The organism is Pseudoalteromonas sp. ECSMB14103 (assembly GCF_000813065.1).
Taxonomy (GTDB): Bacteria; Pseudomonadota; Gammaproteobacteria; order Enterobacterales; family Alteromonadaceae; genus Pseudoalteromonas; species Pseudoalteromonas marina.
This window is the reverse complement of sequence record NZ_JWGY01000003.1, coordinates 1-57671: the sequence shown is the minus strand read 5'-3', so window position 1 is coordinate 57671 and position 57671 is coordinate 1. Positions and strand designations below refer to the sequence as shown.

The 57671-nt window shown below is 40.7% G+C and carries 51 protein-coding genes (1 of these 51 running past the window's edge); 25 read left to right on the top strand and 26 right to left on the bottom strand.

The window, feature by feature from the left end:
• From RF53_RS08080 to nagP, 6 genes are all read left to right on the top strand, one after another.
• Positions 1 to 876, top strand: the 3' portion of a protein-coding gene (locus RF53_RS08080) for a cupin-like domain-containing protein (protein WP_006793527.1). 162 nt of this gene lie to the left of the window's left edge; only the last 876 of its 1038 coding nucleotides appear in the window; its start codon lies off the left edge, out of view; the stop codon is at positions 874 to 876.
• Between the two features lie 20 nt (positions 877 to 896).
• The gene (locus RF53_RS08075; protein ID WP_039037256.1) at positions 897 to 3566 is read left to right on the top strand and encodes a family 20 glycosylhydrolase; all 2670 of its coding nucleotides are present in this window, start codon (positions 897 to 899) and stop codon (positions 3564 to 3566) included.
• Between the two features lie 161 nt (positions 3567 to 3727).
• Positions 3728 to 4636 (top strand): N-acetylglucosamine kinase, encoded by a 909-nt coding sequence (gene nagK, locus RF53_RS08070; protein ID WP_006793529.1) that lies wholly within the window; start codon positions 3728 to 3730, stop codon positions 4634 to 4636.
• Entirely contained in the window at positions 4636 to 5634 is a 999-nt protein-coding gene (gene nagB-II / locus RF53_RS08065) for a glucosamine-6-phosphate deaminase NagB-II (RefSeq protein ID WP_039037255.1), read from the top strand. Before nagK ends, nagB-II begins: the two co-directional genes overlap by 1 nt.
• On the top strand, positions 5635 to 6768 hold the full coding sequence (gene nagA, locus RF53_RS08060) for an N-acetylglucosamine-6-phosphate deacetylase (protein WP_039037254.1): 1134 nt from the start codon (positions 5635 to 5637) through the stop codon (positions 6766 to 6768).
• Positions 6769 to 6796: 28 nt separating this feature from the next.
• Entirely contained in the window at positions 6797 to 8089 is a 1293-nt protein-coding gene (nagP, locus tag RF53_RS08055; RefSeq protein ID WP_006793532.1) for an N-acetylglucosamine MFS transporter NagP, read from the top strand.
• Positions 8090 to 8212: 123 nt separating this feature from the next.
• On the opposite strand, the gene RF53_RS08050 is transcribed toward nagP, so the two are convergent.
• Together RF53_RS08050 and RF53_RS08045 are read right to left on the bottom strand one after the other, a co-directional pair.
• Positions 8213 to 9712: a phospholipase effector Tle1 domain-containing protein gene (locus tag RF53_RS08050; RefSeq protein WP_039037253.1), complete on the bottom strand. Its 1500-nt coding sequence runs from the start codon at positions 9710 to 9712 to the stop codon at positions 8213 to 8215.
• Positions 9713 to 9822: 110 nt separating this feature from the next.
• The gene (locus RF53_RS08045; protein ID WP_039037252.1) at positions 9823 to 11127 is read right to left on the bottom strand and encodes an NAD(P)/FAD-dependent oxidoreductase; all 1305 of its coding nucleotides are present in this window, start codon (positions 11125 to 11127) and stop codon (positions 9823 to 9825) included.
• 238 nt (positions 11128 to 11365) lie between these two features.
• On the opposite strand from RF53_RS08045, the gene RF53_RS08040 reads away from it, so the two are divergent.
• The 4 genes from RF53_RS08040 to RF53_RS08025 all read left to right on the top strand — a co-directional run bounded on the left by RF53_RS08040 (position 11366) and on the right by RF53_RS08025 (position 15354).
• Entirely contained in the window at positions 11366 to 13294 is a 1929-nt protein-coding gene (locus RF53_RS08040) for a RecQ family ATP-dependent DNA helicase (protein ID WP_039037251.1), read from the top strand.
• A 117-nt stretch (positions 13295 to 13411) separates the two neighbouring features.
• The gene (locus RF53_RS08035) at positions 13412 to 14485 is read left to right on the top strand and encodes a porin (protein ID WP_039037250.1); all 1074 of its coding nucleotides are present in this window, start codon (positions 13412 to 13414) and stop codon (positions 14483 to 14485) included.
• A 12-nt stretch (positions 14486 to 14497) separates the two neighbouring features.
• Entirely contained in the window at positions 14498 to 14905 is a 408-nt protein-coding gene (locus RF53_RS08030; RefSeq protein ID WP_006793538.1) for a substrate-binding domain-containing protein, read from the top strand.
• A gap of 140 nt (positions 14906 to 15045) precedes the next feature.
• A complete protein-coding gene (locus RF53_RS08025) occupies positions 15046 to 15354 on the top strand; it encodes a YkgJ family cysteine cluster protein (RefSeq protein WP_052242878.1) in 309 nt (102 codons plus the stop codon).
• Between the two features lie 36 nt (positions 15355 to 15390).
• Here the strand turns inward: RF53_RS08025 and RF53_RS08020 are convergent, their stop codons facing one another.
• Together RF53_RS08020 and RF53_RS08015 are read right to left on the bottom strand one after the other, a co-directional pair.
• Positions 15391 to 16755, bottom strand: a complete 1365-nt coding sequence (locus RF53_RS08020) for a TrkH family potassium uptake protein (RefSeq protein WP_039037249.1) — start codon at positions 16753 to 16755, stop codon at positions 15391 to 15393.
• A 2-nt stretch (positions 16756 to 16757) separates the two neighbouring features.
• Positions 16758 to 17411 carry a potassium channel family protein gene (locus tag RF53_RS08015; RefSeq protein WP_039037248.1) on the bottom strand — a complete coding sequence of 218 codons (654 nt, stop codon included), beginning with the start codon at positions 17409 to 17411 and terminating at the stop codon, positions 16758 to 16760.
• 281 nt (positions 17412 to 17692) lie between these two features.
• Between RF53_RS08015 and RF53_RS08010 the strand changes: the two genes are divergently transcribed.
• Both RF53_RS08010 and RF53_RS08005 read left to right on the top strand, forming a co-directional pair.
• Positions 17693 to 19018: a DUF4118 domain-containing protein gene (locus RF53_RS08010; protein ID WP_039037247.1), complete on the top strand. Its 1326-nt coding sequence runs from the start codon at positions 17693 to 17695 to the stop codon at positions 19016 to 19018.
• Positions 19011 to 19679, top strand: a complete 669-nt coding sequence (locus RF53_RS08005; protein WP_008130878.1) for a response regulator — start codon at positions 19011 to 19013, stop codon at positions 19677 to 19679. The genes RF53_RS08010 and RF53_RS08005 overlap by 8 nt, the downstream gene beginning before the upstream one ends.
• 154 nt (positions 19680 to 19833) lie before the next feature.
• Here RF53_RS08005 and RF53_RS08000 read toward each other — a convergent pair whose 3' ends face one another.
• From RF53_RS08000 to RF53_RS07990, 3 genes are all read right to left on the bottom strand, one after another.
• Positions 19834 to 20451 (bottom strand): glutathione S-transferase family protein, encoded by a 618-nt coding sequence (locus tag RF53_RS08000; RefSeq protein WP_006793540.1) that lies wholly within the window; start codon positions 20449 to 20451, stop codon positions 19834 to 19836.
• A 54-nt stretch (positions 20452 to 20505) separates the two neighbouring features.
• A complete protein-coding gene (locus tag RF53_RS07995) occupies positions 20506 to 21534 on the bottom strand; it encodes an NADP-dependent oxidoreductase (protein WP_039037246.1) in 1029 nt (342 codons plus the stop codon).
• A gap of 180 nt (positions 21535 to 21714) precedes the next feature.
• On the bottom strand, positions 21715 to 22203 hold the full coding sequence (locus RF53_RS07990) for a GNAT family N-acetyltransferase (protein WP_039037245.1): 489 nt from the start codon (positions 22201 to 22203) through the stop codon (positions 21715 to 21717).
• A gap of 147 nt (positions 22204 to 22350) precedes the next feature.
• On the opposite strand from RF53_RS07990, the gene RF53_RS07985 reads away from it, so the two are divergent.
• Complete coding sequence (locus RF53_RS07985; protein WP_039037244.1) at positions 22351 to 23556, top strand: anhydro-N-acetylmuramic acid kinase; 1206 nt, start codon at positions 22351 to 22353, stop codon at positions 23554 to 23556.
• Positions 23557 to 23574: 18 nt separating this feature from the next.
• Here the strand turns inward: RF53_RS07985 and RF53_RS07980 are convergent, their stop codons facing one another.
• Positions 23575 to 24060 (bottom strand): hypothetical protein, encoded by a 486-nt coding sequence (locus tag RF53_RS07980; protein ID WP_039037243.1) that lies wholly within the window; start codon positions 24058 to 24060, stop codon positions 23575 to 23577.
• A 537-nt stretch (positions 24061 to 24597) separates the two neighbouring features.
• On the opposite strand from RF53_RS07980, the gene RF53_RS07975 reads away from it, so the two are divergent.
• The 5 genes from RF53_RS07975 (at position 24598) to RF53_RS07955 (ending at position 27976) form a co-directional block, all read left to right on the top strand.
• A complete protein-coding gene (locus RF53_RS07975; protein ID WP_039037242.1) occupies positions 24598 to 25314 on the top strand; it encodes a hypothetical protein in 717 nt (238 codons plus the stop codon).
• A 122-nt stretch (positions 25315 to 25436) separates the two neighbouring features.
• The gene (locus RF53_RS07970; RefSeq protein WP_152607096.1) at positions 25437 to 25724 is read left to right on the top strand and encodes a hypothetical protein; all 288 of its coding nucleotides are present in this window, start codon (positions 25437 to 25439) and stop codon (positions 25722 to 25724) included.
• Positions 25725 to 25872: 148 nt separating this feature from the next.
• Positions 25873 to 26385, top strand: coding sequence for a hypothetical protein (locus RF53_RS07965; RefSeq protein ID WP_039037240.1), 513 nt, complete (start codon positions 25873 to 25875; stop codon positions 26383 to 26385).
• 79 nt (positions 26386 to 26464) lie between these two features.
• Positions 26465 to 27277: a hypothetical protein gene (locus tag RF53_RS07960; protein ID WP_039037239.1), complete on the top strand. Its 813-nt coding sequence runs from the start codon at positions 26465 to 26467 to the stop codon at positions 27275 to 27277.
• A gap of 99 nt (positions 27278 to 27376) precedes the next feature.
• A complete protein-coding gene (locus RF53_RS07955) occupies positions 27377 to 27976 on the top strand; it encodes a hypothetical protein (RefSeq protein WP_152607095.1) in 600 nt (199 codons plus the stop codon).
• A 300-nt stretch (positions 27977 to 28276) separates the two neighbouring features.
• Here RF53_RS07955 and RF53_RS07950 read toward each other — a convergent pair whose 3' ends face one another.
• The 6 genes from RF53_RS07950 to RF53_RS07925 form a co-directional block, all read right to left on the bottom strand.
• Positions 28277 to 29368: an OprO/OprP family phosphate-selective porin gene (locus RF53_RS07950; protein WP_039037237.1), complete on the bottom strand. Its 1092-nt coding sequence runs from the start codon at positions 29366 to 29368 to the stop codon at positions 28277 to 28279.
• 1 nt (position 29369) lies between these two features.
• Complete coding sequence (locus tag RF53_RS07945; RefSeq protein ID WP_039037236.1) at positions 29370 to 29957, bottom strand: DUF4956 domain-containing protein; 588 nt, start codon at positions 29955 to 29957, stop codon at positions 29370 to 29372.
• A gap of 1 nt (position 29958) precedes the next feature.
• Positions 29959 to 30873, bottom strand: coding sequence for a polyphosphate polymerase domain-containing protein (locus tag RF53_RS07940; RefSeq protein WP_039037235.1), 915 nt, complete (start codon positions 30871 to 30873; stop codon positions 29959 to 29961).
• Between the two features lie 77 nt (positions 30874 to 30950).
• Entirely contained in the window at positions 30951 to 33509 is a 2559-nt protein-coding gene (locus tag RF53_RS07935; protein ID WP_039037234.1) for a CotH kinase family protein, read from the bottom strand.
• A 222-nt stretch (positions 33510 to 33731) separates the two neighbouring features.
• A complete protein-coding gene (locus RF53_RS07930; protein ID WP_039037233.1) occupies positions 33732 to 34859 on the bottom strand; it encodes a zinc-binding dehydrogenase in 1128 nt (375 codons plus the stop codon).
• A 43-nt stretch (positions 34860 to 34902) separates the two neighbouring features.
• On the bottom strand, positions 34903 to 35580 hold the full coding sequence (locus RF53_RS07925; protein WP_006793555.1) for a glutathione S-transferase family protein: 678 nt from the start codon (positions 35578 to 35580) through the stop codon (positions 34903 to 34905).
• Between the two features lie 165 nt (positions 35581 to 35745).
• Between RF53_RS07925 and RF53_RS07920 the strand changes: the two genes are divergently transcribed.
• Positions 35746 to 36663 carry a LysR family transcriptional regulator gene (locus RF53_RS07920; protein WP_039037232.1) on the top strand — a complete coding sequence of 306 codons (918 nt, stop codon included), beginning with the start codon at positions 35746 to 35748 and terminating at the stop codon, positions 36661 to 36663.
• A 125-nt stretch (positions 36664 to 36788) separates the two neighbouring features.
• Positions 36789 to 37250, top strand: coding sequence for a TlpA family protein disulfide reductase (locus RF53_RS07915; RefSeq protein WP_039037231.1), 462 nt, complete (start codon positions 36789 to 36791; stop codon positions 37248 to 37250).
• A gap of 450 nt (positions 37251 to 37700) precedes the next feature.
• Here RF53_RS07915 and RF53_RS07905 read toward each other — a convergent pair whose 3' ends face one another.
• Positions 37701 to 38579 carry a LysR family transcriptional regulator gene (locus RF53_RS07905; RefSeq protein WP_039037229.1) on the bottom strand — a complete coding sequence of 293 codons (879 nt, stop codon included), beginning with the start codon at positions 38577 to 38579 and terminating at the stop codon, positions 37701 to 37703.
• Positions 38580 to 38716: 137 nt separating this feature from the next.
• On the opposite strand from RF53_RS07905, the gene RF53_RS07900 reads away from it, so the two are divergent.
• A complete protein-coding gene (locus RF53_RS07900) occupies positions 38717 to 39793 on the top strand; it encodes a YeiH family protein (RefSeq protein WP_039037228.1) in 1077 nt (358 codons plus the stop codon).
• Positions 39794 to 39819: 26 nt separating this feature from the next.
• On the opposite strand, the gene RF53_RS07895 is transcribed toward RF53_RS07900, so the two are convergent.
• A complete protein-coding gene (locus RF53_RS07895; protein ID WP_039037227.1) occupies positions 39820 to 41130 on the bottom strand; it encodes a DASH family cryptochrome in 1311 nt (436 codons plus the stop codon).
• A 159-nt stretch (positions 41131 to 41289) separates the two neighbouring features.
• A complete protein-coding gene (locus RF53_RS07890; RefSeq protein ID WP_039037226.1) occupies positions 41290 to 43017 on the bottom strand; it encodes a DUF885 domain-containing protein in 1728 nt (575 codons plus the stop codon).
• A 217-nt stretch (positions 43018 to 43234) separates the two neighbouring features.
• Between RF53_RS07890 and RF53_RS07885 the strand changes: the two genes are divergently transcribed.
• Together RF53_RS07885 and RF53_RS07880 are read left to right on the top strand one after the other, a co-directional pair.
• A complete protein-coding gene (locus tag RF53_RS07885) occupies positions 43235 to 43822 on the top strand; it encodes a DUF4202 domain-containing protein (protein ID WP_082014425.1) in 588 nt (195 codons plus the stop codon).
• A gap of 33 nt (positions 43823 to 43855) precedes the next feature.
• A complete protein-coding gene (locus RF53_RS07880; protein ID WP_039037224.1) occupies positions 43856 to 44362 on the top strand; it encodes a TFIIB-type zinc ribbon-containing protein in 507 nt (168 codons plus the stop codon).
• Between the two features lie 85 nt (positions 44363 to 44447).
• On the opposite strand, the gene der is transcribed toward RF53_RS07880, so the two are convergent.
• From der to ndk, 9 genes are all read right to left on the bottom strand, one after another.
• Positions 44448 to 45914, bottom strand: a complete 1467-nt coding sequence (gene der, locus RF53_RS07875) for a ribosome biogenesis GTPase Der (RefSeq protein WP_010556037.1) — start codon at positions 45912 to 45914, stop codon at positions 44448 to 44450.
• A 74-nt stretch (positions 45915 to 45988) separates the two neighbouring features.
• Positions 45989 to 47167, bottom strand: a complete 1179-nt coding sequence (gene bamB / locus RF53_RS07870) for an outer membrane protein assembly factor BamB (protein WP_006793568.1) — start codon at positions 47165 to 47167, stop codon at positions 45989 to 45991.
• A gap of 10 nt (positions 47168 to 47177) precedes the next feature.
• Positions 47178 to 47798, bottom strand: a complete 621-nt coding sequence (locus tag RF53_RS07865; RefSeq protein ID WP_039037223.1) for a YfgM family protein — start codon at positions 47796 to 47798, stop codon at positions 47178 to 47180.
• Between the two features lie 19 nt (positions 47799 to 47817).
• A complete protein-coding gene (gene hisS / locus RF53_RS07860; protein WP_008126587.1) occupies positions 47818 to 49098 on the bottom strand; it encodes a histidine--tRNA ligase in 1281 nt (426 codons plus the stop codon).
• A gap of 256 nt (positions 49099 to 49354) precedes the next feature.
• Positions 49355 to 50473, bottom strand: a complete 1119-nt coding sequence (gene ispG, locus RF53_RS07855) for a flavodoxin-dependent (E)-4-hydroxy-3-methylbut-2-enyl-diphosphate synthase (RefSeq protein ID WP_039037222.1) — start codon at positions 50471 to 50473, stop codon at positions 49355 to 49357.
• 5 nt (positions 50474 to 50478) lie between these two features.
• On the bottom strand, positions 50479 to 51339 hold the full coding sequence (locus RF53_RS07850) for a RodZ domain-containing protein (protein ID WP_039037221.1): 861 nt from the start codon (positions 51337 to 51339) through the stop codon (positions 50479 to 50481).
• Positions 51336 to 53207 (bottom strand): type IV pilus biogenesis/stability protein PilW, encoded by a 1872-nt coding sequence (gene pilW, locus RF53_RS07845; protein WP_039037220.1) that lies wholly within the window; start codon positions 53205 to 53207, stop codon positions 51336 to 51338. Before pilW ends, RF53_RS07850 begins: the two co-directional genes overlap by 4 nt.
• A gap of 116 nt (positions 53208 to 53323) precedes the next feature.
• A complete protein-coding gene (locus RF53_RS07840; RefSeq protein ID WP_006793574.1) occupies positions 53324 to 54457 on the bottom strand; it encodes a bifunctional tRNA (adenosine(37)-C2)-methyltransferase TrmG/ribosomal RNA large subunit methyltransferase RlmN in 1134 nt (377 codons plus the stop codon).
• Between the two features lie 183 nt (positions 54458 to 54640).
• On the bottom strand, positions 54641 to 55072 hold the full coding sequence (gene ndk, locus RF53_RS07835; protein WP_008111339.1) for a nucleoside-diphosphate kinase: 432 nt from the start codon (positions 55070 to 55072) through the stop codon (positions 54641 to 54643).
• 227 nt (positions 55073 to 55299) lie between these two features.
• On the opposite strand from ndk, the gene trhP reads away from it, so the two are divergent.
• Complete coding sequence (gene trhP, locus RF53_RS07830; protein ID WP_039037219.1) at positions 55300 to 56688, top strand: prephenate-dependent tRNA uridine(34) hydroxylase TrhP; 1389 nt, start codon at positions 55300 to 55302, stop codon at positions 56686 to 56688.
• Between the two features lie 415 nt (positions 56689 to 57103).
• Positions 57104 to 57349: a YfhL family 4Fe-4S dicluster ferredoxin gene (locus RF53_RS07825; RefSeq protein ID WP_039037218.1), complete on the top strand. Its 246-nt coding sequence runs from the start codon at positions 57104 to 57106 to the stop codon at positions 57347 to 57349.
• Positions 57350 to 57671: the final 322 nt, after the last annotated feature.

The window sequence follows — 57671 nt, the reverse complement described above, 5'->3', positions numbered from 1 at the left end:
TGGCTTAACATGTTAAGCGATCACTATGTGGGTGGCAGTGTTCGAATGGCTGAAATACCGCAAAGCGAATCACCTCAGTTTTTTTATAACAAAGCGCGTGATGGATTTAACTTTACCCGCAAAGTTGCACCTTTTATGCAATTTATGCAGGTGTTGTTACAAAATGCAGAGTTAATAAAGGCGGGTAATAACCCTGGTGCTGTTGCTATTCAAAGTGCCCCTGTTGTTGATTATTTTAATGACCTTGCAACAACTCACACTATGGCGTTATTTGCAGATAAACCAAAGCCGCGATTTTGGCTGGGTAATCAGTCAACGGTGGTGGCTCATTATGATGATGCAGAAAATATTGCCTGCGTAATTGCTGGTGAGCGCAAGATTACTTTGTTTGCGCCGCATCAAATCACAAATTTATATGTAGGCTCTATTGAGCATACGCCAGCGGGTGCGCCAGTTTCAATGGTGGATTTAAATAATCCCGATTTTGAAAAATTCCCCAAGTTTAAGCAAGCACTCAATGAGGCACTAGTCGCTCAGCTACAACCGGGAGATGCATTATATATTCCTACCTTGTGGTGGCATCATGTAGAGGCATTAAGCCCTATAAATATGATGATGAATTATTGGTCGGGCGGGTCTATTGCAAAGAATAGCGAACCCGTGCCAATGGATGCATTATTGTTATCAATTATGACCATTAGAGACTTACCCACAGCACAAAAAAAAGCGTGGCAGGCTTTTTTTAACTACCATATTTTTGACTTTGAAAAGCCGCAAAATCAACATATTCCTGAACAGCTTAAAGGAATTTTAAATCCGCTTACAAGTCAACAACGAGCGCAAGTTAAGCAGTGGCTTATCAAACAGCTCAGTTAATAGATTAAAGGATACAGGCAATGACACTCAATTCATTACTGATAGCAGGCTGTATAGCATTGAGCTTAACAGCGTGTCAGGACACAATAACACACAAACAAAATGTTGAGCTGGTTAAAGCGAGTAATACCGCAATAGAGTCACTCGCTAACATGCTACAAATACAGTATGAACAAGTCGATAATAGACCGTCAGAATACTGCGATAAAACCATTGAAAACGGTAATTGCTTTGAAGCAAAGCTACACATTAAGGCAAGTGGTGCCGTTAATGTGGATGGTTGGAAAATTTACTTTAGTCAAATCACGCCTATTCAACAGGCTCTCAGTGATGAATTTACTATTACTCATGTTAATGGGGACCTTCATGTAATTGAATTAAAAGAGGCGTTTAAGGGGTTTAAAGCAGGCGAAACCAAAACTATTACGTTTTATGCTAATTTTTGGTCGTTATCGCACAGTGATGCAATTCCAAATTATATTTTGGTTAACCACAATGAGTACGCCAAGGTAATTACGAGCACTAAGCCCACTGTTGACCCTGAGACAGGTTTAGAGTTATTACCTCATGTTGTACCTTATAGTGATTACGAGCGACAATTTAAGCGTACTAAAAACGATGAGACACAATGGCTGACAGCAGAACGGTTGTTTGAGCGAAACACAAAGTATGATTTTTCACCTTATTTAAAAGATGAAAATAAACAAGTAGCACAGCACATTATTCCTACCCCAACTCAGGCGACATTTAGTCAAACACAACAGCTAGATATTAGCCAAGGCTTACGCTTTAACCTTAATGGTGTAAGTGAAAAAGGGGTAACTGCGGCCATTGAGCGACTTAAATTATTGGGTATAACGACGAGTGCATCTGGTATTGCGGTAAATCTTAATTTATCACCCACAAAAGATGGCTCACAAGGTAGTTATAGATTAGCGATTAACGCCAATGAAATAAATATAAGCGCCACTGATGACTCAGGTGTGTTTTATGCCTTGCAGAGCTTGGCGAGTTTATACCAAGTAAACAATACAACATTGCCAATAGGTCAGGTAAATGATGCTCCTCATTATGAATTTAGAGGCGTGTTGGTGGACGTTGCCCGTAACTTTCGAGACAAAGCATTTATATTAAAGTTACTTGATCAAATGGCTGCCTATAAGCTTAACAAACTTCACTTACATTTAGCCGATGACGAAGGTTGGCGTTTAGAAATCCCTTCTCTTGAAGAGCTTACCGATGTTGCTTCAAAACGCTGTTTTGATCTCTCAGAGCAGCAGTGTTTAATGCCACAACTTGGCGCTGGCATAGATACTTCTAGCCAGGTTAATGGTTTTTATTCTGTGGATGATTACCAAGAAATCCTTAAATTTGCGAGTGCGCGACATATTCAAGTTATTCCCTCATTAGATATGCCAGGTCATTCGCGAGCGGCTATTAAGGCTATGCAGGTTCGTTATAATAAGTACATAAAACAGGGTGATAAACAAAAAGCTGAACAGTTTTTACTTTATGATCCGCTCGATACCACCGTATATTCTTCGGTACAGCATTACAACGATAACACCATCAATGTATGTTTAGATTCATCGTATGCGTTTATACGCGAGGTTATGGAGCAAGTTAAAATAATTCATAATGAAGCGCAGCACCCGCTAACGCGTTATCACATAGGTGCAGATGAAACGGCGGGTGCATGGGTGTCGTCTCCAGCGTGTACTGAGTTTATTAAAGAAAATAATTTGCCGTTTACCAAAGCTGAACAATTAGGTAGCTACTTTATAGAGCGTGTGTCAAACATGTTAGCTGACATGAATATTGAAACAGCTGCATGGAGTGATGGCCTATCGCATACTAACCCAAATAATATGCCTGACATTGTGCAAGGTAATAGTTGGGATTTGCTGATGTGGAATGGCCACCAGCGCGCGCACCAATTTGCTAATCGTAATTGGCAGGTAGTGGTGTCATCACCAGATGTTTTATATTTTGATTTTCCCTATGAAGCCGATCCTCAAGAGCACGGTTATTACTGGGCTTCAAGGCATATTAATACAGAAAAAGTGTTTCAATTCATGCCTGATAATTTACCCGCGCACGCCGAATTTTGGCTAGACAGAGAAGATAGACCTTACACCGCAGACGACACGATTATAAAAAATGATGCAGGTGAGGTTGAGTTTGCACCGCTTGCAAACGGTAAACAATTTATTGGTATTCAAGGTCAGCTATGGAGCGAAAATACCCGTACCAATAATATGGCTGAGTATAAGCTTTTTCCTCGTTTATTATCTTTAGCACAACGCGCATGGCACAAAGCGCAATGGGCGGTGCCTTACGATCATGATGGCTTTGTTTATAGTCGAAATACGCAGCGTTTTACGCCTTCACTGAAGCAGCAGCGAGACCAACAATGGTTAACATTTGCCGCCAGTTTAGGGCTTAAAGAGTTTAATAAGTTAGAGAGGGCAAATGTACACTTTCGGATTGCTAACGCAGGAGCCAAAATTGAAAACGGCATGTTGTACGCTAACGTTGCTTACCCCGGTTTGCTAATAGAATATATGCAAGCTGGAGGACAATGGCAGACGTATAATGCGCCGGTAAAAGTAACTCAAGATGTGTGGGTGCGTTCCAAATTACCTATATCAGGTCGTGTTAGTCGTACATTAAAAGTAACACAGCCGTAGCATGCACACCCCTTAAATTATAAGGGGTGTAGAAACATAATTTAAATAAAAATTAAAGAATGACAACGCTGTCATTTGTGTTAGTATAAGATTCATCCGCTCTGGCAGCGTGTTTTATTTTGAGTGTTATGCAACACGGTCGAACAAGTAAAGAGGCAAAAATGATCACCAATACAATTAACAATGAACTCTTTGTTGGGATCGATGGGGGCGGCACTAAATGTAAAGCAATTATCGTTAACAGCGCGAATGAAATTTTAGGAACGGGTATTGCTGGGCCCGGTAACCCTTTACATGGATTTACACAGGCCATTAATTCTATAGAGCAGTCTGCCCAATTAGCTCTTAATGATGCAGGTTTAAGTGAAACCCCTTTGTCTTACTTAGTGGCAGGTGTGGGGTTGGCGGGTGTTAACTTACCAAGCCTACATAAACAAATGATGCATTGGAAAAGCCCCTTCAAAACAATGTATTTAACTACCGATTTACTTATTGCTTGTATGGGTGCACACCAAGGTGATGATGGTGCAGTGATAATTGCTGGTACGGGTTCGTGTGGTTTTTCATATGTTAAAGGACAGTCTTTTATGATTGGCGGGCATGGCTTTCCGCATGGCGATAAAGGAAGTGGTGCATGGATTGGCTTTACAGCATGTCAAAACGTCTTGTTGAGCTTAGATAAGCTAATGCCTAATAACATGCTGACTGAATGTGTTTTAAAGTATTTATCGGTCAATGATGCCATGGAGTTAGTTGAAATTATTGCAAATAAACCCGCTGCATTTTTTGCTCAATTAGCCGGGTGTGTATTTCAGTCAGCTGCGGCAAACGACGATATTGCTATTAGTATTTTAAAAGAAAGCGGTGCCTATTTGAGTGACATTGCTCGTCGATTATTAGCTAAAAAATCACCAAGATTATCTTTTATAGGTGGATTGTCTTCGGTTATGACGCCTTGGCTAGATAAAGATATTCAAGGTGTTTTATCTGCACCTTTATCATCTCCCGAAATGGGATCAGTACTTTACGCGAAACAACAGCAAGTTAACTACAGCAGTCAGGAGCTATGATGTATCACACATTAATGGAAAAAGAAGCGGCGCAAACGCCTGAAGTCATTAAACAGCAAATTCTTGCTAATCAGCCTCTAGTAGAAAAAATTGGCCAAAAGCTACGTGATATTGCACCAAAAATGGTGATGATCATCGGTCGTGGTTCGTCAGATCATGCTGGAGTATTTGGTAAATATTTAATAGAAATTGAAGCCGGTATCCCTGTTAGTTCAGCGGCGCCATCGGTTGCCAGTGTGTACGGTAAAACACTTAAACTTGATGGTGCATTGGTGATTGTTATTTCTCAATCAGGACGAAGCCCAGATATTATTGCCCAAGCTAAAATGGCAAAAGAAGCTGGCGCATACTGTATTGCACTGGTAAATGATGAGGCGTCACCGTTAAGAGACATTGTTGATGATTTTATTGGGCTTAAAGCGGGAGATGAAATATCGGTTGCGGCGACTAAAAGTTATTTATCTACGCTGTCAGCTTTAGTGCATTTAGTTGCTAATTGGACTCAAAATAACGAATTATTACAAGGGTTAAAGCTGTTACCTGAAGCATTAGATGCAATCATTGACTCACCAGTACAACTTCAGCCTGACGCATTTTTGCCGATTAAAAACATGGTTGTATTAGCGCGCGGTTTAGGGTTTTCAGTCTCTAAAGAAATGGCATTAAAACTCAAAGAAGTGTGTGCTATTCATGCAGAGGCATTTAGTAGTGCAGAATTTTTACACGGCCCTGTTACATTAGTTGAACAAGGTTTAGTGATTTTAAACTGCACGGTAGAAGATGAAACCGCATACTCTCACCAGCAGCAAATAGCAGACGTAACCCAGCGCGGCGCTCAAATTATCAACCTTACTCAAAATGGGATTGCAGTGCACCCACGTTTAGCGCCGTTTTTAGTGCTGCAGCGTTTTTATTTAGATATTGCCAAAGTGGCTGTTAAGCGAGGCTTTAACCCCGACGAGCCCAAAGGGCTTAAAAAAGTAACAAGGACATTATAAATGTCAGTTCAACGTATTTTGGTTGCAACGCTGTTTGATGGTGATCAGTTTTTAAAAGAAAAAGTGCTCACAATTGACGCGGGTGTTATTACCGCTATTGATGATAAAACTAATAATGTAGATGAAACCTTATCAGGCTTAATTACCCCTGGGTTTATAGATTTACAGGTAAATGGTGGTGGAGGTGTATTGTTTAACCGAGCACGCAATGCATCAGAGGTTAAACGAATGCTTATGGCGCACGCTAAGTATGGCACAACAGCCATGCTGCCTACTTTAATTACCGATACAGTTGAAGTTATGCGTCAAGCGGCTGATGTAATAGCCGATGCGATTGTTAAACACACACCTGGCATTATGGGCATTCACTTTGAAGGACCGCATTTATCTATAGCTAAAAAAGGGGCACATAGCGAAGAATTCATTCGTCCTATTTCAGATGATGAGTGGCAAGTTTTATCGCGCAAAGATATAGGCAAAGTGGTGGTTACATTAGCCCCTGAAAATGTACTTCCAAGTGATATTACTCAAATGCGTGAGTTAGGCATACATGTTTGCTTAGGCCATACAAATGCGTGTTTTGAGCAGGCACAACAAGCCGTTGATGCTGGCGCTACAGGATTTACACATCTATACAACGCAATGTCACCTTTTCAAGGGCGTGAGCCGGGTGTTGTGGGGTGTGCTTTGCTAAATGATAATGCCTATTGTGGCTTAATAGTTGATGGTCATCATGTTGATTATGCTGCATGCCAAGTAGCACTAAAAGCTAAACCTAAAGGGCGTGTGTTTTTAGTGACCGATGCAATGCCACCTGTGGGTACAAATGAAACTGAATTTGCTTTTTTCGATCGAACAGTAACACTTAACCAAGGTAAGTTAACCTCAACAACGGGGGAGCTTGCAGGCTCTGTACTTGATATGGCAACGGCTGTGAAAAATAGCGTTGAGCATTTGCAGTTGCCACTATCAGAAGCACTAAAAATGGCATCTTTATATCCAGCACAGTATATTAACTCACCCACAACACATGGAAGGTTAATTGTTGGCAGCCCTGCTAATTTTGTTCAACTCGATACAAACCAACAGGTTATAAGCACGTGGATTGGTGGCGAACAGCTTTTTAAAAAATGATAATAAATATAAATAAAGGAAAAATAACATGACAACAAATGTTATGGATACACCTAAAAGCAGTAGCATACTGCCCATGGCTATTGTGGCAGTATTATTTTTTATACTGGGGTTTGCAACGTGGCTAAATGGTTCATTAATGCCTTATTTAAGCCAAATATTAAAGTTAACGCCATTTCAGGGCTCGTTAATTTTATTTTCGTTTTATATAGCAGTGACTTTTACAGCGTTACCATCGGCAATGTTAATTAAAAAAGTTGGTTATAAAAACGGTATGGCGATGGGCATGGGGTTGATGATGATTGCCGGCTTGTTATTTATTCCTGCTGCGATGTCGCAAGTTTTTCCTTTATTTTTGTTGGCACAGCTAGTGATGGGCGCAGGACAAACATTGCTTCAAACTGCGGTTAATCCCTATGTTGTAAGGCTTGGGCCTGAAGAGTCTGCAGCGGTTCGTATTAGTATTATGGGCATACTCAATAAAGGGGCGGGTGTTATTTCACCCTTAGTGTTTACCGCGTTAATTTTAAGTAATTTTACAGATACAGTAGGCACTGAGCTTAGCCAGCAACAAGTTGATGACATGGCGAATGGTCTTATTCTTCCTTATTTAGGTATGGCACTATTTATTGGACTATTAGCGTTTGCCGTTAAAAAATCACCATTACCTGAACTTATTACTGACGATGCTGAGCAAACAAGAGGTAGCAGTGAAATAAGCGAAACGTTATCTCACCCTAACTTAGTTTTTGGGGCGATTGCCATTTTTTTATATGTTGCAGTAGAAGTTATTGCTGGCGATACCATTGGTACTTTTGCGCTCTCTCTTGGCGTTGCTAATTATAGTGTGATGACCTCCTACACCATGATCTTTATGGTGTTTGGCTATATTTTGGGTATTTTGCTTATTCCCAAGTTTATAACTCAACAAGCAGCCCTCACACTATCAGCCGTATTAGGTATTGCTATTACCTTGTGCATTTTATTAATTGATGCACAGTCGTTTATGATTGCTAACGCATTATTAATACCATTAGGCGGCGCTAATTTACCCGATGTATTACTACTTATAGCGTTTTTAGGCTTAGCAAACGCCATTGTTTGGCCCGCGGTATTTCCACTTGCGTTGTCTGGGCTTGGAAAACTAACAAGCACAGGCTCTGCGCTTTTGGTTATGGGGATAGCCGGGGGGGCGTTTGGTCCAGTTTTATGGGGATTATTAAGCGGGTTTACTTCATTACAAACAGGGTATTCGGTGTTGTTACCATGTTATTTATTTATTTTATTTTATGCCGTAAAAGGCCATAAAATGAAAAAGTAATAACGTCCACCAGCGACCCAAACCCCAGTGCACTTTGCAGTATAAAGTGCACTGATGCTTGTTTAACCTGAGCTCTGGCGAGGGGTACATTGGTTACCCACAGCTTAAGTTAACTATTACACGTTAACTTAGGCGCGTTACTTTTAGTTTTATCCTGCCTGCGTTTGCCCCATAAAAGCGGCTTAAGTCGTTGGCAAAGGGGCTAAATTCACCTGATTTAGTAATAGTCACCGTAGCGCCATTGGCTATTTTAAATAAAAATTCTTCGTTATTACTAATTGCGCCAACTAATGAGAACCACTGAGCATCTGGAAGTCGCCTGAATGGTTCAAGTAACGCCATTGGAATTTCTTTAACGCCTAATTGCACGTCATCTCGATGCCATCCCTTAGGCGTGCACTTTATGCCGTCGTCAAACCAATGTTGATCAGGGTAGGGGGTAAAGCGATAGGTTGCACCCTGCTCAAGCATTAAGCCCGTTTTGTTATAAAACTCACTGGCGAATACCACCACATCTTGGCTTTGGCCAATACTTAATACGCTCATATTTTGGTTGGCAAGCGTAATGTGCGCACTTAAGCCGGTAAAACTTAAGGTGCTGTTGTCACTGTAGCTAACGCTGTATGACTGCTTTTTAAGTGACTCTGGACGGTAGCTGGTGAGCTTATTAATACGTGTAGCCACACTGTGGTGAACTAATGGCCTAATATTACTCGCTTCGTTATCCACCAGCACAAAGCACTCTCTATCTACCAGCTTAAAGAACGAGTTTAACCAAAAGTAATTTTGCTGGTGGCTAAGTGCAAGTGAGTCGGGGATAACAGTGAGATCGTCTTGTGCAATTAAATTACTATCTGGAAGAAGAGTTTTGTAGTTAATATCGTGACTTGTTAACAATGAAATAGCTAACGGCTGCTCAATAATCCACTCAAGTGCATAACGTAAGCAAATATCAGCTAAACCATCACGGTAGTATCCACCGCCAATGTCTGAATGCGCGCCTGCAAACCACAGTTCAGTAATGTTATTTTGATGGTTCATTAGCGTAGGCTCAAACGCACGGCGTTTTTCATCAAGTGCCACGCAGTGCAGTGCTTGTGAAATATTATTAGCAATGGTGTGGTTTTCAAAAATAACGTGCTCTGCGCCGCGTGTGGCTTTACTCACTTTTGATAAGCCAATTGAGGCCACGGTATCAAATACACATACGTACACATCATTACTAATCAAAGGTTCCAGAATTTTTGCAAAACGCCTAGCGAGAGCGCCACCTCGGCTAAAACCGGTAAGTAAAAGGGTATCGCCTAGTTGGTAATGCGTTTTAAAATCACGCATGGCTTGATTTAAAATACTGGCAACATCGTCACCACGTGGTGCTAAAGTTTGGTTTAAAATGCGTTTTAACCGGCTACCTTTAGTGCCAATACCTTGATAATAAAAGCTCAATTGTTGCGAGAAAGGTGTGGTGGGGGAACCATCAAGTTTGCCGCCTAATAACAAGTGCAGCTTAACAATATTAGAAATACTACTGTCTTCTTTAAAATGGTCTGAGCTAAATTGTTCTGCGTCACGGGGCTCATTTCCTGTGCCATCAAAGTTAAAAACTAGTGTTTTTCCCGTCATTGCCTTATTCCCTAAGTGGTTTGTATAAATTTACATGGGAATTGTGAAAAATCAAAGACAGCGGTAATAAAAATTTATTAAATCTGCTTATTACCGCCATGGGTTATTTATTAATGCAATTTCATTTTTGGGCGCACTACACGCAGTACTTTTTCGCTTATCCATAACGCAAAGGTTTTTGCGCTACCGTGTATGGCGCGTTGGTGCATGCGATACAGCGATATATACATAAAGCGGGCTATTTTACCTTCAATAAAAAAGGTGTTGCTGGTTAAGTTACCCATTAAATTACCTACCGTGCTGTAGCGCGATAAGTTAACCAGCGAGCCGTGGTCGCTGTATTTAAACTCGCTTAGCGGCTGGTGTTTAAGTGTTGCAATAAGGTTTTTTTCAACACATTGTGCCATTTGATGGGCCGATTGCGCGCGTGGCGGTACAAGTTTTCCGTCTTCTTGGGTAAAGGCGCAGCAATCGCCAAGTACAAAAATACTTTCATCTACGGTGCTTTGTAAAAACTCGTTTACTTGAATTTGGTTGCTGCGGGTAAGCTCAAAAACACCTAAGTCTTTAATAAAGTCTGGCGCTTTTACGCCTGCCGCCCATACCATAATATCGGCATTAATATGTTCTTCGTCTTTTGTAATAAACCCTTGCTCTGTGGCTTCTTTTACTTGGGTTTGTTCTAGCACGTTTACGCCCAATTTTAACAGCTCGCGTTTGGCACTTACGGCAATACGCTCTGGTAATGCAGGTAAAATACGTGGGCCGGCTTCAATTAAATGAATGTGCAAACGCTTAGACGACATATTTGTAAGCCCATATAGCTTTAATAGCTCAGACACGTGATACAGCTCTGCCGAGAGTTCAACGCCTGTTGCGCCGCCGCCAACAATGGCAATATCAAGAGATTGTTGCTGGTTGTCGTCTTGATGAAGGCGGGTAAAGCTATCGAGCAAAGAATGCTGAAAACGCTCAGCTTGCTGGTTTGAATCTAAAAAGTAGCAATGCTCTTTTATGCCTGGGGTATTAAAGTCGTTACTTACACTGCCAATAGCAATAACAAGGTGGTCATAGCGTACTGTGCGTTTGGGCAAAATAGTGTGGCCAAGTTCGTCAAAAAGTGGTGCGAGAGTAATTGTTTTATTACTTTGGTCGATATTACAAAAGGTACCAAGTTGGAAATTATAATGATGTTTTGCGGCATGGGCAGAGTAAACTACGCCATCTAAATCGGGGTCAATAGAGCCTGTGGCTACTTCGTGCAGTAACGGCTTCCATATGTGGGTGCGGTTTTTGTCTATTAATAAAATTTCTGCGTGTTTTTTCTTTCCTAGTTTATGCCCTAATTGAGTTGCAAGCTCTAATCCGCCAGCGCCGCCGCCAATAACGACGATTTTAGGAGTGGTTATGTTCATGACTATGCCCTTAAAAATAATATACCCAAGCAATCTGTTTTATTATTTTTTAAAATGACTTGGGTATCGAAAATTATTTTGGCAAAGCTCACTTTTATGGGGCTATAGTGTGCGCCTAAATAATGGATATGTCAGCAGTAAATCACCTAATTTACGGTATACTAACTTGCAAATACTTCATCTAGGCTGCATTTTTCTGTTATAGCCCTGTGTTATCAACGCCAAAAAGGACATTTTTATGAATACGCCGCTTTTACAATCACTTGAGCAACATTTTGGTTTTAACCAGTTTAGAGCAGGGCAGCAGCAAACTATAGAGCAGCTTTTAAATGGGCAATCGTCCCTTGCTATATTCCCTACAGGGTCGGGTAAGTCGTTGTGTTATCAGCTAACGGCTATGCATTTAGAAAACTTAACGTTAGTGGTGTCGCCATTACTAGCCTTAATGAAAGATCAAATTAGTTTTTTAAATAGCAAAGGTATTTACGCGGCAAGCCTTGATTCTAGCCAAGACCAAATGCAAAGCAGCACCGTAATGAACGATGTGCGAAATGGTAAAATTAAAGTGTTAATGGTGTCGGTAGAGCGCTTTAAAAACGAGCGATTTAGAGAGTTTATAAGCCAAGTTGCGCTGTCTATGCTGGTGGTAGATGAGGCGCACTGTATATCTGAATGGGGCCATAACTTCAGACCTGACTACTTAAAACTACCGCGATATCGCGAAGAGCTAAATATTCCACTAGTACTATTGCTTACCGCCACCGCCACTAAAAAAGTAAAACGCGACATGAGCGAGCGTTTTAATATTGCCCCTGAGTGCATTGTACAAACTGGCTTTTACCGCGCTAACCTCGATTTAAGCGTGCTAAGTGTAAAAACGGCTGATAAAAACACCGAACTTACAAACATAGTGCGTGCGCAAAATGGCCCAGGTATTGTGTATGTAACACTGCAGCAAAGTGCTGAGCAAGTGGCTAACACGCTAAGTGCGCAAGGTATTCAGGCGGTTGCGTATCATGCAGGGCTTGAAGATACACTCAGGTGGCAAATTCAAGATGATTTTATGGCGGGTAAAATTAACGTAGTTGTAGCAACTATAGCCTTTGGTATGGGCGTTGATAAATCAGACATTCGCTTTGTTATTCATTACGATTTACCAAAATCGATTGAAAACTACAGCCAAGAAATTGGCCGCGCAGGGCGCGATGGCAACCCATCAAACTGCTACACGCTTGCTAATTTAGATGGCCTAAACACAGTAGAAAACTTTGTATATGGCGACACCCCTGAGCTGAGTGGCATTGAATATGTAATTAACGATATTCGCCAAGCCCAACAGCAATGGGAAATGCAAGAATACAGCCTTTCAAGCGAAAGTAATATTCGCCAATTAGCACTTAAAACATTACTGGTTCAACTTGAAATGCAAGGCGCAATTACGCCGCAGTACGCATATTATGCCGATTTTAAATACAAGTTCTTGGTTGATAAAAACGAGCTACTTAGCCAGTTTGACGAGCAGCGCCAAGCCTTTTTAACGCAAATATTTAGCCATACCGATTTTAAAAAAATATGGGGCACGCTCAATTTTGACACCCTTACCCAAGCCGCGCAGGTTGACCGTAAACGTGTTGTGGCCGCGCTTGACTACCTAGCCGAAAAAAACCTTATAACGCTTGAAACCAAACGCATTACCCAAGTATATAAAGTGCATAGTGAAGTTATAAATAACCCAGAGCTTGCCCATCAGTTACACCACTACTTTGCTGATAAAGAACAAGCTGAAATAAAACGAATTGCTGCTTTAGTGCGCTTTTTTGAGCTACAAACTTGCCTGAGTTATAACTTAGCGCGCTACTTTGACGACCAAAATGCGCCAGTGCAATGCGGCCATTGCAGTGTATGCCGTGGTAATGCTGTAAAATTAGAATACTCACTAGCGCCTGTAACTATTGCAGATGAGGTTATTTATCAAAAGGTAGATGAGTTTTTGGCGCATATGGCCACAAAGGGAGTTCATAACGTGGGTGTTGAAACCCAGTGCCGTTTTTTAGCGGGTATGAGCGTGCCATTATTTGCTCGTAATAAGGTACGCCAACTCAGCGGATTTGCGCTTTGTGAGCAACAGCTGTATAGCGATATAAAAGCCACACTGCTTGGCAGATAGCCATTAAAGTAATGATCAAACCTGCATAATTATAAAAAATGTTAAATTTTTGTTTGTTTTTTCAGCGTTTAACTATACTCAACATGACTATTAAGGTCATATAAAACGAGGTGAACGATGAAACTGCAAAAATTGATGCTGTTAGGAGTGTTTATTTCAGGGACTAGTTACGCTGAAATTAATATTTCAGGCTTTGCAAGTATTAACGCGGGTAAAGTACTCAGTGGAAGTGGTGTGCCGCAATATGGTGTTGAGCCAACCTTTTTGGCTGACTACCCTAATGTGAGTGGCTACACAGAAGATTTATCTTTCTCTCCAGAGTCGTTAATTGGTATACAAGTGTCGGGGGACCTTGGCGAGGGCTTATCTGTCACAGGTCAAATTGTTGCCCGAGGTGTAAATGATTTTGATGCTAATTTTGAGTGGGCATATATTTCGTACGAAATAAATGATAATTGGACGGTTCAAGCAGGTAAAAAGCGTTTGCCTCTTTTTTATTACTCAGATTTTTTTGACGTAGGTTACGCATATGTATGGATGCGTGCACCTGCCGACAATTATACATGGCAAGTATTTAACTATGAGGGCATAAACCTTCTCTATTCTGGCTCGATTGGAGAGTGGGGTGTGTCTGCTAATGTGTATGCTGGTAAAGAAGATGATGACGACAACAAACTGCTATCAGACTTTTTCTTTCAAGAGCCTACCCGAGAAATTTGGGAAGATATGCTAGGTGGTGTACTTTCGTTAAGCCATGATTGGCTTGAATTGAGAGTAACGCATATGCAATACACTAATAAACGCTTTCGTTCTGGAGAGCCGGTTTTATGGGATGGAAAAGATAGCCGTGATGGCAAATTCTATGGCTTAGCTGCCAATTTTGATTTTGGCGACTTTTTTGTACTAAGCGAACTTAACCGTTTAGATCTAGACGGAAACCTAGACACTTATATGATCAGTGCAGGGTATCGGTTTGATGCAATTACGCCTTATGTGATGTTTTCAGATTTTGAGCAAGAAGGTGAGGGAGATACTGAAAGCCATAATACCTTTGCGGTGGGGGTTCGTTGGGATTTTCATCCTTCGGCGGCACTCAAAATGCAGTACGACAGGGTAAAAGATGATTCATTCGAGTTAGCGGTAGCGGGTGATAGTAAAGCAATCACGCTTGGTGTTGATGTTGTATTTTAAGGGGAATTAAAAATGAAAAAATTAATGTTATGTGTACTGTTTTTGTTTAGCAATGTTGCCTTTGCTGATTTTGCTATTATTGTACATCCTTCAAACGAGAGTAGTTTTGATGAGTCCGTCATTAGTCGAATTTATACCGGAAAAGAAAAGTCGTTTAGTAATGGCAATACGATCATTCCAATATCACAAGATTCAAAAAATCCGACTACGGAGCAGTTTAACAGTAAACTGCTTAATAAAAGTGCGTCGCAGTTAAGAGCCTATTGGTCAAAGCTTATTTTTACGGGAAAAGGAACACCACCCAAAGAGCTAGAAAATGACTCAGAGGTGATCAAAATGGTTGCAGCTAACCCAAATACGATTGGGTTTGTTTCGACATCTGCTGTGTCTGATGATGTGAAGGTGGTATTAAACTTTTAATTTAAAATTAAAGGCCAACAATAAAGCGTGTTAGCGAGTAGCACGCTTTTTATTATTCTATTTATTCACCATTAAAATTAACTAGCGCGTTTAGCCAGCTCGTGTATCCTACTTAGTGTGTTTCTTTTATTTAAGCCACTATGCCTAACACTGTTATTCCAAGTAAAACTATTTCCTCTACACCTGAGTCCGTAACCTGCGCTAACTGCCAAGCATGTTGCTGCCAATTAGAAGTGCGCATAGTAACCGACACCGGTGTGCCTTTTCAGTACATTGATTACGACAAGTGGGGCAGCGAAGTAATGAAACGCGCAGACGATGGCTGGTGCCAAGCACTCGACCGCAATACGCTAATGTGTACCATTTATGAAAACCGCCCACTGACTTGCCGTGAGTTTGAAATGGCCTCGAACGAGTGTATTACAGAGCGCGAAATAGCCGGTATTTAAAAATACGGACTAACTAATAAACCCGCGTTTGTGTTTTTAACCAATAGAGAGTTGTGCGCTTGGGTATCTTAGTTTTTTACTTCGTGGACTTGCTAAAAAGTAGGCGAGAGTGAGCGGGCCTATTCTGCCCATAAACATTAAAAACATAATGATAAACTCCCCCAGCGGTGATAACGATGACGTTAAACCGCGTGAAAGTCCTACCGTACCCAGTGCCGATACCGCTTCAAAAGCAACATCTAAAAAAGGTGCATCTTCAACGACCAGTAATGTAAAAATAGCCAACCAAGTGACTCCCGCTGAAATAACGGTTAAGGCTAATGCTTTATACACTGAATCTTTGTCTATTTCTCGGCGTAAAACGGTGACGCCTTTGTCACGTCTTAAGTAGCTATAGGTTGCTAATATTAAAACGATAAACGTAACGACCTTTATGCCACTTGCAGTACTCAAAGAGCCGCCACCAATAAACATAAGCATCATAGTTAAAGCTGTACTGGCATTTTTTAATTCTTCAATAGCAATGGTATTAAACCCCGCAGTACGAGGAGTAACGGCTTGAAACCAAGCTGCTAGCCATTTCCCTATTTCAGATAACGGCTGCAGTGTTTTTGGGTTATCGTATTCAATTACGTAAATAAGCAACAATGCAATAACGTTAATAATAACAGTGCTGATCAGCATTAATTTACTGTAGGGACTGAGCTTAGCCCAACGCTTTGATTTATATAAATCGGTTAATACGGTAAAGCCAAGGCCACCAATAATAAACAAACAGGTAATTGTTAAATTTACAACGGGGTCTTCTACATACTGCATTAAGCTGTTAGGACTTAATGCAAACCCTGCATTGTTAAAAGCGCTAATAGTATAAAAAAGTGCATGAAAAAAGCTTTTTTGTAAGCCCATTTCGGGTAGCCAATACAGCGTTAAAATAATAATGCCTACAGATTCAACGATTAGCGCAAACAGCAAAACAGACTTAGCGGTATTTACCAAAGTAGATGTATCTGTTTGATTAAAAGCAGCTTTAGTCACTGTTTTTTGAATAAAGCCAACTTTATTACCCAGTGCCATTAAAGTTACAACCGCAAAGGTCATTAAACCTAGACCGCCTAGTTGAATTAATAGCGCAATAACGCCTTGTCCAAAAGGAGTAAACACTGAACCGGTATCGACGACAACCAGTCCAGTTACAGTCACCGCAGAGGTTGCTGTAAACGCACTTTGTATCCATGAAATAGGCTCATAGGTTGCAAAAGGCAGTTTTAATGCCAATGCCCCAAGCGTTATTAATATTAAAAAACTGCAACATAAAATAAGCGGTGGAGCCGCATTGAGTTTTTTATGCCCACTGACTTTTCGCTCAATAGGCGTTTTGAGGGGATGCCATAAAACCATGATTATAAAAGCCTTGGAGCTAGATAGTTTAGTTCGACTCGATTACCTGATAACAGTAAAGTGTCGTAGGTAAGTAACTCAAAGTCGTCATCAAGTTTGACAAACGTTTGCTTTGCGCGCTTGACCAATAATGGGTTTACAGTACCTTTTATTTCTTTAAGTAAATGCCCTAGTTTTGTTTTATGTAAGTGCGCTTTTATACTTACTTCAACAACGTATAAGCCATTGCCTAAGGAAATATAGTCGTTTACTACAGGGTAATTAAGCGCTTGTGCAACGCGCACGCCCATTTCTTCTTCAGGATGAATAATGCGTGTTACACCTAGCTTAGAAATAATTGTGTGATGTGCTTTAGTGCTCGCTTTTACCCATATTTGCTTAACAGCTAGGTTTTTTAATGCAAGGGTGCACAGAATGCTCGATTGCATGTCTTCCCCAATTGCCACTAAAACTGCCTGACTACTCGCTAAATCAAGCTCTTTAAGTGCGGCTTCATCAGTGGAGTCGCAAACAACGGTTTCAGATAAATGCTCAACATATTTTTCAGCGAGTTTAGGGTTACTATCAACCCCAGTGACTGTATGCCCTAAATGAATTAACTCAAGGCTTGCTGCAATGCCAAATCGACCTAATCCGATCACTGTAAAATGTGCCATGTTGATACCTAAATTAAAGTTAAAAGAGAGAAGTGGTAAAGTTCATTTGGTCAATAAACAGTTAATACATAGGCTGTAAGCATCACTATTTTTATCCAACCCAACACACCTATTACTCCTTCTGCTGAAGTTAGAATATGAGTTATTAAAGTAACAATGAAGGTAGGCGTTAAAAGCTTTATAAAGATTTAACGAATCAGATAAAAAACTTTATAAAAACTTTATAGAGGCAATATCGAAAAGGCAGTAATCTAGATGCTCAAATGTTAGAGGAATAATTAATGAATCAGGCAGAGGCTAAACCACGTTGGTATAACGCATTGTTTTTGGCAGTAATAATGCCATTAATTGTTGTTATTGCCATTTACCCTGTGCGTAATTGGTTTACTACCACCGATATCGTGATGCTTCAGTTATTATGGGTGACTTGGGTTGCTGTGCGCAGTAATCGTCGTCTTGCCATACTGACCACCTTAGTGAGTGTGGCGTGTACAGATTGGTTTTTTGTTGCCCCTAATTTTACTTTCCATATTGAAAACATAGAATATTTAGTAACCTTTATGGTTATGCTGATTGTTGGCTTTGTGATCAGCCAATTGGCAGGGGAGCTCAGTACTAAAGTTAGGGATGTGCAATTACATGCAAGTAATAGTCGCACCTTGTACGAACTGGCCAAAGACTTAAACAGTCTAGATACGCTGGATGAACAAAAAAAGTACTTTGTAGAGCGGATCGGTAAGCATTTAAACGCATCTTGTACATTTATGCCTGCAGCACCGGGGGGCAATAGTGAATTTATATTGCTTAGTGAGGCTAGTCCGAGCTGGGGCGGGTTTAATTTTACTAAACGGTTAACGCAAGGGCAAAAAGCCTTTGCTGACACTGCTATTTCGCTTCTTTATCAGGTACATGAAAAAACGTTATTACGCCAACAGTCGGCTGCTATTTCGGTGCAAGCGGAATTAGAGCGCGCTAAAAATGCACTTTTACGCAGTTTGTCTCACGATTTACGCACACCACTGGCGACTATTATGGGCGCATCGAGCATGCTTGCAGATGATGAGATTACCCTCAGTGACATCGTGATAAAAGAGCAAGCGAGTAATATTTATGAGCAAAGTAAAATACTAAATGAGCACTTTGATAAAGTAATGGAGTTAAGCCGAGTTAATAAAATGGGTGAAAACCTAAGTTGGCAAACAATAAACTTACAAGCACTACTTAGTGAAGCTAAAGCTAGAAGGCAGCAGCAACTCACTGATTTTGTCATAAATACCAATATAGACGCTCAGACAACATGCGAAGGGGATGTGACTTTGTTAGAAATTGCGCTGGCTAATATGCTCGAAAATGCATGGCGTTATGGTGATAAAAAGGTGAGCGTTGAATTTACGCAAAGTACTAATCAGCAAAAGATATGTTATCAGCTAATTATCACTAATAACGTGATCACTAAAGCGCAAACAAGTAGCAATGAAGGCGTTGGGTTAGGCAGCATTATTTGTGATGTGGTTGCTAAATTTCATCAGGGCACATTTACATTAACAATTAATAACGAAACAAATATGGCGTACGCAAAGTTAATCTGGGAAAAAAGTAATGACTAAAATCTTGATATTAGAAGATTCTCCCCCCCTACAAAGCTTTTTAAAAACTTTGTTGCAAGCCAGTGGCTACGAGCTAAGTATTTGTGATAAAGGGTTAGATGGCTTTGCACGTTTAAGTGAGCAAAGTTACGATCTTGTATTGTTAGACTTGGGCCTTTTAGACATGGATGGTCAAGACTGGTTAATTGAGTTTAGACAATGGAGTGCCTTACCTGTTTTAGTGCTGTCGGCTCGAGATGGCGAAGTTGAAAAAGTCACAGCGCTTGATAATGGGGCAAATGACTATATTACTAAACCGTTTAGCGCGAATGAGTTGCTAGCCCGAATTCGGGTTTTATTACGCACCCAAAGCCAACCGAGTGTGGCATTTACCTGCGGGAATATAAAAATAGATCCGCAAAAGCACAGTGTTACTGCTTCTGGAGGTGAGGTAAAACTCACTAAAAAAGAGTACGCAATACTCTTATTGCTGTTTCAAAATAAAAATAAAGTACTCACCCATAATGCAATCTTAAGCCATATCTGGGGGGCGCAGTATGTAGAGCGACCTGAATACGTAAGAGTCCATGTGGCACAGCTCAGACAAAAACTAGAGGCTAACCCTGCGAGTCCAAAATATATTTTAACAGAACCGGCCGTGGGTTATCGATTGGTTGACTAAAAATGAGAACTTTAGAGTTTTACTCTACAGCACAATGATCCAGATAAATTATTTTTAATTGAATTTTAATACGCTTGAGCAAATTAGTGTAAATAAAACAGAGCAGCAAAAATGTTTGCTATGACTGTGTTTCCACAGTCATAGGCGTATAAAATTAGTCGTATTTAGCTTCTAGCTCATTAGCCGTATGAAACTTCTCGTGGCTTTGTAATTGCTCGTCGTATTTTACTAGGTTTTTAAAGTGACCTAGCTGGCCTGAGTTTTTAACAATTTCAACAATAAACGACATCATAAAATCGGCGCCGGTTAGGGTGTCGCCAACTAAATAACGTTTACCTTCTAGCCGGTCGTTAAAGTAGCTAATAACTTTAGCGGTTTCGGCGTCGGCGTAGCCTTCTAAAAATTGTGTTTTAGCGCCATCTTTAAGCACAAACATTTTAAGTAGTAGCGGTAAAATTGCAGAGCTCTCAGCAAAGTGTAGCCATTGTTGGTAATCAACGTAGTCAGCGGTGCCAGCCTTTGGTGCAAACTTTCCGTTACCGTATTTAGTAATTAAGTAATCAGTAATAGCGCCAGATTCGGTAACAATTAACCCATCGTCTTCAATAACCGGCGACTTACCGAGTTGGTGAACTTGCTTTAGCTCATCAGGCGCTAAAAATGTGTCTTTGTTACGTTGGTAAGCAACAATTTCGTAATCAACTTCTAGTTCTTCTAAAAGCCAAATAATACGTTTTGAGCGCGATTTATTTAAATGGTGTAGTTTTATCATGTCAGTCCTTGTTGGCGTTGCTGTTTGCAGCAACGCTGTGTTTATATATTTTAGTTAAAGTGCATCGTTGATTTTAACAACGGTTTTACCAAAGTTTTTACCACTGATCATATCGTTAAATGCGCTTACAGTGTTTTCAATACCTTCTACCATGTGCTCGCGGTATTGTACTTTGCCATCCTGTAGCCACTTTTGCATGTCTTGGGCAAATTCATCGTAGCGGTGACCGTAGTCGTCAAAAATTATAAAGCCTTGCATTTTAATACGTTTAGTAAGCAACTGCCCCATTAGCATACCCATACGGTCAGGGCCTTCAGGTAAGCTTGTTGCGTTATACTGCGATACTAAACCACACAGCGGTACACGAGCTGCAGTATTAAGTAATGGTAATACGGCATCAAACACTTTACCGCCCACATTTTCGTAATAAACATCTATGCCTTTATCACAGGCTTTTTCTAGTTGCTCTGCAAAGTCATCGGCTTTGTGATCAATACAGGCATCAAACCCTAGTTTTTCAACTGCATGGGCACATTTTTCGCTGCCACCAGCAACGCCTACCACTTTACAGCCTTTAATTTTAGCTATTTGGCCAACGGTTGCGCCAACCGGCCCCGTTGCTGCGGCTACGACTACAGTTTCGCCTTCTTTAGGCGCGCCAATATCAAGTAGGCCCATATACGCCGTAAAGCCCGGCATACCCATAATGCCTAGCGCGTACGAAGGATTAGCAGGCTCTTTGCCTAATTGCATAAGGCCTTCGCCATTACTAATGGCGTAACTTTGCCAACCTGTGTAGGCAAGTACCCACTCGCCTTCGCTAAATTTTTCGTTTTTAGACTCTTCTACTTGACACACGGTAGCGCCAACCATTACGTCACCCACGTTTACCGGATCGGCGTACGACTTTGCGTCGCTCATGCGGCCACGCATGTATGGGTCAAGTGATAAGTAAATAGTGCGCAGCAGTACTTCGCCATCTTTTAGGGCTGGTAAATCGATTGTTTTAAGCTCAAAGTTTTTATCGGTTGGAGCACCGTGTGGGCGTGATGCCAAAGTAAGTTGACGACTAGTTGCAGACATAAAATTCTCCTTTTGAATATGAACCCACTTAACGAATGTGTATGCGTTTAATAACCCGATTGGCATAAACAATAATGCGCGCTAAGTAGTAAATGTATGTACAAATCTGTACCTTACAACAGGAGTTTTGGGCGAGGGGCTGTTAATTCAACCTTAAGCGGAGTAATTATTCTAAACGGTTTATTTGAGCTTGCTAAAAATATGGCTATCGTAAAATGCGCCATTTTTATAAATGGCTTGTTTAAGAACGGCCTCGGCCTTAAAACCACATTTAGTCAGTGCCTTTATAGAACCAGTATTACCAGCAAATACGGTGCCAAAAATACGGTTTAGGTTTGAGGTTTTAAATGCGTCATCGCAAATTTTTGTAATAGCGTGAGTCATTACTCCTTGCCCCCAAAAGTGGCTATTAAGCCAATAGCCTATTTCGCCACTGCGGCTATACTCGAACTCTCCGGGCGTTATGCCTATACACCCCGCAAATTGCTCATTTACAATAATTGCTTTAATAATCCCATTTTTAGATCCTTGGTTTATCCACCAGTCGGCGTCGGCTTGAGTATACGGAAATGGAATTTTAGACGATAAAAAGCGCGTCACCTGTTCATCGTTTAAGGTATTAATAATGTGTGGCGCGTCCTTTGTTTTAAAGTCTCTTAGGGTAATCATTGTTTTAATTAAGTATGGGCTGAATACGGTTTAACTTAGCAAGCAATTAGAGATTGCACAATCACAAAGATTAACCGCTTACGCCTATAACTTTGTTTTAAAGTACTCTAATATAAGCAAAATATAATACTGTTTAAGATACTTTTTATGCACCCACACATAGCCGCCCTATATAATAGTGCCCAAAAGCCAAGCCGTTTAATTGTAGGTTTAATGAGTGGTACCTCGTTAGATGGGCTCGATGTAGCGCTGTGTAAGGTAAGCGGCGCGGGCTTAAACACACATATTGAAATATTAAATTTTATCACCGTTGAATATAGCGACGATTATAAAACTAAAATAAAGCAGGTATTTGCAAAGCGAGAGTGCGATTTAGAACTAGTAACCTTATTGCACCCGTGGGTAGGTAAACTCCATGGCGATATGGTTAATCAGTGCTTACATACTTGGCAGGTGAATCCAGCAAGTATTGATGTTATAGCCAGTCATGGGCAAACAATTTACCACTGTCCACAGTCGCAACATAGTCATAAAAGCTTTACTAATGGCACGTTACAAATTGGCGACAGCGACCAAATAGCCGTTACTACCGGCATTACAACTATTGGCGATTTTAGGCAAAAACACATAGCCGCAGGAGGCGAAGGTGCCCCACTTGCGGTATATGGCGATTACTTGTTTTTTTCAAGCCTTGTTGAAAACCGTATTTTACTTAACATGGGTGGTATAGCTAACTTAACTTTTTTACCCAAAAGCGGTGATGCAAACAGTGTATTTAGCTCTGATATTGGCCCGGGTAATACAATAATGGATGCCTATGTACAAAAATATTTTGAGGGGATGCATTTTGACGACGGTGCAAAAATAGCAAAAGCAGGGAAAGTAAATATGCCTTTACTTCATGCATTATGCGCAGATGACTTTTTTAATTTAAGCATGCCCAAAACAACAGGGCCAGAAGTGTTTAATTTAGCGTATTTAAAAGCGGCTCAAGCACTCACCAATACGCTTGACTTAACTCACCACGATGTAATGGCAACACTCAATGCATTTAGTGCTAATGTAATAAGCGATGCAATAAAACAGTGTGCTAAACACGAGGCAAATTGTATGGTGTATGCCAGTGGTGGTGGAATACATAACCCACTATTAATGGATCAGCTTTTAAACCTTTGCCCAGAGGTTAAGGCGTTTAAAAACACACAGGTATTAGGAATAGATCCCGATGCTAAAGAAGCCGTGTTATTTGCTATTTTAGCCAACGAATGCCTAGCAGGAGAGCAGCAACACCTTAATAATACCGCGCAAGGTATTGCGGGAGTGACTATGGGAAAAATAAGCTTTCCCGACTGACCGCTATTGATAAGCGTTTTAAAACAATGATAAAAAGGTCGAGCTTACCCCTTCAAAATATCGGCGAAAACCGTGTGGTTTTGACTGCTCGATATTTACAAGTGGCGCGTTATAGCCGCCCTCAAATGCGTTAATATTCATATCAAACTGAAGGCTATTTTTTAATGTAGCGTATTTACCGTGCAACATCAGCTGCATTACAAAACATTGGCTATGGGTAATTTTGTTTAAAGTAAGGTTAACGTAACCACGCTCTAAATCTGCTTGCGTAATAACGCTCTCAGTAAAATACTGAGCGCCACGGGCACTTGGATGTGTTGCGCTCAGCGAAATAACATCACCTTCATGTACAGCATCTGGCAAATCGCATTGCAATGTAATTGCATGAAGCGCATTGGCTTGTACCGAAAGGTTTTCGTATTCCATGGTGTGGCTCATAGCCGCAGACATCGGATCATCAAGTGATTGCAGTGCAAATGTTAGTTGCACTAGAGGTGTGGTCATTTACTTCGTCTTCTAGGTTATAAAAAATACAGTTTGAGTTTAAATTATCGCCTACTTAGATTGCAGTTTTATGACAAATTGCACTTAATCGGATAATCGCTGCTTTTTGATCAAAAAAAGATCGTTATAAGGTTTTCATTGAATTTAGGTGACGTTTGTTGTGAAAGTTGGTGAAACTTGCGATCCAGCCTAAGAGAGTATAAATAGTGCTTATAAATATTGTGGGGTAAGCATGTAGTCCGCAATGTAATTTAAATACGCAGAGCGAGTTTTCATTTTCAATTCTATGAATTTTAGCTGTATATACAGCCATAGTACGGTCGCTCGCATAGTCAATAAAACGACCCCGTTGCTCGTTTTATACTATGAAGAAAAGCGATCACTGAAGAATTTTAATAACGCTGGCAATTAGTTGGCAAGTTTGTTACTAATAAACAAACAAGGAAAACGAGCTTCGCCGTGGTAGAAAAACGCGCGATTCGCTCGCTATAAACATGTTAGGCATATCACCATCAATTCAATTAAACGGAGTTTGTAATGAATAAGATAGTAATCATATTAATACTCATTTGTAGTGCACTAGGCTTTTTATTATGGAAAGAAATAAATAAAGCCCCCCCTCCAATATTACCTCCTTTGGTTTTTGAAGAAAATTTCGATAGCTCAGAGCTTATTAAGGCCAAAAAAAATATTGCTAAAGTGTACGCTCTGTGTAAAAACAAATTTTTTACGAGTGTTCCTAATTATATGATGTCTTGGTCAGCTACCGCTCATTACACCGTTGATGTTAGAAAAATTAAAATTAGCCAAGAAAATCAACTGGACGGGGTTAAAGTAATTGTTAATGTTCCTGCTATTGAAATCTTAGAAGGTGGTCATAGTTTAATTAATGAAACTGATTTTTATACCTTTAAAAATAAAGCACTAATTGCAAAAAGCGAATCTGATTGGGAAGACGATGTTAAAAAGGAAAAAGAGAGGGCTCAAGGTATAGCTAAATATTATGCAGAGTACGCATTAGTTAATGATGTTCAGCTAAAAAAACAGATAGTTGACAGTATTAAAAAGGACATTTACGTTATTGCAGCAAAGACTTTATCTTCAGGGAATGTCCTTGATGTAGTGGTTAATATTGCTGATTCAAAAATCAAACCAATTGCCCCTGATAGTCCTTCTTTGTGTAGTGAACAACCTTTTTCATCATTTACTAGTTTAAATACATTACCGAATGTGAAAATAGTAGAGAGTGATTAAGATATGCCTAACAAGGGTTTTCAAGTCGGACTCGTAACAGCTTGCTAGGTTTCACTTCGTTTCACATTTTAGCAAGCTATTTATCGCCGCTTAAAACGGCGTTATACGAACAGGGATGTTTAGTGATAGAAGCTCTTTTTGCTTTAGTAATAATGATTGTTGAAGCTGCCATAGCTGCCTGCACATTTATTATTGAATTAGTCTCGGGTGTTTTTGTCGCAGCAGGCTCAACTATTGGCGTATTTGATTTTTTTCTACTTGTTTTTGTTCTACTAGCAGAGCTTGTTGTATGGTTATTGCTATGGTTCAAGCAGCTTTTAACATCTGCAATCAAGCTAGAAAAGCCAGCGGTAGTCCGAAAGCCTGTCTTTTGGCGGCCTAAAGCAAAACCCAAAAACAAAGAGAAATAACACTCGTGGTTGTTTTGGGTGGTTCGTATAACAAAAAAATTAAGTCACTCACTTCGTTCGCTGGGACGCATACACGCGGGGCGGCTTCGCCATTATGCCCCACATGTCTGCGCCCCTTATTTAAAAGTTATATTTTAAGGAAAGTTATATGGATATTGATGTAGGGGTAGCTTTATCAACGGGCTTGGGGAGTGTTGCTATCGTTGCATCAGGCTTTGCTCTCTTCCAAAACTACAGCCATAAAAAGCTTAGTTTGATTATGGATTCTAGGATAAAAGATTTAGAGGCAGACCGTACAGAATTAAAGCTTGATATGAAAGAACAAAAGGTTTTGCTTGATAGTACGTTAAAAAGAATTGATGTCCTTGAAAGAGAAATTGCCTCGCTCAAAAAAGCCCTAAAAGATCTAATATCAAAATCTGAAAGTTTAGCTAGCCGTTTGTCATACCTTGACGACAGACTAGTAAGTCACGAAGAAAAGCTTTTGAATATGGCGCGAGAAGCTGCCCAAGAAGCAGCAATTAGTGCAAGTGGCAGAGTTATTAGGGCTGAGCTTGGTCCAGCTATACATACAATAAAATATGTAGAGCAAGCTGTTGAGCAAATAAAACGGGAGCTTAAAGAGTCGGCTGCAAGAGCTGAGAGAGAGCTTGAGCATTAAAACATAACAAAGCCAGTCAGCAGGACGCAGCAAAGCTGCGCCTCTGCTGGCGGCGTTAGGTGATCAGGAGTAAATACGAATGTACGCAGAATTAAAGCAAGAGTTTCAGAGTAAAGGTATACCAGTCGATAAAGTCGACTTCTTTGATCACCCTAATTTTTTACGTGCCGAGCAATTCGATGATAGCTACTTGGTAAAGTTTGCAAAGTTTGTAGCTGAACAAACATACTCTGATGAGTATTTAGACAAAGCCGAGGAAATAATCACCGGTGTCTGTTCGGTATTAAGTTCTGAGCTAATAGAGAACGGTCGTGAAGGTGCATGTGCTGATATTGCTGGTATTTTATCTCGAATTTTAGAGCGTAAAGGTGTTTGGAGTTGTTGTATAAATGGATCATCAACAATTGAGTTTCCTAAAAACTCAGGAGAAGAGACTACGTACTTTTGGGCTGTAGACAATACAAATGTTGCTGCTGCACATGCTTGGGTATTCGCACCGCCTTTTTCAATTATTGATATTACATTAAAGCAACAGCCTTATACGGGTAACAAGAAACAATTTATTCCTGAAATTATTTGTATTAAGGATGCTGAAAATGCTATTTCCCATGTTGAAGATATCATAAGCCCTGAAGTTGTATTACAAATGAATATGCAAAGAGTACCTAAAGACCGTATGCTAGAGTTTGGAGCTTCTCAGCTTCAGCAAATTCAAGATAGCATCCCAGCTAAACTTGTAACAATTGATGAAACAAGAATTAAATATTCACCAGTAGCAATCTTTGCAACAGATAAAAGCTTGCCAAAAATTAAAACAATGAAGTTTAGTGGGCTTTCTCCATTTCAAATGTATAAACAAAAAATAGAAAAGCAAGTTGGCAAAATCACCTAACAAGGAAATTAAACGGAACTAAAGCAGTGGGTTAGGTTTCGCTTCGCTACACATTATAACCCACCATTTTAGTCCGCTTATTGCGGCGTTAGGTTTTCAATGAGATTCCCCACTTTTCCAGAGTTTCTTTTTGCTATGTCCATGGTGTTTTTTATCGCCTTCATATCAGCATTTAACTCAGAATTATTGGGTGGTGAACCATTATGCGAACTAAATTTATTAAGTGAAAAGCAAGAAAACTGTATCCTTAACGATAAATCATTAACTAATTTTCGAGTAGTTGTTCATTCCGGTGGAAATAGTAAGACAGTTACAGTAAAAGTGCCTATTACTATAGTTATCAGTGACAGCACAGTTGAAAAAAAATTTGAAGATATAACACCTAAAGCAGCAAGTACTGGCGGTGGTCGTAGATATTACTCAAATCTAAACTATGGGATTTACGAACTACCAAACGAGTCTAAAGCAATTATTAGAGTTACGGCAAACGATACCGTTAAAAGATTCTCTTTGTTTAATGCCAAAATATTAAAAAACGCAAATAATTACTATGTTCATTTGCTAGGTTTAATATTTCTAGTAGTTCTGTTTTTCTCTATCTACAATCGAAAGCGTATTTTTGTAAAAGGTATTGGTAAGCCATTGCCTTATATACTTTATTTTTTTGTAGTTATGCTAGTTTTAACATGGGCGCTATAAAAACCTAACAAGGGCATCAAGAACGGACGTGCTCCTCACCCGTTTTAGTGTACACCCCCTCATCACTTTGAAGCCACAGGGGGCAAGCTTTACTTCATCCATTAGCCCCACAGTTGCCCGCTCAGAGAGAGCTTGGCTTGGAAATGAGCTCAAGTTTTTAAGTTAGTGGAATAAGTACCAGCCTGATAAGTAACCTTTAGAGAGTTTATAACAGCTCTATTTAAATAGCCCCTATGTTAAACGTAACGTTAAACATAGGGCTTTATAGTTTTAGCCTAACCGATTAAACACCAAAGCGCATTAAAACGAATACTGCAGCCTTAATGAGATTGCATTGCCCGATGTGATAGTACCGCCTGCCTCGTAGTAATCGGCTTTAATGTAGTCGGCCATAAACTTTATGTTTTTGTTTACGGTGTAGTTAACGCCGAGGGAGTAGGTTTTTGCGTCTTGGTTTTCTTGCTTGAGCTTAAGTAGGCTGTAGCGGCCAGTGAGCTCCCAGCCTGGCTCTGAGCTTGCGCCTAGTTTTGCGTTTTTATACTTACGGTATCCGCCCGATAGCTGATAACCAAATTGCAAATAGCCGCCTTCGTAATCGTTAGTTGACTTTTCAATACTGGTTACTTGTGCTTGTTGCCACTCGGCCATCATGGTAAATCTGTTTTTAAGCCATAGTAGCTCTACGCCTTGTTGCGAGAGGCTATCTGCATTAATTTTATCGCCTTCTATTAATGAGTCGGCGGTATAAACTTCAAGAGGTTCATTCACTCTAAATTCGTTGCCATCGTACTGCCTTTCACTAAATGCGACGCCTAGGTGTAAAAGGTTGGTGTTTTGCTGCCATGGCACCCAGGCAATGCGCCCTGTAATAGCAGACGTTGCTTCGTTTTCGTCGGGCTTGTAATAACCTAGTTGCCAATTTACAGAGGCTATGTCCCCGGAAAGGCTAATACCTAAGCTACGCCCTGGTGAAAACGCTTCGCTTATCATGCTGCGTTCGAGCATTAGCAATTTACGCGAGCTGGTTAGTTTTTCTAGGCCAAAACCTTCTTTTTGTTGGCCTATGGTTAAATCGGCATATTTCCAGCCAGAGTATTCTAAGTAGGCGTCTTTTATTTCGGTTTCGCCATCGGCAAAGCCAAGTTGAAATTTACTTTTCCAGTCTTTGCTGATGTCTGATTTAAAACTTAGGCGTGCGCGGCGTATTTCAGAGGTACTTTCTGAATCGCTGCTGTCGTATTGCTCCTCTAATAATGCGGTATCAAACTTGTTGAAGTCGAGCATGATATAGCCGCTTAGGTCTATATCGTCGTTAATTTTGGCAAAGCTTGTGTTACTAACAAAGCAAAGAGCTGAAAGTGCGGCATAAGTAATCGTTTGTTTAGAGATCATGTTAGGCTGCCTTTGTTTGTTTTTCGGCTAAGTAACTTACTTTTAGTTGCGCTACGTCTCTTAAAAAGTCGATGTGTTCTATATCTACGGCAACTACATTTAGGCCCGTGCGCTGTTTTAAATCATGGATGAGTGTGGCTTGGTTTTGCGGGGTTATGTTTTCTATGCGCTCGTAGCAAACGCTTTGTACTTCGTAGCGTTTTACAAATACGCTTGAGTCAATCAAAAAGGCAATTAAGCAAATAATGCCATTAAGAATACTTAGCTCAATTAAGCTCATTTGCCCTACAGAGGTCAGTAAAGCAATGGCAGTAACAAGGAATAAGTAAGTCATTTCTTTAATCGAAATAGACTCAGTGCGGTACCTTAGCATGGTAAATACTGCAAATAGGCCAAATGCAAATTCCATCGACATATCAACCCCGTGCAGCAAAAAGGTAATAATAAAAACGCCTACGCCAAATAAAATAAACGAGCCTGCCACCACTGCATTTTTACTGATGCGAAAATAACAGCCATAGCAAAGTACAGCCAGCGATAGGATGTTTACTAAAAAGCGGGAAAGAAAAATAAGATCTAATTTGGTCATTTTAATTATTCTCTAAAGGTAATAGTGGGTTAGTGCGGTTAAGGTGTTTTAAACGGGCTAAAACAGGTTTAAAGCGGTTTACTTTTAAGCGCTCGGGGTAGAGCAAAGCACAGCCAATACAGTATTTACTAAACGAGGCTGGGAATATGTGGTGTTTGCTCATAAGCTTATAAAATGGCGAGTGTTTTGTTTTTTTACGCTGCTTAAGTTCGGCAATAAAAAAGCCCGGTAGTGTTATTTTGTTATCGCCTTTTGGGGTGTTGTACCACAGGTTAAAATCAAGCGTTAAGCGCTCGGCTTTTTCTTCGTTAGCTAGCGCTATGCGGTTATAGCCGCTTTGCTGGGTTACGTTTAAATGTGCAAAGCTGTTTTTCATTTGCTCTTTCATAAACGCAGTACAATGGGCTTGCTCGTTGTTTTTTTCGAGCTTAATACGTGTTTTTACTGTGCGGCTTTGGTTGTTTTTTAGTTTTACTTCTAGGTATTCGGTGGCGGTATCAACGTAGCGCCTTTGGCGTACTTTGTAGCGATTTAGCTTACCGTTATGATGGGCTTTATATAAATCGAGAGCGGGCGTATCAAAATACTGATTATAATAAGAGAATAAACGCTTGCCTTGTATATCAAGTACACGGTACTGGCCTTGTATATGAGTAAGTAGCTCAGGTAAAAAAGAAAGTGGCAGCATAAACTTACTGTCTACACGGTTCATTAAATTAGCGTTATTAAGATCGTTTAATCCGTAACCTTCAAACGGAATAAGTAACTCGTTAATTAAGCTTGTTAATGAGCCATGCGCATCTGGTTTTTCAGGCTGAGCCTGCTTATTTTTAGTGTTTATTGCAGTAATTGCTACTGGTGAGATTGAAGTATCCTTTTCAAAAAGTTCATCCTTAAAACGTGCTTGAATTGTCATAATTTTCTCAGATTATTAAATTGCAAAGTTATAGAGTGCAGTGCCAGCGTGCTGACACCGCATGAAGGATGGGCTGTTTATCTAGCGCAAAATCCGCTGCCATCGCCCGCTGAGGGCAATGTGCCATCGAGCTGCGCGACCATATTTGCTACGCGGTACTGCATAAACGACGTTAAGCCGTAAAACTGCCCCGTTGTAGAGGTAAGGTTTTGCTCAAAGTAGGTTGAGCCATAAAAGCTGGTTGGGTCGTTTTGTACGTGCTCACGAATTAGGTCGGCTATTTCATTTACGCGAGCGTTAAATGTATCGCTTGAAAGTGAGCCATTAATAAGCTGTGTTAAGTAACTGTGGTACGTGTCTAGGTTGCTTTGCTCGGCAAAGACATTAGCAATTAATGGGCGCTCGCTTAATGCCCCGCTTACTGGCTCATCAATGTAGAGCTCTCTTACATCTACGCCATTACAATCCATGGCAAAGGTGCCAAATGACTCGTTAAAATCCCACGGCAAAATGCTAAATACGCCATCGTCATCATAAATATAATAGTTATGTGCAAGCGGACCGTGGTAGCTATCTAAATTGGACAGTGAAGTACTAACCGACATATAACGTAAAAGTGTGTCTATATCTATGGCGCTGGTTTCGCCTTTATCGAGCGATTCTACAAAGTTAATAAAGGCGCCGTTATCGGTGGTGTCTTCGTTGGTTTGCAGGTTTATATCGGTGTAGCTTTGTATGTCGTCACCTAGCCATAATAAATCGCTGCCTGTGCCATCTGGCTTGTATAAATCGCCATTACTGTTGGCAAAGTGTTTTTCAACAAATTCGCCATCCACGGCTTCTACCATTAAGTACAAACCAAATAGCTCGCCGTTTACATAAAAGTTAACGTAAGCATGCTCAGGCGTTGGTACGCCCATTTCATCCATTAGCTCGTAGGCGATTACTTCACGCATGTACGACGGGTCGTTAAACGAGTTTTGTAGTGTGAATTTTTTTAGGCCAAAAAACTTTTGGCCCGACACATATTCGTTAATATCAACCTTAAAGCTGTAACGGTCGCTGCTAGAGTTGGCAACACTTCTTAAACTTGAGCCGCCTTTAGTGCGAATAGCCACACTATCGAGTGTTACCCCATTAAAGGTAATAGCGGTTTCGTGATATTCCTCATCAAGTGGGTTATCTAGAATGTCTTGCCAGTTTTCGTCGGTAATTGTAATAGAAAGCGTATTAACCGCTGTAGGTGTAAATGCGGTTGCCACTGTATTTTCACTACTTGGGGTAGGTGTTAAAAACGCATGAGTAAAGCCAGTACTGCTACTTAGGCCGTAACTAAAGCCTGTGGCTACATCACTTTCATCCCAGTCAATGTAGTCAATTACTTCATCGTTGAGTATTAAGCTTAGCTCGTCTTCTTTGCCTAGTTTAAACGGGACGTAGTAAGTGCCTGGGTCTTCATCGGTGGCATAAATAGTTATGTATTCACCCGCGTATAAATCTATGTCGGGTAGAGTGATGGGGTCTATGTCGTCGCTTTTATCAATAACGTGGTAGTTGGCTAAGTTAATTGTATTTTCGCTGTTGTTGTATAGCTCAAACCAGTCGTTGCCATCGTCTGCGGCGCTTGCCACTATTTCGTTAATAACGAGTGGCCCGTGGGTTGCTTGGCTGTTTGAGCTAAGCTCTGTTGGAGTGAGTACCGCAGTTGCATCGCTGCCATCTGGGTAACGGCCATAGCTGTAACCACTTAGCGCTTGGCCTTTATTCCACGATAACTGCTCTATAATTACATTGTTACTGTAAAGGCTTACGGTATCGCTTGAGCCTAATTTAAACGCAACGCTTGGCAGGTCGCCTAAATCATCGGTGCTTGCGTAAATACGGTAAAATTCACCCGGCGATAACGTAATATCGGGTAGAGCAAACTGTTCGTTATTGTCATCACTTAGGGTGTAGTCTGCTAAATAAACATCGCTACTGCTTGTTACATAAAGCTCTATCCAGTCTTCACCGCCGCTACTATCTTTTGCTACTACTTCGTTTATACGCAGTGGTGCATCTTCAGCAATTAGCGTTGTAACAAGTGTTGAGGTATTGGCTGTTTGGTTAGCTGCGCCCTCTGTGGGCGTTAGTGTTTGCGCGGTGCCGGTGCCATCGGTGTATAAGCCGTAACTAAAACCTTCAGCGGCTTCGCCTTCTTCCCAATCAAGTACAGAGATAGCAGTGCCGTCCTCGTATAACGTAACCGCATCGTCGCTACCTAGTTTAAAGGTGACGTAATAACCGTTATCGGGCGGTGTATCGGTTTCATCAATGGCTTGAATAACAATAAACTCACCTTGCGAAAGCGATGCTGCGGGCAAAGCTTGAGGCTCTCTGTCGGTGTTATCATCAACAAGTGAAAATACCGATAAGTCGGCTATATCTTCAGTGGCGTATAGCTCAATCCAATCGTAGGTTGTATCGCTTGGGCTTGCGACAATTTCGTTAATAACTAAACCAGTTGACGTGATTGTTGATGATGAGTCAGTACTTTGCTCTGTGCTGCTATCGGCTGTTTGCTCAGTACCGCCACAGCCATACAAAAATGTAATGGAGGTAATTAATGAATAAAATAGTAGGGGTTTTATATTCATGTATGCACGCTTATTATTTTATTAAAGTGGATAAACTATAAGAATAAAAGGTGCAAACAATGTGTAAAAATTCAGTAAATTACATTTTTATGATGGTTTTGTGACGAGCTTTAAGGACGCGTTAACTGCAAGGCTAACAATAATAGGGTGCGTGTATTTAAACGTAAAAAAAGCAGATACTTAATTAGCATCTGCTTTTTAATTTTAACGAAGAATATATAATTAAGCTTGAGGTTTAATTAAGTACTTCTCGCCGGTAGCTTGTTTAGAGTAAGCGGCAATTGATTGTAAATGTAATACCTCAGCTAATGACACTTCGTGCGTGTAGTTGCTCGCAAATGTAGTGGTGATTTCATTAGCAACGCGTTTGCGCATTTTCATTACTGTATCTGTGCCTAATTTACCTAAAGCATTAAATAGTAAAAAGCCACTTACAGCCCATGCAAAACCGAAATTACGATTAAGTGTAATAGGGCCGCGATCTAATGCGCCGTAAATATAAGCTTGTTTAAATGTGTCTGAACCATACAGGCTGTGCTCTTTCATATCGCGAGCAGCTGCAACTTCCATGCAGTTAAGTATGTCACTTGTTAGGTGGCCGCCACCAATAGGGTCAAACGAGATAGTTGCACCGGTTTCGATTATTGCAGCTGTTAGGTCAGCAAGAAAAGTGTCGCTGCTTGAGTTAACAATATATTTTGCACCCATATCGCGCAGTAGGGTTTCTTGCTCTGTTTTGCGTACAATATTAATTAAATCAACGCCATCGGCAATACAAATACGGTTTAACATTTGCCCTAAATTAGAAGCCGCAGCTGCATGAATAATTGCTTTATGGCCCTCGGCGCGCATGGTTTCTACCATGGCTAGTGCAGTAAGTGGGTTTACAAAAGATGATGCCCCCTCTTTAGCGGTAGTGCCTTCTTTTAGTTCTAAACAGCTTTGTACCTTGGTGCATAAATACTGACGATAAGTACCACCACCAATAACAGCCACTGTTTTACCCATTAATGCTTGTGCCGCAGGCGACGTACCCGTTGCGACTACAGTGCCTGCACCTTCATTACCAACAGGAATGGCTTTACCTACGCGTTTTTCAAGCGATGGCATAAATTGCGCGGGTACGTTGGCTGTTATAACAGGGTTTTGATCAGTACCGGTTTGTTTTGCTGCGCCCATATCGGCTGCGCTAAATAGCACACCTAAATCAGACGGGTTTAGCGGTGCGGCTTCTATACGTACAACTACTTCGTCGGCCTGTGGTGTTGGCATATCAATATTTTTTAAAGCAAGCGTTAGGGTGTTGTCGTTGTTAATTGTTGAAGTAAGTTGTGTATTTGTATCTGTCATAATACTGTTCCTATAAATTGAGAATGGGTAGCGTATAGCGTAATTACTTGCTTTGAGCTGCCTGTATTTGTGCTGTTACCTTTTGCATAAACTCAGGCATATTTGCTTGGCGATCTGCCTCTATTTGCTGTGCAATAGTCGACTGGCTCATTTTTGCTTGCCATTCTTTCATACCAGGGATTTCGGCCAGTACATCCCAATTAAGCTCTTTTGGAGCAAACGCGTTCACAACGGAATTTACGTAGTAAACGTAAATATCTGCCATGGTGAATTGTTCGCCAGCTATCCACGGCGAAAAATGCGTTAATTCGCAAAACGCATTTACACCACGCTCTAATAGTTGACGTACTTCGTTTTTAATTTGCTCTGGAGTAGGTGAGCCTGAAAATACATACGGGATTAAGCGCCTGCTTGGTAATTCAAAGTAAAGCTCACTTATTTTCATTATTTGGCGAACAAAAGCGCGCTCGGCTGAATCTTCAGGGTATAGCGCCTTGCTTGGGTAGGTTTCCTCAAGGTAGTCGCAAATAACACTCGACTCTGCAATATTTAGCCCATCTGTTGTAGTAATGGCGGGCACTTTACCCATTGGGTTAATTGCTAAAAATGGCTCATCGTTGTTGTATATAAGGTGCTCATTAAATGGCAGTGCTTTGTGTAAAAGTACGTGCTTTATTAAGTTGTAATAGTTGCTTGACGCAAAGCCGTGCAAAGTAATCATAATTTAGTCCATGTTATTAGCTTTATTGTTGTGCCATAAGGCATTACTAAAGTGTGTAATACGTTAAATTTATTATTACTTGTTTTAATTGATGCATATATAGCAGAAAATGCGAATCAGCTTTGTCTTTTAGGCAATAATTGGTGTGTATGATGGAGGTGCAATGTGGATCAGCTTAAAGCTATACGGTATTTTATTAAGGTGGTTGATACAGGTAGCTTTACCAAAGCCGCAAAAGAGTTTGGTGTACCGCCCTCGTCGTTATCGCGCCGAGTGGCTGATTTAGAAAAAAGCTTAGGTGCCACGCTTTTAAAGCGCTCTACCCGTATTGTTAAACTCACAGAGGTTGGACGCATTTATTACAACGATGTGCAGCAAATATTGGGGCAGCTAGCACAAAGCCACGAAACAGTTAAAAGCTACCAAACAACGCCTATGGGTCGGTTATCTATAAGTTGCATGGTTGGGTTTGGCGACAAAATTTTAATGCCATTGCTTGATGAATTTAGTGCTTTGTATCCGCAAATTATATTAGATGTAAGCTTAAGCGATGAACTTTCAACCCTGGGGCGGGACGATGTTGATATAGCTATTCGCGGGGGATATGCACCTAACGAGCGTGTATTAGCAATTAAGCTAATGGATAATGAGTTTATACCTGTTGCGTCGCCAAGTTATTTAAAAGAGTACGGGGAGCCTACTCATGTTTTAGAATTAAAAGACCATGTTGGGCTTTATTATAAAACGCCATCGGGCCCTACGCCGTGGTTGTGTAAAATAAACGAGCAGTGGCACGATGTATCTGCACCTGCTATCGCTATTTCAAATAATGGGCCTTGGCTTGCTAAAAAAGCGTGTAATGGTGAGGGTATTTTAATGTCGACCCGGTGGGCGCTTGAATCGTATTTGGGGTCGGGTGAGTTAAAAGAGCTTAAATTTGAGCATACGTTAGCTATCACCCAAAATGCAAAAATGGCGGTTTATTTACTGTATCAAAAACAACGCTATTTAGTGCCTAAAGTTAAAGCTGCTGTGGATTTTTTAGTACAAAAATTACAAGTTATTAATAATGAATGGGAATAATAGGGAGTATAGAAGTAGCAACCGTATCACCGCATTTATATTTAAAGTTGCATTTAAAATCACTCTTATTCACTCCGCACTCAACATTGGGTATAGTTAAACAAATTTTTTTATAAAGTATCCTTATGTTTAAAAAATTAATTTTATTATGCGCCTTAAGCCTACCATTGGCTGCGTGTGCTGACGATGTTGCGCCATTTTCAGGTGAGATAAGCGCGCAGGCTTTACTAAACGATTACGATAAATTTAGCGAATATTACACAACGTTTACCCCTACCTCTAAAGATATTGCGTTAATGCAAAAGCTTAAAGGTAAAGAGCTAGTTGTTTTATTTGGTACTTGGTGTCACGACAGCCACCGCGAAGTACCTAAACTCATTAAACTTCTTGAACAGTCAAAAGTTGAACTGGCAAGTGTTAACTATGTGGCTGTGGGTTTCAACAAGCGAGACGATGCAGGTGTTGCACAGGCTCATGATTTAAAATACACACCTACATTTATTGTTAAACAAAATGGTAAAGAGTTGGTGCGTGTGATTGAAAAACCCACGGGGTCATTGGCAGAAGATTTAACACAGGGTCTGTAAGGGTTATGTGAGCATCAACCAGTTATTTTATTTATAATTAAAACGGATATTTATGAAGTGTAAAAAGTGTAAAGCAAGGATTACTTCACCTGTAGTTAAAACAATAAATATTGATGGTACACCAATAACATCATCAACGTGCCCTGTGTGCGGTGAAAATTTAGATGGTTCAAAAAGATATTGGGTTTTATTAATTATTTTACTTATCGGCATTGGTGTAGCATCAAAGTATTTTTCTTAACCTTAGTTATATTATCCACACATGTGAATGAATAATACTTTGGTATTAATTATAAGTCTTTTACTTAAAAATTATGTGGCTTATGACGTTAATGCGATCTGAAAAAACTCAATTGTGGTTTATGAAAAATGCCAACAAATTGTATTTAGCTAAAGTTTTTTTGCTTATAAGTGACTTACAATCTAGCCATAGTTTTACACGCTTAACCTCTACTCACTAAACAGGCTTTTTTCGAACGCTTGGGCAGCATGCGAGGATGGCCTGTCTTTATAATGCAACTGATGCAGGGGCCTTGAAAGTTGCTCGTTATTTTTTTGATTCAGGCGTGTTAATTTACCTAGCTGCACTAAATCCTCAGTAACTACATTTGGCAATAAAGCGACCCCCATACCTTGAGCGACGGCCCTAGCTATGGCTTCGTTGCTGCCTAATTGCATACTTTGCTCAGCTTGTACGCCATGCTCTGCTAATAACTTTACAGACATTTCTAACGTGCCAGAGCCTGGCTCGCGTAATAACCAAAACTGCTCGTTTAACCATGCTTTTAAGTCTTTAGTGGGCTTAAAGTTACTTGGTATAACCACACTCATTAAATCGTTTTGCCAGTGCTTACTAATAATGTGCGGCTCGGTAGGTGTGCCTTCAACAAGGGCTAAATCTATAGTGCATTCTAGCAATGCGTGCTCAATTTGAGCGGTATTAGCCACTTGTACTTCTACTTTTATGTGTGGGTACTGCGCACAAAATTTGGCTAAATAAGGCGGTAGCCAATAGCTGGCAATGGTGGTGCTGGTGCCTATAACTAATGTACCGCGCTTAAGCCCTGTGCGCGATTTTATATCGTCAATGGCGGCTTTTTCAATGGCAAAAATACTACGGGCGTGATCATACAAGGCTTGGCCGCCTTCGTTTAATGTGAGCTTTTTACCCTTAGATGCACGTTCAATAAGTTGCATATTTAACTGATGCTCTAGCTCTTTTAGCGCCTTAGAAACAGCGGGCTGGCTTATAAAAAGCGCTTCGGCTGCGCCTGAAAAGCTACCCAATTTAGCCACTGTATAAAACACCCTAAGTGCATGTAAGTTCATTGAACAACCTTAAATTGTATAACTTTAAATTGTATAACCTAAAGTTATCAAATCATGATTTTAATACATTGGAGTTATATTTTGAGCTTTCTTACAATTAAGTCAATACATCAACATGGTTTAAGTGAGGGAATATTATGCTTAGCGCTATTAAAAATAGTTTTCAGCCTATAGGTATTAATACTAAGCAATACGGCGATACGCGCTGGTGGTTAGGTATGTTGCTGGTGGTTGTGTTAGCGGGGGGATCTGTTGCATTAAGTACATTACCCTTGATGCAAAGTGCGCAATTTAGCTCACTCACTATTGGTATTGTGCTTGGCATTATTGTGGGCAACAGTGTGTTTTCGCGCATTGCTACGCGTACAGATGTAGGTGTTGATTTCGCCAAAAGTATATTACTCAAAGCGGGCGTTATTTTATTTGGGTTTAGGATTACTTTTGCGCAAGTAGCGGGTGTAGGCTGGCATGGCCTATTAACCGATATAGTAATGCTGTTAGGTACATTTATTTTGGCAGTGCAGCTAGGTAAGCGCGTTTTTAATCTTGATGAGCAAACAACCATACTTATAGGGGCGGGTAGCTCTATTTGTGGCGCCGCAGCGGTAATGGCGACCGAGCCTGTTATAAAAGCACAAGCGCATAAAGTATCGGTAGCGGTGGCAACGGTGGTGGTGTTTGGCACGTTAAGTATGTTTGCCTACCCAATACTGTTTGAGTACATGGGGCTGAGTGAGCACGCATATGGTATTTTTGTTGGTTCAACCATTCATGAAGTCGCGCAAGTGGTAGCAGCAGGGACTGCGGTAAGTGCCAATGCAGCCGACACCGCCGTGATAGAAAAAATGCTACGCGTAATGATGCTTGCGCCATTTTTAGTAGGCTTATCATTTTGGCAAAGTAAAAAGCATGCAAACATAAACGCACAGGGCGGCGAGCAAAAACCAAGAATTACAATCCCTTGGTTTGCGGTTTTGTTTATAGTGGCAAGTGGCGTGCATTCGTTATCGGTTATCCCTCAAGGTGCTACAAACGCCATTGTATGGTTTGACAATATATTGCTCACCATTGCCATGGTCGCACTTGGGCTGCGTACACATGTTGGCGCTATTCGCCAAGCCGGCATAAAACCGCTGTTATTAGCGGGCTGTTTATTTTTGTTTTTAATCTTAGGTGGCTTTGCCATTAATGTAGGCATTGCTCAGCTGTTTTAAATATAACTAGGTAGAGGTAGATTGGCTTAAATAGGCCAATCTACTTCGTTTAAGTGATCGAGCTGTGCATCTGGGCTTTGATTGCCTCCCCATTTTTTGGTGTAAATGGATTTAGGGTCAAACTGCTGTGTTTGCTTTTCAATATTGAAGTGCCGCCCGCCACGTGGGTCAACGCCTACTCCCGCTATGTACTGCCAGTTGCCCCAATTGGCTGCTACGTCATGATCAATTAGCTGCTGCTCAAAATAAGCTGCGCCGTAACGCCAATCAAGGCCTAACTCGTTAACTAAGCAGCTTGCCACAATTTGCCTTGAGCGGTTTGTTATAAAACCGGTGGCATTGAGCTCTTTCATGATGGCATTAACCAAGGGGTAAGGCGTTGTGCCTTGGCACCAAGCAGCAAAACGGTTTGGCATAAACGTAGTAAGTGGCTTAGTTTGCTTTTGCCCCTTAAAACTAAACAAGCTGCTTTGTACATTTAGCGCGTGCCATTTAAAGTATTCGCGCCACAGTAGTTCAAACTTAATCCAGTAGGTTGAATCGTTAGCGGTATATGTTTGTTCGTATTGCTCAACCGCATTGTATATTTGTTTTGCGCTAATACACCCAAAAGCAAGCCATGGGCTAAATTTAGTGGTGTTGTCAAAGCCGTCAAGCGCGTTGCGAGTTATTTTGTACGTGCTAGGTAATTCGCCTGCAAAGTATTGTTCACAGTGTTTTTGTGCGCTTGTTAAGCCGCCATGCATTGAGTTGTTAACTGCTTTTGGTAACTCAATTGGGTTTTTAGCGCACAGCGTAATAGGTTTAGGCAATAGCTCGGTTGTAATGTGCGACAGTGTGATTGGTATGTTGGCAGCTTCAACCTTCTTTTTAAATGGGGTAAAGCTTTTGGGTAAATCTGTTAAGTTAAATGGCAGGTCGTTTTGCTGATACAAGGTATCCTGCAGGGTACCGGTAAACTGGGTTTCAGGACAATGAGCTTTTAATAAATTAATTTCGCGTTGTTCGTACACACCAAATTGTTCACTGTAAACCACTTCATCAATGTGTTGCTCTTTAATACGTTGCTTTAAAACACTAACTGGTTCGCCTTCTAGCACGTGCAGAGTTTGGCCACACGCAATTAATGCTTGCTGTAACTCATAAAGGCTTTGCATTAAAAAGGTGTACTTGTTTTCACCATACTGCTTTTGCTGATAATTCGTGTTTTTAAACCAGTTGGGGTTAATTATAAACACCACGTCTAGCGCGCATTGCTGTAGTGCAAGTTTACTAAAAATTGGGTTGTCGTTTAGGCGTAAATCGTTTTGTAGCCAATATAAAATGCGTTTGCTCATACTTTTGCTCTGGTTTTGTCGATGTTGTATTTACGAAACAAAAGTAGCTGAGGATTAGTTAATCGTGTTTTTAATCGAGTAAATTTATAAATACGTGCAAGGTTGCGATTTGAGAAGAGGCGATAGAGTAACCACCTCTTATTTTATTGAAGTATGGTTTTACTTTGTCTTTTTTTGTTTTGCTATCCAATCGTTTATAACGTCTTCAAGTACAGCCATAGGGAGTGAACCTTGGCCAATAACGGTATCGTGAAAGCTGCGTATATCAAATTGTGCGCCTAGTTCTTTTTCGGCTTTTGCACGCAGTTCGCGTATTTTTATTTCGCCCATTTTGTACGAAAGCGCTTGGCCTGGCCATGAAATATAACGATCTATCTGATCTTCCACGGCGCTTTGTGGCAACGCCGTGTGACTGGCTAAGTAATCAATTGCTTTTTGGCGGCTCCAGCCAAACGCATGAATACCGGTATCAACCACTAAGCGCACTGCACGCCACATTTCGTAACCTAAACGGCCAAAATCGCTGTAAGGGCTTTGATAAAAACCCGCTTCTTTACCTAAACGTTCTGTATAAAGTGCCCAACCTTCGCCAAATGCAGAGTGGCTGAGTGTGCGTCTAAACTCGGGTACATTTAGCTCCATAGCAATGGCGTTTTGTAAATGGTGCCCGGGTATGGCTTCGTGCAGACTAAGTGCTTCTAAATTATATAAAGGCTGCAGTTTAGGTGTTGAGGCTAAAAAATAAGTACCAGGAGAGCGGTTATCTGGCGGTGGCATATAAAACGCGCCACGACTTGCTGAACCTTTAATAGTAAAGGTGTTACGCGGTAAGTGGCCAAAGTAAGTAGGCAATTTGCCATACATTTTTTGCGTGATAAAAGCGGTTTTTTCAAGTAGGTCTTGCGCGTCTTTTGCGTAAAATTGCTCATCGGTTGCTAAAAATTCTAAAAACTCACTATAGGTGCCATCAAATTCTACTTCATCAATAATGGCTTGCATTTGCGCTTTAATACGTGCAACTTCTTTTAGGCCCAGCTCATGTATTTGTTTAGGCGTGGCGTTGGTTGTAGTGTAATAATTAACGGTGTATTTGTAATAATCAAGCCCGCCTTCAACGCTTGCAATGCCCGGCTGCGCTCTACAGTGTGACATGTAATCATTTTTAAAAAAGTCATAAAAATGCTGATAGGCAGGAATTACTTTTTCTTCAATTAACGCTTGTGCTTTTTGTTTTAAACTCGCTTTTTGCGCTGCACTAAAGGTATTAGGTATACGCGTAAAGGGCTCGTAAAGGGCGCTGTTTTCGGGGTTTTTAACTAAATGCGCGCTTATGCTTTGGCTGTAATTTTCAAAGGTTTTACAGTAATGAGTAAAGCCTGTTTTTATACCTTCTTTCATTAAATCAATATTTTGCTGATTAAAGCGTGGGTAGTCGGCAAGGCTGATTAAAAAAGCGTTGTAATCATCAGCTGTTAAAAAAGCCATATTAGCTGGCGCTTCTGCAAAGTAAGTATGCCAGCCACTTAAAAAATTAACCGGAAAATACTTATCTTGATAAAGGTAGCTTTGCTGCTCGGTTTCGCGCTCATATTTAAATAAGCGATAGTTCATTAGCTGCTCGTTATTGAGCGTTTTTGGGTCAATGTTGGCTAAGCTTTTTAGTACGCTGTTGTTATACGCTTGGCGCTTAGCAATGGCTTGCTCGCTCCAATTTGGTAATGTGCCGTTTGGTTTCCAACCGTCAGGGTCGGTTTGAAAGAATATTTTTTCAGCTTTGGCATTTTGCCAGTGGTTATCAATAATGGTTTTTAAATCGCTGTTGCTGTCGGCAAGGCTTGGTAGCGAGGTGGCTGCTAAGCAAATAGCTAAAATACGTTTTTTAAACATAGTGATCCGTTATTGGCGAGTTAGTCGCGCTTTTTTATTTTAATTTGTGCTCAATATAGTACCAAGTTAACTTAATCAATGCGCTTACTTTTATAACCTGTATCTTCTGGCTTTACTTTTTGATTGAACAAATTTCACTGTGTAACTGAGTGGCGCACTAGTTTATTGTTTTATCAGCGTTTAGAATGATTAGAACTTATTATAAAAAATGACTGTCATGTTTAATAAAGTAATCGCCTTAATTGATGAAGCAAACAACCAAGACCCAAACAGTGATCAATTTAATGGGCAAAGCGTGCCCAAAGAAAGCCTTTATGCAACTCGAATGAGCGACATGCTTAGCCGTTTTAATCCCGATGCTGGCGAGCTTATGCAAATTGCAGTGCGTGGGCAGCATATACAACGCTGGAAGTCGCCGCGTAGTGACTTTGAAATGAACAAGCAGGGTTATCATCAATGGCGCAGTGCACTTTATATATTTCATGCAAGTAGTGTTGTTGCGCTCATGAAGCAAGCTGGTTACGGTGAAGCTGAGCAAAACAGAGTTTACGATGCGGTAGCTAAAAAAAATATTAAACGTAACCCAGACAGCCAATTAGTAGAAGACGTAGCAAGCCTCGTATTTATTGAGCATTACATGTTGGGGTTTGCTAATAGTAAGCCTGATTACGATGAGCAAAAATGGATAGGGATTATTCGCCGTACATGGCAAAAAATGTCAGATGACGCGCATGAGTTTGTACTTGCAGGTAATATTACATTACCTGCGCCGCTTGTTGGGCTTATTCATAAAGCACTTGAGTAAATAATAAAAATTTAAAATAAAAAGGAATTTTAAATGTATTGTCCTCGTAGCAATACGCCACTTGAACCTTTACTTGTTGGCGGGATCACTGTTTTTACGTCAGCGCAAGGCGGCGTATTTTTTGATAACAGCCAAATTTTTCAGTTTAGCTCGCCTGAGTTAAAGCATGGTCAGGTTCTACTTAAGTATTTGAGTGAATATAGCGAGAGTGAATACGATGTATCGCTACGAATTAATTGCCCGAAGTGCAAAAAAGTGGTGATGATGCGCCGGTTTTTTTCACCGCTCAAAGTGGTTGAGATAGACGAGTGCCCAAGTTGCGCTGGCATATGGCTTGATAGCGGCGAGCTTGCAAAAATACACGAAAACCATTTAACACCCAAAGAGCGAAAACTGCTAGCGCACGAAATGGCCACCAACCATGGGTTTATAACTATTAAGCCGCCTGCTTCTAGGTTTATGCCAACTAATAAAAATAAAAGTGCGCACGAAACCACGGTTGAGAACTTAGTGCGCTTAGCTTTACTTAGCTTTACTTAGCTTGTAACGTTTAATAATGTATTAAAACAAAAACGGCGTACTAAAAAGTACGCCGTTTTTTGTAATAAATTAACGCTTATGCCGTTTATTTATTACGGTTTTCTTTTGCAAAAGCACGTATTTTACGTTTTTGCGAAAGCGTTACTTTATTAGTACGCCCTGCAAATGGGTTATCACCTTCTCTAAATTCAATTTTGATTGGGGTGCCCATAATTTTAAGTGCTTTACGGTAGTAGTTCATTAGGTAGCGTTTGTAGCTATCTGGTAAATCGTGAACTTGGTTACCGTGAATTACAATACGCGGCGGGTTATAACCACCGGCATGCGCGTATTTAAGCTTAACACGACGACCACGAACAAGTGGCGGCTGGTGATCGGCCTGTGCCATGTCCATAATACGGCGTAGCATTGCAGTACTTATACGTTTAGTTGCTGACTCGTACGCTTCATCAACGGATTCAAATAAGTGGCCAACACCTGTGCCATGAAGTGCTGATATAAAGTGCAAGCGTGCAAAGTCAATAAAGCCTAAACGACGGTCAAGCTCGGTTTTAATACGATCTTTAACGTAGTCATCAAGCCCATCCCATTTGTTCACGGCAATAACCAATGAACGACCTGAGTTAAGCGCAAAACCTAATAAACTTAAGTCTTGATCAGAAATACCATCGCGCGCATCTACAACTAGTAAAACAACATTACAATCTTCAATAGCCTGCAGTGTTTTAATAACTGAAAACTTTTCTACTACGTCGCTTACTTTTTTACGTTTACGTACACCGGCTGTATCGATTAACACGTACTCTTTTTCGTTACGTGTCATAGGGATATAGATAGAGTCGCGCGTTGTACCTGGCATATCGTACACAATTACACGTTCTTCACCTAGTATACGGTTTGTAAGTGTTGACTTACCTACATTGGGACGACCAATAATTGCAAGCTTTACCGGCTTATCTGCAAATGCTTGGTGGTCGGTATCATCGCCTTCACCTTCTTCGTAAAGGTCTATTAGCTCTTCATCGTCATCGGCTACGTCTTCATCTTGTGCTGCTAGTTCGGCAATCACAGGTTGAAGTGTGTGCTCAAGTAAAAGTGTAATACCACGACCATGCGCTGCTGCAATGTGATGAATTTCACCCAGTGATAGCTGGTAAAATTCAGCACAGTTTGAATCAGCGTCAATGCCATCGGTTTTATTGGCAACAACAAAACATTTTTTGTCTTGCTTGCGAAGATGATTGGCAATAGCTTGGTCGGCAACGGTCATACCTACGCGTGCGTCTACTAAAAACAGTACGATGTCGGCTTCTTCAATAGCAAGTAGCGATTGGTCAGCCATTTCGATCTCGATGCCTTCTTCTGTGCCATCAATACCGCCCGTGTCCACCACGATAAATTCATAGCCATCGTAATTAGCTTGGCCATATTTTCTATCTCGTGTTAAACCTGGAAAATCGGCTACGAGTGCATCACGAGTACGTGTTAAACGGTTAAATAATGTGGATTTGCCCACATTGGGTCGCCCAACTAGAGCGATCACGGGAAGCATAAACTACCTCTTTAAAAAACAACAAAAGGCTTCGCAGAGCGAAGCCTTACAAAAAACCTTTAAGTGTTAGCTAGTTAGTTTGGTATTGTTACCGCACTTACTTCACCGTCACGGGTGTATAATATCAGTTTGTCGTCGGCAACAACAGGTTCAACAAAGAAGCCTGAGCTGTCAAAGTCTTCACGAGATACAAGCTCACCAGTGTCTTTGTTTAGCCAATGTAGGTTACCTTCTTGGTCGCCTAAGGCTAAATAGTTACCTGTAACAGCAGGACCTGTTAAGTACCAACCACGAAGTGCGGGTTGGCTCCAACGTTCAATACCTGAATTTTTATCTAATGCATAAACAACGCCGTTGCTGTCTACTACATAAATACTTTGCGCATCCATCGAAATTTCGCGATAGCTACTGTATTCGCGCTTCCAAACAACATTACCAGAGCGAATATCCACTGCAGCTAAGTTACCGTTGTATGCAATTGCATAAGCGTATGGGCCGCTAATGAGTGGCTGCGTGTCTACATCAACTAGGCGTTCAAATTCTGAGGCACCTTTTGCAGCTGCAATTTCTGCACTCCAAGCTGAGTAACCACTTTCTGAAATTAAAACGCTTAATTTACCTGTTTCAAGGCCAACTAAAACACCACCATTGGCAACAGTGGGTGCACTTTGTCCGCGTAATGTAAGCGCAGGCACTTCTTGCTCGAAGCTCCAACGCTCTTCACCAGTATCTGGATGAAGGGCTAGTAATTTACCCGAGCCTAAGTTTACAAATATTAAGCCATCGCCAGCTGCTGCTTTTGAAAGTGATTCACCAGGTACGTTTTTACGCCATACTTCTTCACCGGTTTCACGGTCAAGTGCTACAACAAAGCCATGTTCAGAACCGATATACAGTTTACCATAAGCTTGTAATATACCGCCTGATAATTTTGCTGAACCGTCGTCGCTCCAAGGCCAAAAAGAGGTGTCTTGGCGTACGTCGGTGTCCCACTGTACATCGCCGTTAGTAAGCGATAAAGCTTCTACTTGACCTTCGCGGTTAGCAACATAAACAGTGTCTTTGTAAACAGCAGGTGTTAAGCGAGAAAAGTAATGCTCTACGCCGCTACCTACAGACTCTTGCCAAACCACATCAGTTTCAAACTGATTGACGATTTCTGGAAGGACTAGTTCGTCTTCTTCATCACTTGATGAACAACCCATTAGCGTTGCCATACATAGGGCAAGGGTTGCGGTCGTTAATTTTTTCATACCTAAAACCTTATGCCGCTGGGCTAGTTACTGCTAGGTCATCTAACTTAACTTGTAAAAGTGGGTTGCCTGTTAACCCTCCTGCATCTACCGCGGCTTGATAAGCAGTACGTGCTTGCTCTTTATTACCTTGCTGAGCGTAAATATCGCCTTTAAGTTCTGCTACGTTTGCATTAAATGCTTCAGGTAATGGTGCATTTAGTGTGCTTAAAGCATCGTCAAAGTTAGTTTGTGCAATTTGAATACGCGCTAAACGTGTAATCGCAATTGCTTTTAATTCTACATTATCAACGTTTGATACAATCCAGCTTAGCTTTTCACTAGCGACATCTAATTTTTGTGCTTCTACCGCATCTTTAGCGGCAACAAACGCTGCAAGTGCAGCATAGTTTGTGTCTTTATTTTCACTGATAAAAGCATCAGCTGACGATAAAACATCATCACCTTCAACTAATTTAGTGTAAGAGTCTGACGCTTGCTCAGCGGTTGTAATTTGGTTTTGGTTGTAAGCTTTCCAACCGTATAAGCCACCTAAGCCGACAATTACACCAAGTGCCAGTGAAAGACCGTTTTCACGGAAAAAGCGTTTAATTGCTTCTGCTTGTTCTTCTTCTGTTGAATGTATATCCATGATTACCTCTAATATCTGCTTAGCCGTTTATAAGCTCAGCTAGTAGCGCTTTAGCTTGTTCTAATTTTAATGTGACTTGTTCTTTACGCTCGCGTAAATACTTTATGGTCACAACGCCTTGTTCTAATTCATCTTCACCAATAATTACGGCAACAAGTGCATCGCTTTTATCGGCACGTTTTAATTGTTTTTTAAAGTTTCCGCCACCCGCGTGAACCATCACACGAAGGCCAGCCACATCACGGCGTAGTTCTGACGCGATAATTGGGGCTTGAATACTTGCTTTGTCGCCCATTGCCGCTAAATATACATCAGCATTACGACGTATGTCACCAACACATTCAAGTGCTTGTAGTAGTAATACTAAGCGCTCTAGGCCCATTGCAAAGCCAACTGCTGGGGTTGCCTTTCCACCAAGTTGCTCTACTAAGCCGTCGTAACGTCCACCTGCACACACAGTGCCTTGCGCGCCAAGACTGTCGGTTACCCATTCAAATACTGTGCGGTTGTAATAGTCTAAACCGCGCACTAATTTTTCGTTAACCGTGTATGAGACGCCAGCTGCGTCTAAACGTTCACATAAATTTTCAAAATGTTCTTTTGATTCAGCATCTAAATGCTCAGACAATTTAGGCGCATCAACTAAGATTGCTTGAACGTCTGGATTTTTGCTATCAAGTACACGTAACGGGTTTGAATACATGCGGCGCTTTGAGTCTTCATCAAGCACGTCGGTATGTTGTTCAAGGTAAGCAACAAGCGCATCTCGGTAATCGGCGCGCGCTTCGTTAGAACCTAAAGAGTTAAGCTCTAACCGTACATGCTCGCTAATGCCAAACGCTTTCCATAATTGCGCTGTTAATAAAATAACTTCTGCGTCTATGTCGGCTGTGGCAATACCAAATGTTTCTAAACCAAATTGGTGAAACTGACGATAACGACCTTTTTGCGGGCGTTCATGACGAAACATTGGGCCCATGTACCAAAGTCGTTGTTCTTGATTGTACAGTAAGCCATTTTGGTTGCCAGCACGTACACACACTGCGGTGCCTTCTGGGCGAAGTGTTAGTAAGTCGCCATTGCGATCGGCAAAGGTGTACATTTCTTTTTCTACTATATCGGTTACTTCACCAATAGAGCGTTTAAATAGATCGGTTGATTCTACAATAGGAAAACGAATTTCTTGATAACCGAACGATGCTACAGTCTCGCGTAAAATGTTTTCTACTTTCTGCCAAATTTGTGTATCGCCCGGCAGACAATCGTTCATACCGCGAACTGCCTGAATTTGTTTTGCCACTGATAAATCCTAATTACTGTTTATGTGTAATAAAAAAATGCTTACACAACGAGAATGCTTAAAATTGACCCGACATTATATACCCAAACCAACTCAAGATGCGAGCGTCGTTGGAATTAAAAGAAATTACCATTATTAAAAGTAATACTTTGATATAAAGCCCGATGAAGCGCTGAGCTCTGTATTTTTGAATGCTTGGGTAAATCTATTATAAGGGTCAACGCCAAACACGAATGCTTGGCGGTTTATGCGTTATTTATTCGACTATTTTTACATCGATAGTGGTTTGGCTTTGCTTTTTATCTATGAAATCGCGAACGTAGCCCTCTAATTGCTCAACAATATTGTTATTGTCGATACGGGCTTTTTGACGTTCACCATTTATATACAAACCAGAACGGCGATTTGCACCTGCAAGGCCAATATCACTGACGAGTGCTTCACCAGGGCCATTTACTACACAACCAATAACCGATACAGAAACCGGTTCGATTATATCTTCAAGGCGTTCTTCTAATTGGTTCATAGTGCTTACTACATCAAATTCTTGGCGTGAGCAACTAGGGCAGGCAATAAAGTTAATACCACGAGAGCGAATACGCAGTGATTTTAATATATCAAAGCCTACTTTTATTTCTTGTACCGGGTCGGCGGCGAGTGATACACGTAATGTATCGCCTATGCCTTCAGCTAGTAACATGCCTAAGCCAACAGCCGATTTCACTGAACCTGAACGCATGCCGCCAGCTTCAGTGATACCCAAATGCAAAGGTTGGTCTATTTCTTTTGCAAGCAAGCGGTATGCGCCTACAGCTAAAAATACGTCTGACGCTTTTACCGATATTTTAAATTGATCAAAATCAAGGCGACGTAATATATCAACATGGCGCATTGCTGATTCTAATAACGCCTCAGGTGTTGGTTCACCATATTTTTCCTGTAAATCGCGCTCAAGTGAGCCGCCATTAACGCCAATACGAATAGGAATGTTGTGCTCGCGAGCTGAATCAACAACAGCTCTAATGCGCTCTTCGCTTCCGATATTGCCAGGGTTTATACGTAAGCAATCTACGCCATACTTTGCCACTTTTAGGGCTATGCGGTAATCAAAATGAATGTCGGCAACAAGCGGAATACTTACTTGCTCTTTTATACTTTTAAACGCTTCAGCTGCGTCCATAGTCGGTACCGATACTCGTACAATGTCGGCGCCAGCATCTTGTATAGCTTGAATTTGTGCAACGGTTGCATCAACGTCCATGGTGTCGGTATTAGTCATCGACTGCACGGCAATTGGAGCGCCGTCGCCAATAGGCACATTGCCTACATTAATACGGGTGGATTTTCTGCGTTTAATTGGTGATTCTGAAAACATAGCGACTACTCTGCTAATGGTAATGTAAATTTGGCTAAACGGTTCTTAGGAAAAGCCGAAATATCTATTGGCTCACCGTTTAAGGTAATGTTAACTACATTGTGCTTACCAAGCACAACAGCAAAAGGAGGTGTACCAGAAACAGTCATTCTGTAACCTGCTTTTTTAACGCCAAAGGCTATTTTTTCGCCTTCGCCGTCGTGAATTTCGACCCAGCTTTCGTCATTAAATAGCATTTCTATTGTGCTGATGTCGGCTTTATCGGTATCTGACTCTGAAGTTTGTTCGTTAACTGCTTGTGTTATTTCGTTATTTGTTAAATCTGTACTTTGCTCAACAGGCTCTTGGCGTAACTCATCAACATCGTTTGCTGTTTTTTGCTGTTCAATATTAGTTGATTGAATGGCTTGGCGTTCACTCATTATGGTGTTGCCAATATTTATATTTGTGGTTTGCTCTTCAATTGGGGTGGCGTTTTGCCAAAACCATAAAGCAGACGAGCCAATAACAATGGCTATAATAATGTAAGTTACCAACATTAAACGGCTATCGCTTGCTTCTTTTTCTGTACGACGAGAAAAGCTCTGCATATTAGCTGGTTTTGCTGGCTCAGGTGGTGCTGGCAACATGGCTAATATAGGTGCGCTATCTACTTTTAATTCACGGCAATAGTTCTTTATATAACCTTTAACAAAAGTAATAGGTCCTAACGCTTGAAAATCGTCATTTTCTAGGTGCTTAATTTGAAACTCAGATAGCTTTAGTGGTTTAGCGATGGTTTCAATGCTTACCTTGGCTTGCTCTCTGTGTGCTTTTAAAATTTGGCCTACTGTAGGCTGCTCGCTTTGCGTATTTTCTTCATTCATAATAGGTATGAGTCTGGATCCACTAGTAAAAGTCTATGTCCTGGTTTTAGCTCTATATCAGGACTTAATTTATTCCATCGCATTAATTCATCAATTAATACTTGCTTCTGGGTAGCAATATCGTAAAGGGAGTCACCAGATTTAATTTCGTAATAAATATTAGGATCGTTTAAGTAAATTTTACTGCCATTCATTACCCGATCCGACTCTTTTAATCCATTCCATTGCAGGAGTTTTTGTAGTTTAACATTGTATCGCACCGAAATGCTAAATAGGTTTTCACCAAACTCAATGATATGAAAAGGCACTCGTAATGTAGCGACTTTAGGATTTAACATGGGTAACGCTGTTTGCTTATTTGATGATAAGTTTGTAAATGTAACGTCACTACCGTTTTGGTAACCACTCGTTTCAAAAATATCTTCATTTTTAGTGGCTTCGTAAAAAACAACATTTGAGTCGTTACTGGCAGCTGTCGTGTTCGTCGTGACTGCTGGCTGATTTGTTTGAGGTGAATTAAAGTTAGCCGTTTTAGGCGCCCCAAAAGAAATAATTTTCACCTCTTCTTTTGGTGGTGCTGTTACTATTTTAGCTGTAACTGTTGAAGCTGCTGTGCTTGGCTTAGTAGCAGGCTCTTCAATAACTGACTCAGGCATATTTGTTGTATTTGGTTGAGTTGTTAACGCAAGTAATACCGCAGACGTATCTGTTGATGGCCCAGAGGGTTTAATTTGTTTTGTTTCAGCTTGTACTGACTGTTTTACAATTGTTGTTACAGGTGCTTTAGGTGTAACTTTTTTTGGAGTGACTTCTGGTGTTGTTTCAACTTCATTAACAGCTGTATCTGCGCTTGTGTTCATATCATTTCTGGCTATGACCGGATTCGCATCTTGCGTGTTTTGTCCAGGCTTTGCTGGGGTTACTTGTGTCGGTTGCTTAATAACCAGACTTGTTGTGCTGTCTTGATTAGGTGCCTTTTTTCTTACTATTTTTATTTTTGGTTTTGCACTTATATATGTGCTGTCTGCATCAGCTTTTAACTCATTGAGTTTTGCCTTACGATATTTCTCGCGCAGCATTTCAAATTCGTTAAATCGTGTGCGTTGCTCTCTAATTGCGTATGCTTCTTTACTAGTAGAATAGGTTTGTAAAAGTGTGCTTGCTACTTTTTCGGCTTCTTCTATTCGACCCATACGATTTTTAACTAAATAGCTAAGCATTAAAGCACGCGAGGATACTCGGCCTGTGTCGTCATGTTTTTTAAGAATGTCGTTCGCTTTGTATAAGTCACTTTTTGCATAAAACAGAGCCGCTAAGCTTATAAGAGTAGAGGTTCGTTGAGAGCTGTGATTAAGCGCTTGCTTAAAGTAAGTTTCTGCGCTTTCAAAATCATCAAATTCAATGGCGCACAACGCTAGATTTTCGTAGCTCTCGGCAACACGAATATACGTTGGAATTTCAATGGCTTTTAAAAATTGATCAGTGGCGCGGTCGTATTCATCAATACCACATAAAAATACACCGTAGTTGTTGAGCGTATTAGGATCATCAGGCTTTATATCTAATGCTTTTTGATAGGCTCTGTCGGCTAATGGGTTTTCACCTACTTGCTGGTAGTAATAGGCCATAGAGTAATGAACTTCAGGTAAGTTGGGAGCGAATTCAGCAGCGCGTTCTAGGTTGTATTTTGCTTGTGAATTATTACCTGTTTTTAGGTACTGTAAGGCTAAAGCTATTCGAGTGCGTGCTGCCCCGGCGTTATTGATTTTATTTTTGACAACGGGCTTATTACTGCCGTTATAACTACTTTCGGTAACACAGCCACTTAAAGCCAGTGCCGATAGTGTTATAGCAAGTATAGATCGCATTACCTTATCTCTTTATTTTTGTCCATATTGCCTATATTACCTAAAAGCCCTCATGTTGCATCAATTATTTAATAATAAACGATTTAACAGGAGGGCTTTTAGTAATTTAATTAAATTTAGGCTTGCTGGATGTTAACTGAGATTTTGTTATCGTCACGCATTTTCTTTTTCGCCATACGTTTAGTGCGGTCAACTACATCGCCGGCTAATTGCCCACATGCTGCATCAATATCATCCCCGCGAGTACGACGCACAATACATGTAATGCCAGCAGCTTGTAAAACCTTAGAAAAGCGGTCTATTCGGCTGTTGCTCGAGCGTGTGTATTCGTTACCCGGAAATGGATTAAACGGAATAAGGTTTACCTTAGAAGGCGTGCCTTTTAACGTTTTAACTAATTCGTGAGCTTGGTCGGTGCTGTCGTTAACGCCGTTAAGCATTACGTATTCAATTGTTACGTCTTTATTGGCTTTAGAGCCATCAATGTAACGACGACATGCCGCTAAAAACTCTTCAATAGGGTACTTTTTATTAATAGGCACTAAAATATCACGCAGTGCGTTATCTGGCGCGTGAAGTGAAATAGCAAGCGCTACGTCAATCTTCTCTTTTAATAAATCAAGTGCCGGTACCACGCCCGATGTACTTAATGTTACGCGGCGCTTAGATAAACCAAAGCCCCAGTCGTCCATCATTAATTCCATAGCAGGTACTACGTTTTTAACGTTAAGCAATGGCTCGCCCATACCCATCATTACTACGTTAGTAACAGGGCGCTTTTCGCTGTTGCCATCTAGGCCAATATCTTTAGCTACACGCCATACTTGGCCAATAATTTCAGACACTTTTAAGTTACGGTTAAAGCCTTGTTGTGCGGTAGAGCAAAACGTACATTCTAAAGCACAGCCAACTTGCGAAGATACACATAGCGTTGCACGTTCTTTTTCTGGGATCCACACGGCTTCTACTTCTTGGCCGCCTTCAAGGACTAATGCGTATTTGATTGTACCGTCGCTCGCTTGTTGGCGAACTGAGATTTCAGGGGCGACAATTTCGCATTCAGCTTTAAGCTTTTCTTTAAGCTTTTTATTTACATTGCTCATTTCGTCGAAGTTATCTACGCCAAAATGATAAATCCATTTCATCACCTGATCGCCACGAAACGGCTTTTCACCGAACGATACAAATAGCTCACGCATTGCATCTCGGTTTAAATCTAATAAGTTAATCTTTTTTTGCGCAGTGGTCATGAAACAACCTTAATCAGTAACGGTGGTGATAAAATTTATAAGGGCGAATTGTACACAATTCACTCACTTTAATCATTAAGTAAAACATCAAATATGCCAGTGTAATACTTTAATTAATGACTAAAAAAGGGCTCGAAAGCCCTTTTCATACTTTGCATCACAGGGTTAGCTGTGAAACTCAAATTAACGAGTACGTGGGCAAAGCTCTTCGTCAGCGAAGAAGTACGCGATTTCGCGAGCAGCAGATTCAACAGCGTCAGAACCGTGAACAGCGTTTTCGTCGATGCTGTCAGCGTAGTCTGCACGTAAAGTACCAGCTAGTGCTTCAGCAGGGTTAGTAGCACCCATGATTTCACGGTTTTTAAGAACAGCGTTTTCGCCTTCAAGAACGGTAACCATTACTGGGCCAGAAGTCATGAAAGAAACTAAAGCGCCAAAGAAAGGACGCTCGCTGTGCTCAGCGTAGAAGCCTTCAGCTTTCTCTTGTGAAAGGTGAACCATTTTAGCTGCAACGATTTTAAGGCCAGCAGTTTCGAAACGGTTGTAGATAGCGCCGATGTGGTTTTTAGCTACTGCATCAGGTTTTACGATTGAGAAAGTACGCTCTAAAGCCATCTTTATGCTCCAATAATTTATAAGTAAAAGTGTGAATATTAACGGGCGCGAATTATACGCGCTTTAGCTGAAAAATCCTAATTTTATTAAAAACCAGTTCAATTACAATTTTATGATCTTGATCAAGGGGAAATTTTTAGTGCTATTTATACTGCCGCGCTTTGATTTTATATTTAAATTTATGACGCACACAATTGGCTTAATGTCCTTTGTTGTAGGGAGCGCAAATGTCACCTGTTTCTTCAAGCCCTTTTATACCTGAACTGTTGTGCCCTGCAGGCAGTTTAAAAAACATGCGTTACGCCTTTGCATATGGGGCCGATGCCGTTTACGCCGGCCAGCCTCGCTACAGTTTGCGTGTGCGTAATAATGAGTTTGACTTAGAGACCTTACAAATAGGCATTAATGAAGCACACGCATTAAATAAAAAGTTTTATGTGGTATCAAATATTGCACCGCATAACGCTAAGGTTAAATCGTATTTACGTGATATTGAACCAGTAATAGCAATGGGGCCCGATGCGCTGATTATGTCCGATCCGGGTTTAATTATGCTTGTTCGTGAAAAGTGGCCAGCCATGCCTATTCACCTATCGGTGCAAGCAAATGCCGTTAATTACGCTAGTGTGCGGTTTTGGGCAAAACAAGGTATTGAGCGTGTTATTTTATCTCGTGAGCTATCGCTTGAAGAAATAAAGGAAATACGCACACAGTGTCCAGACACCGAGCTAGAAGTATTCGTGCATGGTGCATTATGTATGGCTTATTCTGGACGATGTTTACTCTCGGGTTATATAAATAAGCGCGATCCAAATCAAGGTACATGTACGAATGCATGCCGTTGGGAATACGATGTAAAACCCGGTACTGAGAACGAAACCGGCGAAATGGTACATAAGTTTGATCCGAAACAGGTAATTCCTACTCTTGGCGAAGGCGTGCCAAGTAAGGATGTATTTATGCTTGAAGAGCAAGGTCGCCCAGGTGAGTATATGCCTGCATTTGAGGATGAGCATGGCACTTATATTATGAATTCAAAAGATTTGCGTGCTGTGCAGTATGTTGAACAACTTACAAGAATGGGCGTACATAGCTTAAAAATAGAAGGGCGTACTAAATCGTTTTATTACGTTGCGCGCACAGCTCAGGTATACCGTAAAGCAATAGATGATGCGGTTGCGGGTAAACCATTCGATACAAACTTATTTAAGACGCTTGAGAACTTAGCACATAGAGGCTATACGGAAGGCTTTTTAAAGCGCCATGCTCACCAAGAATATCAAAACTACGAATACGGTCATTCGGTGTCTACTAAGCAGCAATTTGTGGGTGAAGTACTAGGGCGCAGCGAAAATGGACTAGTTGAAATAAACGTTAAAAATAAATTTTGTACAGGCCACTCACTTGAATTGATGACACCGCAGGGAAACATTACGTTTGAGCTTAAATACATGCAAAACAAAAAGTGCGAAAGTATTTGCGATGCCAAAGGCTCTGGGCATATTGTAAAAATTCCGCTAGATGAAGGTATTAATTTAGAGCACGCCATTTTGATGCGTAATTTAGACGAGCACCAAGATACACGTAACCCCCATAAGCATACAGTAGTAACTTAACGATTAAACTTAGTAATGAAGGTATCTGTATATCACTGTGAACTTTATTGCTTAAATAAAACGAAAAAGATTATTAATAATAAAAAGTTTTTATTAAAGGAATGAACTAATTTACAAGCAGTCTGTTAAGTCAAGACTCTTCTTTCTTAGTGTTTGCATGAGTTATAACTAATTTAGTCAAAATGATAGTAAGTACAACTGCGGGGAATATCCATACATAATCAGCCATTGTTTTTAACTCCAAAACTTAATTAATGACATTAAGATTAATGTTTTCTTAGCGGTTTGCAATAAAAAGTTAATGGGTGCTCGGTGTATTTTTTAGAGATGAAAAGCGTTAAGTAACTTATAAACTATATAAAACAAGTGCGATTCAGTATTCGCACTTTATTCAAGGTCAACGAAGGAAGTAATAGTGGCACTACTAATAAATAATAAATGCATTAACTGTGATATGTGCGACCCAGAGTGCCCAAATGAAGCAATTTATATGGGCGCTAAAATTTATCAGATAGATTCTGAAAGGTGCACCGAGTGTATAGGGCATTATGAAAAGCCAACCTGTATAAGTGTATGTCCAATAGATTGCATTAAACCAGATCCAAATTGCCGAGAAACTTTAGATGAGTTAGCCGATAAATATATACGTATTAATGGTTAGTAATAGTACCTAACAATTTTACTCATACAGCTATATATAAAAGCAGTTTGTGTGAGTGCTTAAGATGAATAATTATGAGAAGGCTTAAAGTTATTATCTTCTTAAGAGTGAAATTAGTTCAATGTAAATAACCATATCCTTTGTATAAACTGATTGAATGGTCTTTTTATATGCAAATTATACCCCCTCAAACCGCGGTTTGTATGTATTTTGTACTAAAACCAAGTTCTTTTGGATAAGCGTGAAATAAACGTTGACCATCATTCGAATATCCCTATAATGCGACCCCACTGAGACGGCAGAGCAGGCAACGCTTAGCGAG

Bases quoted from the DNA above. Each gene is read 5' to 3' on its own strand.
- RF53_RS08035 (WP_039037250.1), top strand. From the start codon at position 13,412: ATGAAACTGCAAAAATTGATGCTGTTAGGAGTGTTTATTTCAGGGACT.
- RF53_RS07925 (WP_006793555.1), bottom strand. From the start codon at position 35,580: ATGATTACTTTGCACGGCTTTGCGTCAAGCAACTATTACAACTTAATA.
- nagA (WP_039037254.1), top strand. From the start codon at position 5,635: ATGTCAGTTCAACGTATTTTGGTTGCAACGCTGTTTGATGGTGATCAG.
- RF53_RS08075 (WP_039037256.1), top strand. From the start codon at position 897: ATGACACTCAATTCATTACTGATAGCAGGCTGTATAGCATTGAGCTTA.
- RF53_RS07965 (WP_039037240.1), top strand. From the start codon at position 25,873: ATGGATATTGATGTAGGGGTAGCTTTATCAACGGGCTTGGGGAGTGTT.
- RF53_RS07935 (WP_039037234.1), bottom strand. From the start codon at position 33,509: ATGAATATAAAACCCCTACTATTTTATTCATTAATTACCTCCATTACA.
- RF53_RS08030 (WP_006793538.1), top strand. From the start codon at position 14,498: ATGAAAAAATTAATGTTATGTGTACTGTTTTTGTTTAGCAATGTTGCC.
- RF53_RS07905 (WP_039037229.1), bottom strand. From the start codon at position 38,579: ATGAACTTACATGCACTTAGGGTGTTTTATACAGTGGCTAAATTGGGT.
- RF53_RS07930 (WP_039037233.1), bottom strand. From the start codon at position 34,859: ATGACAGATACAAATACACAACTTACTTCAACAATTAACAACGACAAC.
- nagK (WP_006793529.1), top strand. From the start codon at position 3,728: ATGATCACCAATACAATTAACAATGAACTCTTTGTTGGGATCGATGGG.
- RF53_RS07890 (WP_039037226.1), bottom strand. From the start codon at position 43,017: ATGTTTAAAAAACGTATTTTAGCTATTTGCTTAGCAGCCACCTCGCTA.
- RF53_RS07950 (WP_039037237.1), bottom strand. From the start codon at position 29,368: ATGATCTCTAAACAAACGATTACTTATGCCGCACTTTCAGCTCTTTGC.
- RF53_RS07980 (WP_039037243.1), bottom strand. From the start codon at position 24,060: ATGACCACACCTCTAGTGCAACTAACATTTGCACTGCAATCACTTGAT.
- RF53_RS07945 (WP_039037236.1), bottom strand. From the start codon at position 29,957: ATGACCAAATTAGATCTTATTTTTCTTTCCCGCTTTTTAGTAAACATC.
- pilW (WP_039037220.1), bottom strand. From the start codon at position 53,207: ATGCGATCTATACTTGCTATAACACTATCGGCACTGGCTTTAAGTGGC.
- ndk (WP_008111339.1), bottom strand. From the start codon at position 55,072: ATGGCTTTAGAGCGTACTTTCTCAATCGTAAAACCTGATGCAGTAGCT.
- RF53_RS07940 (WP_039037235.1), bottom strand. From the start codon at position 30,873: ATGACAATTCAAGCACGTTTTAAGGATGAACTTTTTGAAAAGGATACT.
- RF53_RS08025 (WP_052242878.1), top strand. From the start codon at position 15,046: ATGCCTAACACTGTTATTCCAAGTAAAACTATTTCCTCTACACCTGAG.
- RF53_RS08020 (WP_039037249.1), bottom strand. From the start codon at position 16,755: ATGGTTTTATGGCATCCCCTCAAAACGCCTATTGAGCGAAAAGTCAGT.
- RF53_RS07865 (WP_039037223.1), bottom strand. From the start codon at position 47,798: ATGGATATACATTCAACAGAAGAAGAACAAGCAGAAGCAATTAAACGC.
- RF53_RS07915 (WP_039037231.1), top strand. From the start codon at position 36,789: ATGTTTAAAAAATTAATTTTATTATGCGCCTTAAGCCTACCATTGGCT.
- RF53_RS07975 (WP_039037242.1), top strand. From the start codon at position 24,598: ATGAATAAGATAGTAATCATATTAATACTCATTTGTAGTGCACTAGGC.
- RF53_RS07960 (WP_039037239.1), top strand. From the start codon at position 26,465: ATGTACGCAGAATTAAAGCAAGAGTTTCAGAGTAAAGGTATACCAGTC.
- RF53_RS08005 (WP_008130878.1), top strand. From the start codon at position 19,011: ATGACTAAAATCTTGATATTAGAAGATTCTCCCCCCCTACAAAGCTTT.
- RF53_RS08050 (WP_039037253.1), bottom strand. From the start codon at position 9,712: ATGACGGGAAAAACACTAGTTTTTAACTTTGATGGCACAGGAAATGAG.
- RF53_RS08040 (WP_039037251.1), top strand. From the start codon at position 11,366: ATGAATACGCCGCTTTTACAATCACTTGAGCAACATTTTGGTTTTAAC.
- RF53_RS07985 (WP_039037244.1), top strand. From the start codon at position 22,351: ATGCACCCACACATAGCCGCCCTATATAATAGTGCCCAAAAGCCAAGC.
- RF53_RS08000 (WP_006793540.1), bottom strand. From the start codon at position 20,451: ATGATAAAACTACACCATTTAAATAAATCGCGCTCAAAACGTATTATT.
- RF53_RS08045 (WP_039037252.1), bottom strand. From the start codon at position 11,127: ATGAACATAACCACTCCTAAAATCGTCGTTATTGGCGGCGGCGCTGGC.
- RF53_RS07955 (WP_152607095.1), top strand. From the start codon at position 27,377: ATGAGATTCCCCACTTTTCCAGAGTTTCTTTTTGCTATGTCCATGGTG.
- RF53_RS07900 (WP_039037228.1), top strand. From the start codon at position 38,717: ATGCTTAGCGCTATTAAAAATAGTTTTCAGCCTATAGGTATTAATACT.
- RF53_RS07850 (WP_039037221.1), bottom strand. From the start codon at position 51,339: ATGAATGAAGAAAATACGCAAAGCGAGCAGCCTACAGTAGGCCAAATT.
- RF53_RS07880 (WP_039037224.1), top strand. From the start codon at position 43,856: ATGTATTGTCCTCGTAGCAATACGCCACTTGAACCTTTACTTGTTGGC.
- RF53_RS07990 (WP_039037245.1), bottom strand. From the start codon at position 22,203: ATGATTACCCTAAGAGACTTTAAAACAAAGGACGCGCCACACATTATT.
- der (WP_010556037.1), bottom strand. From the start codon at position 45,914: ATGCTTCCCGTGATCGCTCTAGTTGGGCGACCCAATGTGGGCAAATCC.
- nagB-II (WP_039037255.1), top strand. From the start codon at position 4,636: ATGTATCACACATTAATGGAAAAAGAAGCGGCGCAAACGCCTGAAGTC.
- nagP (WP_006793532.1), top strand. From the start codon at position 6,797: ATGACAACAAATGTTATGGATACACCTAAAAGCAGTAGCATACTGCCC.
- bamB (WP_006793568.1), bottom strand. From the start codon at position 47,167: ATGAAAAAATTAACGACCGCAACCCTTGCCCTATGTATGGCAACGCTA.
- RF53_RS07840 (WP_006793574.1), bottom strand. From the start codon at position 54,457: ATGACCACTGCGCAAAAAAAGATTAACTTATTAGATTTAAACCGAGAT.
- RF53_RS07995 (WP_039037246.1), bottom strand. From the start codon at position 21,534: ATGTCTGCAACTAGTCGTCAACTTACTTTGGCATCACGCCCACACGGT.
- RF53_RS07885 (WP_082014425.1), top strand. From the start codon at position 43,235: ATGTTTAATAAAGTAATCGCCTTAATTGATGAAGCAAACAACCAAGAC.
- RF53_RS08010 (WP_039037247.1), top strand. From the start codon at position 17,693: ATGAATCAGGCAGAGGCTAAACCACGTTGGTATAACGCATTGTTTTTG.
- RF53_RS08015 (WP_039037248.1), bottom strand. From the start codon at position 17,411: ATGGCACATTTTACAGTGATCGGATTAGGTCGATTTGGCATTGCAGCA.
- ispG (WP_039037222.1), bottom strand. From the start codon at position 50,473: ATGTTTTCAGAATCACCAATTAAACGCAGAAAATCCACCCGTATTAAT.
- RF53_RS07895 (WP_039037227.1), bottom strand. From the start codon at position 41,130: ATGAGCAAACGCATTTTATATTGGCTACAAAACGATTTACGCCTAAAC.
- trhP (WP_039037219.1), top strand. From the start codon at position 55,300: ATGTCACCTGTTTCTTCAAGCCCTTTTATACCTGAACTGTTGTGCCCT.